The organism is Corynebacterium marinum DSM 44953 (assembly GCF_000835165.1).
Classification (GTDB): domain Bacteria; phylum Actinomycetota; class Actinomycetes; order Mycobacteriales; family Mycobacteriaceae; genus Corynebacterium; species Corynebacterium marinum.
On the sequence record NZ_CP007790.1, the window covers coordinates 1,018,346 to 1,075,666 of the forward strand.

General features: G+C 68.7%; 52 protein-coding genes and 1 pseudogene (1 of these 53 running past the window's edge). 36 read left to right on the forward strand and 17 right to left on the reverse strand.

The features are described 5' to 3' along the window. The 4 genes in view from narJ to B840_RS04920 are tightly spaced (at most 31 nt apart) and all read right to left on the reverse strand, a layout consistent with a single transcriptional unit that may run on beyond the window. A protein-coding gene (gene narJ, locus B840_RS04905) for a nitrate reductase molybdenum cofactor assembly chaperone (RefSeq protein WP_042621214.1) crosses the window boundary here: on the reverse strand, window positions 1–330 show its start. Its footprint begins 360 nt before the window's first position; only the first 330 of its 690 coding nucleotides appear in the window; the start codon lies at window positions 328–330; its stop codon lies off the left edge, out of view. 2 nt (window positions 331–332) lie between these two features. Then, complete coding sequence (gene narH / locus B840_RS04910) at window positions 333–1,934, reverse strand: nitrate reductase subunit beta (protein WP_042621215.1); 1,602 nt, start codon at window positions 1,932–1,934, stop codon at window positions 333–335. Then, the gene (locus B840_RS04915; protein ID WP_042621216.1) at window positions 1,934–5,674 is read right to left on the reverse strand and encodes a nitrate reductase subunit alpha; all 3,741 of its coding nucleotides are present in this window, start codon (window positions 5,672–5,674) and stop codon (window positions 1,934–1,936) included. Before B840_RS04915 ends, narH begins: the two co-directional genes overlap by 1 nt. Before the next feature lie 31 nt (window positions 5,675–5,705). After that, entirely contained in the window at window positions 5,706–7,043 is a 1,338-nt protein-coding gene (locus B840_RS04920; RefSeq protein WP_042621217.1) for a nitrate/nitrite transporter, read from the reverse strand. A gap of 251 nt (window positions 7,044–7,294) precedes the next feature. Here B840_RS04920 and B840_RS04925 point away from each other — a divergent pair, with 251 nt between their 5' ends. Next, on the forward strand, window positions 7,295–7,774 hold the full coding sequence (locus B840_RS04925) for a molybdopterin-binding protein (RefSeq protein ID WP_042621218.1): 480 nt from the start codon (window positions 7,295–7,297) through the stop codon (window positions 7,772–7,774). Between the two features lie 41 nt (window positions 7,775–7,815). Here B840_RS04925 and B840_RS04930 read toward each other — a convergent pair whose 3' ends face one another. Both B840_RS04930 and B840_RS04935 read right to left on the reverse strand, forming a co-directional pair. Continuing rightward, on the reverse strand, window positions 7,816–9,090 hold the full coding sequence (locus B840_RS04930) for a DNA methyltransferase (protein ID WP_042621219.1): 1,275 nt from the start codon (window positions 9,088–9,090) through the stop codon (window positions 7,816–7,818). A gap of 30 nt (window positions 9,091–9,120) precedes the next feature. Then, the gene (locus tag B840_RS04935; protein ID WP_042622531.1) at window positions 9,121–9,381 is read right to left on the reverse strand and encodes a DUF2249 domain-containing protein; all 261 of its coding nucleotides are present in this window, start codon (window positions 9,379–9,381) and stop codon (window positions 9,121–9,123) included. 79 nt (window positions 9,382–9,460) lie between these two features. On the opposite strand from B840_RS04935, the gene B840_RS04940 reads away from it, so the two are divergent. From B840_RS04940 to B840_RS04950, 3 genes are read left to right on the forward strand one after another with little or no spacing between them, the layout of a single operon-like run. Next, on the forward strand, window positions 9,461–10,579 hold the full coding sequence (locus B840_RS04940) for a hypothetical protein (protein WP_229676575.1): 1,119 nt from the start codon (window positions 9,461–9,463) through the stop codon (window positions 10,577–10,579). Continuing rightward, on the forward strand, window positions 10,572–11,795 hold the full coding sequence (locus B840_RS04945; protein WP_042621220.1) for a hypothetical protein: 1,224 nt from the start codon (window positions 10,572–10,574) through the stop codon (window positions 11,793–11,795). Before B840_RS04940 ends, B840_RS04945 begins: the two co-directional genes overlap by 8 nt. Further along, entirely contained in the window at window positions 11,792–13,225 is a 1,434-nt protein-coding gene (locus B840_RS04950; RefSeq protein ID WP_042621221.1) for a multicopper oxidase domain-containing protein, read from the forward strand. Before B840_RS04945 ends, B840_RS04950 begins: the two co-directional genes overlap by 4 nt. Window positions 13,226–13,295: 70 nt before the next feature. On the opposite strand, the gene mobA is transcribed toward B840_RS04950, so the two are convergent. From mobA to B840_RS04975, 5 genes are all read right to left on the reverse strand, one after another. Beyond that, window positions 13,296–13,856, reverse strand: a complete 561-nt coding sequence (gene mobA / locus B840_RS04955) for a molybdenum cofactor guanylyltransferase (protein WP_188656891.1) — start codon at window positions 13,854–13,856, stop codon at window positions 13,296–13,298. Further along, window positions 13,856–14,332 (reverse strand): cyclic pyranopterin monophosphate synthase MoaC, encoded by a 477-nt coding sequence (gene moaC / locus B840_RS04960; protein WP_042621222.1) that lies wholly within the window; start codon window positions 14,330–14,332, stop codon window positions 13,856–13,858. The genes mobA and moaC overlap by 1 nt, the downstream gene beginning before the upstream one ends. A gap of 28 nt (window positions 14,333–14,360) precedes the next feature. Next, window positions 14,361–15,599 (reverse strand): molybdopterin molybdotransferase MoeA, encoded by a 1,239-nt coding sequence (locus B840_RS04965; RefSeq protein ID WP_042621223.1) that lies wholly within the window; start codon window positions 15,597–15,599, stop codon window positions 14,361–14,363. Between the two features lie 10 nt (window positions 15,600–15,609). Continuing rightward, window positions 15,610–16,686, reverse strand: coding sequence for a GTP 3',8-cyclase MoaA (moaA, locus tag B840_RS04970; protein WP_042621224.1), 1,077 nt, complete (start codon window positions 16,684–16,686; stop codon window positions 15,610–15,612). 62 nt (window positions 16,687–16,748) lie between these two features. Beyond that, window positions 16,749–18,491 (reverse strand): long-chain fatty-acid--CoA ligase, encoded by a 1,743-nt coding sequence (locus tag B840_RS04975; RefSeq protein WP_042621225.1) that lies wholly within the window; start codon window positions 18,489–18,491, stop codon window positions 16,749–16,751. Window positions 18,492–18,869: 378 nt separating this feature from the next. Here B840_RS04975 and rho point away from each other — a divergent pair, with 378 nt between their 5' ends. The 19 genes from rho to B840_RS05070 all read left to right on the forward strand — a co-directional run bounded on the left by rho (window position 18,870) and on the right by B840_RS05070 (window position 35,722). Beyond that, the gene (gene rho / locus B840_RS04980; protein ID WP_042621226.1) at window positions 18,870–20,840 is read left to right on the forward strand and encodes a transcription termination factor Rho; all 1,971 of its coding nucleotides are present in this window, start codon (window positions 18,870–18,872) and stop codon (window positions 20,838–20,840) included. Continuing rightward, entirely contained in the window at window positions 20,841–21,914 is a 1,074-nt protein-coding gene (prfA, locus tag B840_RS04985) for a peptide chain release factor 1 (RefSeq protein ID WP_042621227.1), read from the forward strand. A gap of 1 nt (window position 21,915) precedes the next feature. Next, on the forward strand, window positions 21,916–22,779 hold the full coding sequence (locus tag B840_RS04990) for a N5-glutamine methyltransferase family protein (protein ID WP_042621228.1): 864 nt from the start codon (window positions 21,916–21,918) through the stop codon (window positions 22,777–22,779). 31 nt (window positions 22,780–22,810) lie between these two features. Next, window positions 22,811–23,470, forward strand: a complete 660-nt coding sequence (locus B840_RS04995) for an L-threonylcarbamoyladenylate synthase (RefSeq protein WP_042621229.1) — start codon at window positions 22,811–22,813, stop codon at window positions 23,468–23,470. A 14-nt stretch (window positions 23,471–23,484) separates the two neighbouring features. Continuing rightward, window positions 23,485–24,663, forward strand: a complete 1,179-nt coding sequence (locus B840_RS05000) for an MraY family glycosyltransferase (protein ID WP_042622534.1) — start codon at window positions 23,485–23,487, stop codon at window positions 24,661–24,663. 31 nt (window positions 24,664–24,694) lie between these two features. After that, a complete protein-coding gene (locus B840_RS05005) occupies window positions 24,695–25,138 on the forward strand; it encodes a Cg1360 family ATP-synthase-associated protein (RefSeq protein WP_042621230.1) in 444 nt (147 codons plus the stop codon). A gap of 494 nt (window positions 25,139–25,632) precedes the next feature. Then, complete coding sequence (gene atpB, locus B840_RS05010; protein ID WP_042621231.1) at window positions 25,633–26,430, forward strand: F0F1 ATP synthase subunit A; 798 nt, start codon at window positions 25,633–25,635, stop codon at window positions 26,428–26,430. Between the two features lie 101 nt (window positions 26,431–26,531). After that, complete coding sequence (locus B840_RS05015; RefSeq protein WP_042621232.1) at window positions 26,532–26,771, forward strand: ATP synthase F0 subunit C; 240 nt, start codon at window positions 26,532–26,534, stop codon at window positions 26,769–26,771. Between the two features lie 38 nt (window positions 26,772–26,809). Next, window positions 26,810–27,379 (forward strand): F0F1 ATP synthase subunit B, encoded by a 570-nt coding sequence (locus B840_RS05020; RefSeq protein WP_042621233.1) that lies wholly within the window; start codon window positions 26,810–26,812, stop codon window positions 27,377–27,379. Window positions 27,380–27,384: 5 nt separating this feature from the next. Further along, complete coding sequence (locus tag B840_RS05025; protein WP_042621234.1) at window positions 27,385–28,203, forward strand: F0F1 ATP synthase subunit delta; 819 nt, start codon at window positions 27,385–27,387, stop codon at window positions 28,201–28,203. 60 nt (window positions 28,204–28,263) lie between these two features. After that, complete coding sequence (atpA, locus tag B840_RS05030) at window positions 28,264–29,907, forward strand: F0F1 ATP synthase subunit alpha (protein ID WP_042621235.1); 1,644 nt, start codon at window positions 28,264–28,266, stop codon at window positions 29,905–29,907. A gap of 57 nt (window positions 29,908–29,964) precedes the next feature. Further along, complete coding sequence (locus B840_RS05035; RefSeq protein ID WP_042621236.1) at window positions 29,965–30,942, forward strand: F0F1 ATP synthase subunit gamma; 978 nt, start codon at window positions 29,965–29,967, stop codon at window positions 30,940–30,942. A gap of 3 nt (window positions 30,943–30,945) precedes the next feature. Continuing rightward, complete coding sequence (gene atpD, locus B840_RS05040) at window positions 30,946–32,391, forward strand: F0F1 ATP synthase subunit beta (protein ID WP_042621237.1); 1,446 nt, start codon at window positions 30,946–30,948, stop codon at window positions 32,389–32,391. Between the two features lie 12 nt (window positions 32,392–32,403). Further along, the gene (locus tag B840_RS05045; protein ID WP_042621238.1) at window positions 32,404–32,775 is read left to right on the forward strand and encodes a F0F1 ATP synthase subunit epsilon; all 372 of its coding nucleotides are present in this window, start codon (window positions 32,404–32,406) and stop codon (window positions 32,773–32,775) included. A gap of 212 nt (window positions 32,776–32,987) precedes the next feature. After that, window positions 32,988–33,452, forward strand: a complete 465-nt coding sequence (locus B840_RS05050) for a DUF2550 domain-containing protein (protein WP_042621239.1) — start codon at window positions 32,988–32,990, stop codon at window positions 33,450–33,452. Between the two features lie 21 nt (window positions 33,453–33,473). Then, window positions 33,474–34,166 (forward strand): endonuclease NucS, encoded by a 693-nt coding sequence (nucS, locus tag B840_RS05055; protein ID WP_042621240.1) that lies wholly within the window; start codon window positions 33,474–33,476, stop codon window positions 34,164–34,166. A 68-nt stretch (window positions 34,167–34,234) separates the two neighbouring features. Beyond that, window positions 34,235–34,492, forward strand: a complete 258-nt coding sequence (locus tag B840_RS05060) for a hypothetical protein (protein WP_042621241.1) — start codon at window positions 34,235–34,237, stop codon at window positions 34,490–34,492. A gap of 10 nt (window positions 34,493–34,502) precedes the next feature. Beyond that, window positions 34,503–34,802, forward strand: coding sequence for a thiamine-binding protein (locus B840_RS05065; protein WP_042621242.1), 300 nt, complete (start codon window positions 34,503–34,505; stop codon window positions 34,800–34,802). Window positions 34,803–34,816: 14 nt separating this feature from the next. Then, window positions 34,817–35,722, forward strand: a complete 906-nt coding sequence (locus B840_RS05070) for a tetratricopeptide repeat protein (RefSeq protein WP_042621243.1) — start codon at window positions 34,817–34,819, stop codon at window positions 35,720–35,722. Between the two features lie 67 nt (window positions 35,723–35,789). Here B840_RS05070 and glgB read toward each other — a convergent pair whose 3' ends face one another. Next, window positions 35,790–38,000, reverse strand: coding sequence for a 1,4-alpha-glucan branching protein GlgB (gene glgB, locus B840_RS05075; protein WP_042621244.1), 2,211 nt, complete (start codon window positions 37,998–38,000; stop codon window positions 35,790–35,792). 107 nt (window positions 38,001–38,107) lie between these two features. After that, complete coding sequence (locus B840_RS05080; protein ID WP_042621245.1) at window positions 38,108–40,126, reverse strand: maltotransferase domain-containing protein; 2,019 nt, start codon at window positions 40,124–40,126, stop codon at window positions 38,108–38,110. Between the two features lie 93 nt (window positions 40,127–40,219). Between B840_RS05080 and B840_RS05085 the strand changes: the two genes are divergently transcribed. From B840_RS05085 to B840_RS13050, 9 genes and pseudogenes are all read left to right on the forward strand, one after another. Next, window positions 40,220–41,062 carry an ABC transporter ATP-binding protein gene (locus tag B840_RS05085; RefSeq protein WP_042621246.1) on the forward strand — a complete coding sequence of 281 codons (843 nt, stop codon included), beginning with the start codon at window positions 40,220–40,222 and terminating at the stop codon, window positions 41,060–41,062. Window positions 41,063–41,123: 61 nt separating this feature from the next. Further along, window positions 41,124–41,939 (forward strand): NUDIX hydrolase, encoded by an 816-nt coding sequence (locus tag B840_RS05090; RefSeq protein ID WP_229676574.1) that lies wholly within the window; start codon window positions 41,124–41,126, stop codon window positions 41,937–41,939. After that, window positions 41,939–43,099 (forward strand): THUMP-like domain-containing protein, encoded by a 1,161-nt coding sequence (locus B840_RS05095; protein ID WP_042621248.1) that lies wholly within the window; start codon window positions 41,939–41,941, stop codon window positions 43,097–43,099. Before B840_RS05090 ends, B840_RS05095 begins: the two co-directional genes overlap by 1 nt. An 83-nt stretch (window positions 43,100–43,182) precedes the next feature. Continuing rightward, window positions 43,183–43,980 carry an electron transfer flavoprotein subunit beta/FixA family protein gene (locus B840_RS05100; RefSeq protein ID WP_042621249.1) on the forward strand — a complete coding sequence of 266 codons (798 nt, stop codon included), beginning with the start codon at window positions 43,183–43,185 and terminating at the stop codon, window positions 43,978–43,980. 32 nt (window positions 43,981–44,012) lie between these two features. Then, complete coding sequence (locus B840_RS05105) at window positions 44,013–44,969, forward strand: electron transfer flavoprotein subunit alpha/FixB family protein (protein WP_042621250.1); 957 nt, start codon at window positions 44,013–44,015, stop codon at window positions 44,967–44,969. After that, complete coding sequence (locus B840_RS05110) at window positions 44,969–46,105, forward strand: cysteine desulfurase family protein (protein WP_042621251.1); 1,137 nt, start codon at window positions 44,969–44,971, stop codon at window positions 46,103–46,105. Before B840_RS05105 ends, B840_RS05110 begins: the two co-directional genes overlap by 1 nt. Before the next feature lie 73 nt (window positions 46,106–46,178). Next, complete coding sequence (locus B840_RS05115) at window positions 46,179–47,198, forward strand: glycoside hydrolase family 25 protein (RefSeq protein ID WP_042621252.1); 1,020 nt, start codon at window positions 46,179–46,181, stop codon at window positions 47,196–47,198. Between the two features lie 373 nt (window positions 47,199–47,571). Then, window positions 47,572–47,901 carry a hypothetical protein gene (locus tag B840_RS05120; RefSeq protein WP_156971849.1) on the forward strand — a complete coding sequence of 110 codons (330 nt, stop codon included), beginning with the start codon at window positions 47,572–47,574 and terminating at the stop codon, window positions 47,899–47,901. 120 nt (window positions 47,902–48,021) lie between these two features. Continuing rightward, window positions 48,022–48,311 (forward strand): annotated as a pseudogene (locus B840_RS13050) (transposase); the annotation flags it as partial. 83 nt (window positions 48,312–48,394) lie between these two features. Here the strand turns inward: B840_RS13050 and B840_RS05125 are convergent. Beyond that, window positions 48,395–49,321 (reverse strand): spermidine synthase, encoded by a 927-nt coding sequence (locus B840_RS05125; protein ID WP_084602802.1) that lies wholly within the window; start codon window positions 49,319–49,321, stop codon window positions 48,395–48,397. Between the two features lie 6 nt (window positions 49,322–49,327). After that, window positions 49,328–50,482, reverse strand: a complete 1,155-nt coding sequence (locus B840_RS05130) for an ATP-binding protein (protein WP_042621254.1) — start codon at window positions 50,480–50,482, stop codon at window positions 49,328–49,330. 154 nt (window positions 50,483–50,636) lie between these two features. Here B840_RS05130 and mnmA point away from each other — a divergent pair, with 154 nt between their 5' ends. The 3 genes from mnmA to B840_RS05145 all read left to right on the forward strand — a co-directional run bounded on the left by mnmA (window position 50,637) and on the right by B840_RS05145 (window position 53,780). Then, window positions 50,637–51,722 (forward strand): tRNA 2-thiouridine(34) synthase MnmA, encoded by a 1,086-nt coding sequence (gene mnmA / locus B840_RS05135; RefSeq protein ID WP_042621255.1) that lies wholly within the window; start codon window positions 50,637–50,639, stop codon window positions 51,720–51,722. Continuing rightward, a complete protein-coding gene (locus tag B840_RS05140; protein ID WP_042621256.1) occupies window positions 51,719–52,711 on the forward strand; it encodes a uroporphyrinogen decarboxylase/cobalamine-independent methonine synthase family protein in 993 nt (330 codons plus the stop codon). Before mnmA ends, B840_RS05140 begins: the two co-directional genes overlap by 4 nt. A gap of 91 nt (window positions 52,712–52,802) precedes the next feature. Then, window positions 52,803–53,780 carry an SLAC1 family transporter gene (locus B840_RS05145; protein WP_052491098.1) on the forward strand — a complete coding sequence of 326 codons (978 nt, stop codon included), beginning with the start codon at window positions 52,803–52,805 and terminating at the stop codon, window positions 53,778–53,780. Window positions 53,781–53,786: 6 nt separating this feature from the next. Here the strand turns inward: B840_RS05145 and B840_RS05150 are convergent, their stop codons facing one another. Beyond that, entirely contained in the window at window positions 53,787–54,470 is a 684-nt protein-coding gene (locus B840_RS05150; protein WP_042622537.1) for a 3'-5' exonuclease, read from the reverse strand. Between the two features lie 69 nt (window positions 54,471–54,539). Between B840_RS05150 and ligA the strand changes: the two genes are divergently transcribed. Beyond that, complete coding sequence (gene ligA, locus B840_RS05155) at window positions 54,540–56,579, forward strand: NAD-dependent DNA ligase LigA (protein ID WP_042621257.1); 2,040 nt, start codon at window positions 54,540–54,542, stop codon at window positions 56,577–56,579. Between the two features lie 301 nt (window positions 56,580–56,880). On the opposite strand, the gene B840_RS05160 is transcribed toward ligA, so the two are convergent. Then, on the reverse strand, window positions 56,881–57,243 hold the full coding sequence (locus tag B840_RS05160) for a hypothetical protein (RefSeq protein ID WP_042621258.1): 363 nt from the start codon (window positions 57,241–57,243) through the stop codon (window positions 56,881–56,883). Window positions 57,244–57,321 lie beyond the last annotated feature (78 nt).

The window sequence follows — 57,321 nt, forward strand, 5'->3', positions numbered from 1 at the left end:
GGTGCCGCGTTGCCGGGTGTCGCCCACCGAGTAGTAGGAGAGGAACAAAGAGCAGCGGCGCCGCTGGTCGAAGGTGTCCACGTAGTGTTCCTCCATCCCGCGCAGGCCCAGGCCGCGGGCGGCGTCGGTGAACGCCGCGAACTCCGCCGCGATGGCCGGCGGCAGCTGATCGAGGTGCGTGTCGACGGCCGCGAGCTTCTCCGCGAGGTCCCCGCCAGGGTAGTCCAGCAGCAGGGAGGCCGCCATGGCGGTGATGCGCCGCTGGTCGTCGGTCACGGTCACCGGCCGGGTGATGTCGTCGGGGATGAGGCCGACGTGGGTGCGGGCCATGTCTACTCCTGGTCCTTGCGCGGCGGGAACATCCCGTCGGGCCGGTCGCCGTCCCAGCTGAGCAGGGAGACCTTTCCGGACGGTGCGGCGGCGTGGGTGGTGCAGGCCTCCGGGGCGCCCTCCCCGAGGTCGGGGAAGTTGAGGAGCGCGTCCGCGGGGTCGACGTCGCCGAAAGGATCGAGTGAGGTGATACCGCGCGGCGACTCGGGGGAGGCCGTCGGGATGACGTAGCGGTCGTCGTACTTGGCGATGCCGAGCAGACGGTACATCTGCTGGATCTCCTTGCCCGTCATGCCGACCGCCTCGGCGATCCGCTCCTGCGGTTCGTTGCCCAGGTTGAGGTCGCGCATGTAGGAACGCATGGCCACCAGGCGGCGCAGCGAACGCTCCACGGGGGCGGTGTCGCCGGCGGTGAACAACCCGGCGAGGTACTCCAGCGGGATGCGCATCGTCGACAGGGCGGTGAACAGGACCTTGTCGTCCTCGCCGTCGTTGCCGGAGGCGGTGACGGCGTCGACCACGGGCGAGAGCGGCGGGATGTACCAGACCATCGGCAGGGTGCGGTACTCCGGGTGCAGCGGCAGCGCCACCTCGTACTTGAAGATGAGGTCCCAGATCGGGGACTGCTGGGCCGCGTCGATCCAGGAGTGGGGGATGCCGGCCTGCTGGGCCGCATCGACGACGCGGGGGTCCCGCGGGTCGAGCAGGATCGACTTCTGCGCCTCGAAGAGGTCCTGCGGGTCTTCGGTGGCGGCGGCCTCGGCGACCCGGTCGGCGTCGTAGAGCAGGACGCCGAGATAGCGCAGGCGGCCGACGCAGGTCTCGGAGCAGACGGTCGGCTGGCCTACCTCGATGCGCGGGTAGCACAGCGTGCACTTCTCGGCCTTGCCGGACTTGTGGTTGAAGTAGACCTTCTTGTACGGGCAGCCGGAGACGCACATGCGCCAGCCGCGGCAGTGGTCCTGGTCGACCAGGACGATGCCGTCCTCCGTGCGCTTGTACATCGCGCCGGAGGGGCAGGAGGAGACGCAGGTCGGGTTGAGGCAGTGCTCGCAGATGCGGGGCAGGTAGAACATGAAGGAGTCCTCGATCTCCTTCTTCACCTCCAGGTTCATCTGGTGGAGGACCGGATCCTCGTCGAGAGTGGCGGAGGAGCCGCCGAGGTTGTCGTCCCAGTTGGAGGACCAGCTGATGGTGTCCATGGGACGTCCGTCGAGCTGGGAGACGGGCCGCGCGGTGGGCTGGGTGTTCTGGTTGCCCGGGGTGGACAGGAGCTTGTCGTACTCGTAGGTCCACGGCTCGTAGTAGTCGTGGATGGTGGGCAGCTTCGGGTTGTGGAAGATGTTGAACAGCTTGGACAGGCGGCCGCCCGAGCGGGGCTTGAGCTTGCCGGAGGAGGTGCGGGTCCAGCCGCCCTCCCACTTGTCCTGGTCCTCCCAGCCGCGGGGGTAGCCCACCCCGGGCCGGGTCTCGACGTTGTTGAACCAGATGTACTCGGTGCCTTCGCGGTTGGTCCACGCCTGCTTGCACGTGACCGAACAGGTGTGGCAGCCGATGCACTTGTCCAGGTTCATGACCATGGCGATCTGAGCCATAACCTTCATTAGAACTGCACCTCCTGGGAGCGGCGACGGATGCGGGTGACCTCGTCGCGGTTGTTGCCGGTGGGGCCGATGTAGTTGAAGCCGTAGGTCAGGTGGCCGTAGCCGCCAGCGACATGCACCGGTTTGATCATGATGCGGGTCAGCGAGTTGTGGGTGCCGCCGCGGCGGCCCGTGTTCTCGTTCAGGGGAGTGCCCACGGTGCGCTCCTGGGCGTGGTTCATGATCGCCGTGCCCTCCGGGATGCGGTGGGAGACGATCGCCCGGGCGGAGACGATGCCGTTGCGGTTGTAGAGCTCGACCCACTCGTTGTCGGCGACCCCGAGCTTGGCGGCGTCCTTGTCGGACATCCACACCACCTGGCCGCCGCGGGAGATCGACAGCAAATGCAGGTTGTCGAAGTACTGCGAGTGGATCGACCACTTGTTGTGCGGGGTGAGGTAGCGCACGGTGATCTCCGGGTTCCCGTCCTCGCCGCGCACGAGCTCACCCGGGTTGTTCTCGCCGTTGAGGTGCAGGCGGTCCAACGGCGGCCGGAACACGGGCAGAGCCTCCCCGTAGTCCAGGTACCAGTCGTGGTCGAGGTAGTAGTGCATTCGGCCCGACAGTGTGTGGAAGGGCTTGTCGTACTCGATGTTGATGGAGAAGGCGGTGTAACGGCGGCCGTTGCGCTTGTCGCCCGTCCACTCCGGCGAGGTCAGGACCTCCACGGGACGTTCCTTCACCCGGTCCCAGTCGATGCGGGTGCCCACGTTGTCCTCGATGAGGTCCGACATGTCGGTGCCCACCCGGTTGCCCTGGTTCCGGAAGCCCTCCTCGGCGACCGCGCCGTTCGACACGCCCGACAGGTGCAGGATCATCTCGATGACCTTGATGTCGGTGTCCAGGTCCGGGAGCGTGCCGGCCATGGAGGTCTCCGAGGTGCCGTTCTTCACGCCGAGCTCCTCGACCTGCCTGGCCACGTTGTACGGCGTGCCGTGCACGCCCGTGCCCTTCTCCCCGGTGAGCGGCCCGAGGTGGGTCCACTTCTCGAAGATCTTGGTGTAGTCACGCTCCACGGGGATGAGCTTGGCCATCGTCTGGCCCGGGATCAGGCCCGTCTCGGCGATATCGGGGACGACGCCGTTGGGCATGCTCAGCTCGTCCGGGGAGTCGTGTCCCAGCGGGGCGGAGATGACGTCCGTCTGGGTGCCCAACCAGCGCACCGCCTGCTGGGACACCGACTTCGTCAGGTCGCGGAAGACCTCGAAGTCGGTGCGCGCCTCCCACGGCGGGTTGATCGCGGCGTTGAAGGAGTGGATGAACGGGTGCATGTCTGTGGTGGACAGGTCGTGCTTCTCGTACCAGGTCGCGGCCGGCAGGACGATGTCCGAGACCAGGGTCGTCGACGTGTTCCGGAAGTCCGTCGTCAGCATCAGGTCGAGCTTGCCGGTGGGGGCCTCGTCGCGCCACCGGATGGACTCGGGGCGCTCGTGCGGCTCGAGCTCCTTCGCTGTGGCGTCCGAGTCCACCCCCAGCATGTGCCGCAGGAAGAACTCGGTGCCCTTGGCGGAGGAGCCCATGAGGTTGGTGCGCCAGTTGAGCAGGATGCGCGGCCAGTTCTCCGGGGCATCCGGGTCCTCCGCGGCGAACTGCATGTTCCCGCTCTCCAGCTCGGAGACGATGTAGTCCTTGACGTCCATGCCCTTGTCCCGGGCCTCGTCGGCCAGCAGCAGCGGGTTGCGGTTGAACTGCGGGTAGGCCGGCATCCAGCCGCGCTTCATCGACTCGATGAGCGTGTCGGACAGCGACTTGGTGCCCACCGCGCCGCGGTTGGCCAACGGGGAGGCCAGGCGGGCGGCCTTGGAGTTGTCGTAGCGCCACTGGTCGGTGGTCAGGTAGTAGAAGCCGGTGGTGATCATCTGGCGCGCCGGGCGCTGCCAATCCAGGGCGAAGGCGTACTGGGACCAGCCGTTCATCGGGCGCAGCTTCTCCTGGCCGACGTAGTGGGCCCAGCCGCCGCCGTTGACTCCCTGTGTGCCGCACATGGAGGTCAGGGCGAGGAAGGTGCGGTAGATGTTGTCGGCGTGGAAGTAGTGGTTGACGCCGGCGCCCATGATGATCTGGCTGCGGCCGTTCGAGTCGTCCGCGTTCTGGGCGAACTCGCGTCCGATGCGGATGGCGGCGTTGGCCGGCACGCCGGTCAGTTCCTCCTGCCAGGCGGGGGTGCCCGGCGAGGTGGCGTCGTGGAAGTCGGCCGGCCACTGGCCCGGCAGGTTCAGCTCGGGGCGGGCGACGCCGTAGTGCGCGAGCATGACGTCGAAGACCGTGGTGACCTTGTGGCCGTCAATCTCGCGGTAGGGGACGCCGCGGCGGACCACGCCCGCGCCGATCGGGCCGGTGCCGTCGATGTCCGCCGGGTCCGCGTCGAGGTCGAAGCGGGGGAAGAGCACCTCCGCGGTGCCGAACTCGCCGGTCTCGGCGACGGACATGACGGATTCGACGCCGTCCTGCCGCAGGTTCCACTTGCCCACCCCGGCGTCGCCGTAGCGGTCGGCCACGGTGCCGCCGGGGTCGGCGACGCTGCCGTCGGGTTGCATGGTCAGCAGGCGGTGGGTGGCGTTGGCGGAGTCGCGCAGTTCGGTGTGGGCCGGCGACGCGTCGTCGAGAAGCGAGGCGGTGAGGAACTTGCCCGGGGTGAGCGTGCCGTCCTCGCGCTCGTCCAGCGCGATGAGGAACGGGGCGTCGGTGTACTTGCGCATGTAGTTGATGAAGTACGGCGTCTGCCGGCCCACGTGGAATTCGGAGAGGATGACGTGGCCCATGGCGAAGGCCAGGGCGGCGTCGGTGCCCGGGTTGATGCGCAGCCACTCGTCGGCGAACTTCGTGCTGTCGGCGAAGTCCGGGGAGACGACGACGACCTTGGTGCCGTTGTAGCGGGTCTCCACCATGAAGTGGGAGTCCGGGGTACGGGTGACCGGGATGTTGGAGCCCCACATCATGAGGTAGGAGGAGTTGTACCAGTCACCGGACTCCGGTACGTCGGTCTGGTCGCCGAAGGTCTGCGGGGAAGCGGGCGGTAGGTCGGCGTACCAGTCGTAGAAGGACAGGGCGACGCCGCCGATCATCTGCAGGAAACGGGTGCCCGCGCCGTAGGAGACCTGCGACATCGCGGGGATGACCGTGAAGCCGGCGATACGGTCCGGCCCGTACTGGCGGATGGTGTAGGTGTGGGCGGCGGCCGCGATCTCGATGGCCTCCTCGTAGGTGATGCGGATGAGGCCGCCCTTGCCGCGCTGGGAGACGTAGGCGTGGCGCTTCTCCGGGGTCTCGACGATCTCGCGCCAGGCCAGGACCGGGTCGCCGAGCCGCGCCTTGGCCTCGCGGTACATGTCCACGAGAACGCCGCGGGCGTAGGGGTAGCGGACACGCGTGGGGGAGTAGGTGTACCAGGAGAACGAGGCTCCGCGGGGGCAGCCGCGCGGCTCGTAGTCGGGCATGTCCGGGCCGGTCGAGGGATAGTCCACGGCCTGGGACTCCCAGGTGATCACGCCGTCCTTGACGTAGACCTTCCAGGAGCAGGAACCCGTGCAGTTCACGCCGTGCGTGGAGCGGACCATCTTGTCGAAGGACCAGCGGTTGCGGTAGAAGATGTCCGCCTGGCGGCCGCCCTTGAGGAAGAGCTGCTGACCGCTCTCGGTCATCTCGCCCTTGCGGAGGAAGCTCCCGAACTTGAACAACGGGTTGGCTGCGGTGGTTGTCATCAAAATATCCTTTGCTCTTCGGGTCGGTGGTTCAGCCCGGGAACGGGGCGTTGGGGCGGGCGTAGTAGATCCAGACGAGGGCGGTGGCGACCGCGAAGAACACCACGCAACCCCAGAAGAAGATCACCGGGGCCATCAGCGACAGCAGGACGCCGACGATGAACGGGCCGAAGGCGCCGATCGCGCCGGTCCAGCCGATCACGCCGCCGGCCTGGCGCTTGGGCAGGATCATCGGCATCTGCTTGAAGGTGCCGGCGTTGCCCAGGCCGGTGAAGAAGAACATGATGAGCATCGACCCGAGGAACCAGATGTACTGGTCCGGGGAGTCCGGGGTGAGGAACAGCGCGGCGATCGCGGTGAACACGGTCATGCCCGCACCGCCGATGAAGGTCCAGACGGCGCCGCCGTATTTGTCGCACAGCGGGCCCCACATGGCGCGGACGAGGGCGCCGATGAACGGGCCGATGAAGGCGTAGGCGGCGCCGCGGGGCAGGTCCTCCACCGCGTAGGTGGCGGCGAACTCGGAGCCGGAGCCGAAGACGTTGTTGATGATCAGCGCCAGCTGGGCGGCGAAGCCGGAGAAGGCGCCGAAGGTCATCAGGTAGACGGCGGTGAGGATCCAGGTGTTCTTGTTGCCGAAGATGTCGATCTGCTGACGGAAGTTGGCCTTGACCGGAACGTCCTTGAGGAGAACCCAGGCGACGACCGCCATGATGATCGCCCACGGCACCATGACGATGGCGGGGTTGTGCACGAAGAGGGCTTCCCCGTCCCCGGAACGCTGCGGGGCGACGAAGCCGATGCCCAGGAGGGTGACACCCATGAGCCACGGGGCGATCAGCATGATGAAGGACATGCCGAAGTTGCCCAGGCCGGCCTGCAGGCCCAGCGCCGTGCCGGACAGCCTCTTCGGGAAGAAATAGCCGGTCGAGGGCATGAATCCGGAGAACACGCCGCCGCCGATGCCCGTGATGAACGCCAGGACGAGCAGCCACCAGTAGGGGGTGTCGGTGTTCTGGACCGCGAAGTACCAGCCGAACATCGGGATGATGAACAGCAGCGAGGACATGGAGACCAGGCGGCGGGTGCCCATCGTCGCGGGGAGGAACATGAACACCAGGCGGAAGAGGCCGCAGGCGAGGCCGGGGATGGAGGTGAGCCAGTAGAGCTGGGTGGTGCTCAGGTCGAAACCGATCGAGTTGAGGACCGGCGCGATAGCGGACACGAGGTACCAGGTGGCGAAGCCGATGAACAGGATGATCGTGGAGACCCACAGGGTCCGCCACGCGATGGAGGAGTCCCAGCTCTCCTCGTGTTCCGGGTCCCAGCCTTGCAGGACGCGGCCTTCTGTGTTGAGTGTCGTACTCATGTAGTCCTCACTAAACAGGGGCGTTCATTCGATGAGAATCGGTGGTTAAATGAAACGATATAACCAATAGGTTGCAATATCCTAAATTTAACCGAGAATTTCCGTTTAATTTGGTTTGAAGGGTGTGTCGCTGGTCCCTTATCTTCCGTCGGCACCGTCGGCGGAGAGGGTTTGCCGTGCGGGCGGCCGCCCCTCACCTGTGAATCATTATGGCCCAGATCACAACTGTCCGCCGGGAAAGGGGACTGGATATGACAAATAATCTCACTGGTGCCGTCATCGTGGTCTCCGACCGCATCGTCGACGGACTGCGGGAGGACAAGGCCGGCCCGGTCGCCCGCCGGCTGCTGGCGGACGCCGGGGTCGAGGCGGAGGTGGTCACCGTGGGGGAGGGGCTCGAGGAGGTGTCCCGCGCGCTCGCCGACGCCCGCTCCCGCGGCCGCCGCGTCATCGTCACTGTCGGCGGGACCGGGCTGGGGCCCCGGAACCAGACCCCCGAGGCCACCGCCCCCCTGCTGGAGGTCCGCCTCGACGGGCTGGTCACGCAGGTGCTGATCCAGGGGCTGGCCTCCACCGGCCAGGCGGGGCTGTCGCGGGCGCTCATCGGCCTGACGGGGCGGGGTCCGGGCGACGCGCTCATCATCAACTCCCCGGGTTCCGCCGGCGGGGTCAACGACACTCTCGGCGTGGTCTGCCCCCTGCTGCCGAACATCTTCGAGCGGATCGGGTGACCCGGACGTGGCCCAGGGACTGCCCCGGGCCACGTCCGGGGTCAGTCCGCCAGCTCGCCGTAGACCACGCTGCCGCCGCCGGCCCATCCCACGGCGTCGGAGATGCCGCTCCGCTCGCCGGCGATGACGTTCCGCAGCCTCCGGAGGGCGACCGTTTCGGCCCATTCCCGCTGCTCGATGCCGATGTGCCGGCGGCCCAGCTTGTGTGCCACAGCCGAGGTCGTGCCGGATCCCAGGTGGTAGTCGAGCACGGTGTCGCCCTCCTCGGTGAACCATTCGATGAGCAGCTGCAGGAGTGACTCCGGCTTCTTGCCGTTGCGGAAGCTCACTCCGCCTTCCGCGGCCACCCGGTTGTAGGCCGCGTGGACGTCGAGGAAATTCGGGCGGGGAAGCCTCGTGTGCGTCGAGGACTGCGGCACCCCCTGGAAGTAGGAGGCGTTCCGGTTGCCCTCCTTCGGGGTGTGGAAGTAACGGTGGCCCAGCCCGTCGTCGCCGATGCCGGGGACGGAGATGAGCGTCATCGGCGGGAGGCCGAGGGGCTCCAGGTGCGTGACCCAGAAGCGGCCCGACGAGTTCTTCTCCCGCAGCGACCCCCGGATGGAGTGGGTGCGGAAGTCCCCGTGGCCCGGCCCGGCGTCGACTTTGCGCCATTCGCCGGGGGCGTGGACGGTGCAGGCGCGCCCGCCCAGCGTGAGCGGCGTTCCCGGGCCGGTGGCCTCCACCCGCCAGCGGTAGTCGGCCGGATCCCTCTCACGCACGCGGCCCGGCATGCGGAAGCGGGGGTCCGGGGAGTAGACGAGGATCTGCTCGACCACGTCGTTGAACTGCTTATCCGCGGTCAGCGCCCGGTCCGGGTGGCGGACCAGGGCGTGGATGACCGCGACCTTGTGCAGCCCCTCGTGCTGGTCCAGCATCACCTCGAGGTAGGCGGACTGGTGAAAGCTGCACTGGATGACGAAGGCGGCGTCGCCGCGCAGGAGGGGGAGGGCGGCGTCGACACGCTCGCGCACGAAGCTGAGCCAGTCGGCCCGGCTGCGACGGTCGGGGTAGAGGTAGTCCGAGCTGCCCGTGTTGTAGGGCGGGTCGATGTAGACCAGCCGCACGCAGGCGCCGACGAGGGGGTGCAGCGCGCGCAGCGCCGGGAGGTTGTCGCCGCGCACCACCAGGTTATCCTGCTCCGTCGGGGCGTCGACCGGCTCCACGGTTGACCGGGTGTGGCGGCGCAGTCCGGTCAGCCGCCCCGGCCGGGACGGCGTGCGGGTGTCCATCCCCTGCCAGATGAGTCGGACGTCATCGCGCGGGGGAGGGCTGGGCATGGGCCGAGTCTAGCGGGCCCGCGGGATTCCTCAGGCGGTTCTGGTGAACTTCAGGCGCCAGTCGCGCGGGCCCTCCTGCAGGTAGGCCACGTCGAAAGTCTCCTCGCGGGCCCCGATCTCCTCGAGTAGGGGCAGGGGGTTGTGCGGGGCGATGAGGATGAGTGACTCGCCGACGCCCCGGGAGCCGAGCGCGCCGTGGATGGCGCCGTGGCGCACCGCGTGGGGGATGATGGCGGCGTTGAGGGTCGGAACGTCGTCGACCTCGCGGGCGTCGGTGAGGGGCAGCTGCATGATCATGTGGGGTGGCCTTTCCTGGGTCGGGGAGAATGTATCCTTTCGAGCCTGTGGGATAAATAGTACGATAAAACCCGTGACAAAACACAGGTCCCCCGTCTGGCCCCGCGGGCTGCTGCTCATGTTCGTGGGCGCCGCGCTGCTCACCGGCCTGCTCGCGGGGCTCACCCTGCTCGGCGTGTGGGCGGACACCCCCGCCGCCTCCCTGGGCGCCGACCACGGCGCCCTCATGGTGTTCGGCTTCGTCGGCGGGGCGATCGGGTTGGAGCGCACCGTCGCGGCGAAGACCCGCTGGTCCTGGGTGGGCCCGGTGGCCAGCGCCCTCGGTGTGGTCACGCTCCTGGCCGGCGCACCCCGCATCGTCCCCGCGGCGGCGTTCACCGTCGCCTTCCTGGTGCTCGGCGCCGTCTACCTGACCATCCACCGGCGCCAGGCCACCCACGCGGTCCTGGTCCAGTCGGCGGGAGTGATCGGCGCGGTCTTCGCCACCGTGTGGTGGGGCGGGGGAGCGGACTTCGCCGACATCGTCCCCGCGGCGGTCGTCTTCGCCGTGGCCACCATCATCGGCGAACGTATGGAGCTGGCCCGCGTCTCCTTCGCCGGCACCGCCGCGGAGACGACGATCACCGCCCTCATACTGGCACTGGTAGCGGCCTCCCTGCTCTTCGCCCTGCACCCGCAGATCGGCTTCGCGGCCATGGGCGTGCTCCTTCTCGCGATCGCCGTGGTTACGGTGCGTATCGACGTCGCCCGCCGCCTCGTCCACGCCGGCAAACTGCCGAAATACACCGCCGTTTGCATGCTCGCCGGCTACGGGTGGTTGGCCGTGGCGGGCCTGCTCTGGCTCGGCTTCGGGCACACCCGCGCCGGGCACCTCCACGACGCCGCCGTGCACTCCGTCTTCCTCGGCTTCGTCGTGTCCATGATCTTCGCGCACGCCCCCTTCATCCTCGGCGGCGTCATCCGGAAGACGATCCCCTACCACCCGGCGCTGTACGTCCCCGTCGTCCTGCTCCACGGCGGGCTCGCGCTGCGCGTGGTCGCCGACCTGCGGGCGGCCGGGCCCGCCTGGGTGGCGGGCGGGGTCATCAACGTCGTCGCCGTCCTGTTGTTCGCGGTGACCGGCTTTATCCTGGTGACCACCGACCGGCGGAGGCGCCGTGCCGCCCGCGAGAGGAGGTCAGCCCGTGTCTGATCTCCCGCTTTCCGACGTTTCCCTGCTCCGGCGCGGCCGCCACCACACCCTCGCGGCCGGGACTGTGGGCGTCTGGGTCCTCATCGGCGCAGGCGTTCTCGCCGCACGTGCCCTGGGTGCCCCGATCAGCTGGTGGGTCATGGTCCACTCCTTCACCCTCGGCGTGGTCACCACCGCGATCCTCATCTACTCCACGCACTTCACCGAGGCGCTGACCAGGACCGCGGGCGGCAGTTACCGGGGCGTGGTCACCCGGGTGGCACTGGTCCAGGCCGGCCTGATCCTGCTCATCGCGGGAAAGGCGGGCTACGATTGGGGAGCGCTCGCCGACTTCGCCGCCACCTTGGTGATCTGGGCGGTGCTGTGGCACATGGCCGTCATCTGGTCGCACCTGCGGCACAGCCTGGCCGGACAGTTCGCAGTCACGGTGCCCTACTATCTCGCCGCCGGAGCGTTTCTCGTCGTCGCGGGGCTCCTGGGAAACTTCGCCGGGCGCGGAGTGGGAGACTACGCGGGCATGATCGCGGCGCATTCCCGCGCCGCGATCTGGGGCTTCGCCCTCCTCACGGTCCTGGGCACCGTGATCACCCTGCTGCCGACCCTGTCCGGCACCCGCATCAGCGATCTCGCCCGCCGCCGGAGCACCCGGGCACTGCTCCTCCACAGCATCGGCCTCGGCGCGGCGGTCATGGCGCACATCCTGGGCAGCCCGGTCTGGGCGGGCAGCCTCCAGCTGCTGGTCGTGGTGGCCGCCCTGCTGGTCCTGCAGCCGGTCCTGGCGGAGGTGTTAGGCGCACAGCCCGAGTGGTCCACCTCGGCGGTCAGCGTCACCGCCGGCCTGCTCTGGCTGATCGCCGTGTGCGCCGCCGACGCCGTCAGCACCGTGGCAGGGGCCGACCCCCGCCACGTCACCGCACTGCTCATCCCCGCCTTCCTGGCCGCCGGCCTGCTGCAGCTGGTCCTCGGCGTCCTGCTGCACCTGCTGCCCACCCTCATCGGAGGCGGCCGTGACAGGGTCGTGCAGGCCCGCGCCGCGGCCGACCGGGGAGGAATGGCCCGCGTGCTGCTGATCAACCTCGGTGCGGTGTCCACCCTGCTCGCGGAAACCGGGCCGGCGCGGGCGGCCGGCCTCATCATGCTGGGAATCGGCCTGCTCGCGCATGCGGCGTTCCTCCTCCCGGCAGTCGCGCGTCAACACCGAACGGAGTCCTCATGACCATCCCCGTGGGCCCACCCACTTCCGGCGACCGGCCGGCGCCCGTCGCAGAGAAGTACACCGACCGTGTCTCCTGGCTGGTGATCGGCCTGGCGATCGCCGCAGTGGTCATCCTCGGCGTCACGTTGACCTCCAGTCCGGGCGCCGAGCGGGCGTCCTCGCCCGCCGCGGTCGCCCAATCCGGGGAGACCGTCACCGAGACCATCCGCATCGAGGGCATGTCCTACCAGCCGAACCGGGTGGAGATCCCGACCGGCAGCCGTCTCGTCCTGGAGCTGGTCAACGAAGACAACCAGCCCCACGACCTCACCCTCAACGGCTACACCACGGAACTCGTCGCCCCCGGTGAGGCCGTGACCTTCGACGCCGGTGTCTTCACCGCCGACACGGAGGGCTGGTGCACCGTCGCCGGACACCGGGCGCAGGGGATGGTCTTCGACGTAGTGGTCACCGGAGGGACGGCGGCCCCGCCTGCGGCAGCGGCCACGGGCCATGACATGCATGCCGGGACCGGTCAGGCGGACGGGGCAAACCCCTTCGCCGAGGTACCCGGCCCGGCCGCCCGACTGTCCGCGGAGCTGGACGAGCAGGCCTGGTTCGACCCCGTCCTCGAGCCGGCGCCGACCGGCACCGTGCATGAACTCGAGTTCAACGTCACCGAGGAGATCCGCGAGGTAGCCCCCGGCCACCGCCAGGCGCAGTGGCTGTTCAACGGGCAGGCGCCGGGTCCGACGCTGCGGGGCAAGGTCGGAGACACCTTCCGTATCACCCTGCGCAACGACGGCACAATGGGGCACTCCGTGGACTTCCACGTCGGCGAGGTCAGCCCCGATGCGCCGATGGCCACCATCGCCCCCGGCGAGAGTCTGGTCTACGAGTTCGTCGCGCGGCGCTGGGGAATCTGGATGTACCACTGCGCCACCGCGCCCATGAGCCTGCACATCGCCAACGGCATGGCCGGCGCCGTCATCATCGACCCGCCCGCCGGCCTCGATGCCGTCGACCATGAATACGCGCTGGTGGGACACGAGATCTTCCTCGGTCCGGAGGACACGGGTGCCGATGCCGAGCGCGTCAACGCCGGCCAGTACGACCTCACCGGCTTCAACGGCTTCCCCAACCAGTACGATCTGCGTCCCATCGAGATCGACGCAGGCCAGCGCGTCCGTATCTGGGTGCTCAACGTCGGCCCCGACAACCCGATCAGCTTCCACATCGTCGGCGCGATCTTCGACACCGTGTTCAGCGAAGGCCGGTACACGGTCCGCGACGGCCTCGACGACGCCACCGGGGCGCAGGTGCTGCCCCTGCTGCCGGCGCAGGGCGGCTTCGTCGAGGTGACCTTCGACGAACCCGGCACCTACACCTTCGTCAACCACATCATGACGGACGCGGAGAAGGGCCAGCACGGCAGCATCATCGTCCGGTAGCGCCCGCACCGCCCGGCAAAGCTGGTTGACCCCGGCGCACCTGCACCGGGGCCAACCAGCTTCGCCGGGGTCAGGGCAGCTCCGCGTGGCCCCGCCGGCTGAGTTCCGCCATCGTGTCGTAGTCGCGTTCCGCCCCATCACCGGGGACCTCGATCACCCGCTCGGCCGCGCGCAGGAGCTTCTTCGCGGACTGATCGCGCACGGTGTCCAGCCGCGCCAGGGCCTCCCGCAGCCCCCCGGCCCGCCACACCGCGCACAGCGGCTGCACCTGGCCGTCGGCCGCTCGCACGACGGCGACGTCGGCGGCCGGGTCGGCGCGCAGGGCGTCGACAAGCGACGGGAGCAGGGCGGGGGAGTCGGGCGCGTCGACGGAGAGGACACCCACCAAACCGGGGGAGTCGAGCGCCCCGAAGCCGGCGGCGATGCCCGCGACGGGGCCGCCGAAGGGCGGATCCTCGCTGACGACGGGTACGTCCAGGGCGAGCCGCGGGGAGACCACGACCAGCGGGATGCCCGCGAGCGCACCGACGAGGTGGTCGACCAGGCGGACACCGTCGAGGGTGACCTGCGCCTTGTCCACCCCGCCCATGCGCGCGCCGCGGCCGCCGGCCAGGACGATGACCTGCAGCATCAGCGGGGCAGCTCGCGCGACCAGTCGCCGGAGCGCCCGCCGGATTTCGCCGTGATACCGCAGGTGCGGATGTATGCGGAGCGGTCCACGCCCTTGACCATGTCGATGACCGCGAGCGCGGCGACGGTGACGGCCGTCAGGGCCTCCATCTCCACGCCGGTGCGGTCGGCCGTGCGGACGGTGGCCTCGATGGCGACGTGGTCGTCGAGGATCTCCAGATCCACCGCGCAGCCGTGCACCCCGATCGTGTGCGCCAGGGGCAGCAGATCCGGCACCTTCTTCGCCGCCGAGATACCGGCGATCCGGGCGACGGCGAGGACGTCGCCCTTGGGCACGGTGCCGTCGCGGAGCGCGCCGAGCACATCCGGGGAGCAGGCGACCTCGCCGCGGGCGGTGGCGGCGCGGACCGTCGGCTGCTTTTCGGTCACGTCGACCATGTAGGCGGTGCCGGCCTCATTGAGGTGGGTGAACTTCATGTCTTCCTTATCTTTAGGTGGGGGAGGGTCACGCGCGGCGCAGGAGGACCCCGACGGTGTCGCCCGGACCGGTTCGGCCGGTGCCGGGCTCAACGACGGCGATACCGTCCGTGCCCGCCAGGGAGGCGACCAGATGCGAGCCGGTGCTGCGCCGGTTGAAGGGCGCGGCCACGGGGCGTCCGCCCGACCAGTCCAGGTGGACGGGGGCGAGGAACGCCCGGTCGGGTGAGACCGGGAGGCTCGCCCCCTCCGCGAGGAGGGCGCGGACGTGCGCACGCTCCCACAACCCGCGGCCCGGCGGAGTGCCGGACAAAGCCGCCAGCAGCGGTGGCACATACAGGCACCAGGAGACGAAGGCTGCGACCGGGTTACCCGGCAGGCACATCAGCACCGCACTTCCCCGGACCCCCAACCCCTGCGGCGAGCCCGGGCGTTGGGCGACGGAACCGAACCACATGCCCTCTCCGGAAGTGGCCTCCCGCACCACGTCGAAGGCGCCCTCGGAGACCCCGCCGGTGGTGACCACCAGGTCGTGGGTGGCGCACAGCCGGTCGAGCACCGCACGGAAATCCAGCGGCCGATCCCCGGAATGGACCTCGGTGACCTCGATCCCCTGCTCGGCGAACAGGGCGGCGAGCATCGGCCGGTTCGAGTCGGGGAGCTGACCGGGTCCCGGCCGGATGCCGGGTTCCACCAGTTCACTGCCGGAGGACAGCACCGCCACCCGGGGGCGGGGGAAGGCCGTCACCCGGGCCGCCCCCGCGGAGATCAGGGCTGCCACGGCACCGGGATCGACGCGGGTTCCGGCCGGTACCACGACCTCGCCGGGGGAGATGTTCTCGCCCAGCGCACGGATATGGCGGCGTTCCGGCCGCACGGAACGCACTGTCACCGACTCCGGCAGGGGATGCGGGCCGCCGGGGACGTCGGTGTCCTCCACCGGGATCACCCGGAGGCCGTCATGGTCCTCGCCGACAGGAGCGCCCGTCATGATCCGCACAGCACCTCCGGCCGGGACCCCGGTGGCAACGCCCCCGGCCGGGACATCCGCGACCACGGGTAGCGTCCACGGGCCGGTGCCGGTGAGGTCGGCCGAGCGGACGAGGAATCCGTCCATGGCGGAGTTGGAGAAAGGCGGCACGGACAGCGTCGCGACGGCGTCGTCGGCGAGGACCAACCCCCGGGCGTTGACGGGGGAGACGGCCACGGGCTCGCCGGGGGAGGCGAGGTCGAGGACCGCCGCGAGGTGTTCGGTGATGGACCGCATGCGGTCGAGACTAGCCACCGATCGCCGACATGGGACGTTGGGGCTGGAGGAAACCGGGGTCATCGATGCCGTGACCCGGCAGTTTACCCCACATTGCCCCGGCCCAGACCGCCGCGAGTTCCCCGTCGTCCGCGCCGCTGCGGATCAGCTCGCGCAATGAGGTTTCGGAGCGGGAGAACAGGCACGTGCGGATCGCGCCGTCGGTGGTCAGACGGGTGCGGTCGCAGTCGCCGCAGAACGGGCTGCTCACCGAGGCGATCACGCCGATCCGGCCGTTCAGGCCGCGCTTATCGACGCCCCGCGCGTGCCACAGCGCCGCCGGCGCCGCGCCCCGTGGCTCCTCCGCCGGGGTGAGGTGGAATCCGGTGCGCAGGCGCGCGAGGATCTGCTCTGCCGTGACCATGTCCTCCCGCTTCCACTTCTCCCGCGGGCCCAGCGGCATCTGCTCGATGAAGCGCAGCTCGGCGCCCTTCTCCAGGCAGTACTCCGCCAGGGGGACCACATCTTCCTCGTTGACGCCCGGCATGATCACGGAATTGACCTTGACCGGGTGCATGCCGGCAGCCAGGGCGGCGTCGATCGCCTCGAGCACGTCCGGGAGCCGGTCCCGGCGGGTCAGGCGGGCGTAACGTTCCCGGTCGAGGGTGTCCAGGGAGATGTTGACCCGGTCGAGGCCGGCCCCCCTCAGTCCGGGGAGCCGTCGGGGCAGGCCCAGGCCGTTGGTGGTCAGGGCCGTGGCGACGTTGCCCCCCTCGTCGGTGCGCAGCGACGACGTGGCGGCGACGATTTTCTCCAACGACTTCCGCAGCAGAGGCTCGCCGCCGGTGAAACGGACCTGGCGGATACCCAGGCGGGTGACAGCGATGGTGATGAGCCGGATGACCTCCTCATCGCTGAGGGAGAGCTCGGTGGGCAGCCAGTCCAGCCCCTCGGCTGGCATGCAGTAGGTGCACCGGAGGTTGCAGCGGTCCGTGAGGCTGACCCGCAGATCCCTGGCCACCCGGCCGTGAGTGTCGATGAGCTGACGGGCGCCGTCGATCCGTGCCGGGGGCAGGGTGGGGGTCGGCAGAAGAAGTCGTTTCGTCATGTCTCTCCCATAGTAGGAACGGGCGGCCCGGATAACCAGTATTAAAATAAGAAAACTTTGTACTAAATCATCTGGTCCGTCCGGATCTCCTTCGGCTGGCCGGGACCCTTGAGCGCGATCACCGTGAAATCTCCGTCAGCCAGGTGCTTCCGGAGGTCCTTCTTGTCGAACTTACCCACCGATGTCTTGTCGATGTCCCGCACAAAAGTCCAGTATTCGGGAAGCATCCAACCCGGGAGGCTGGCGCGGAGTCCCTCGCGCAGCTCTTCCGCGGTCTGTGTGGTCTGGGCGATGTCCTCATGGAGCACCGTCACCGCGAGCGGGCGTTCGCCCCACTTGTCGTCCGGATAGCCGATGACGGCGCATTCCACCACCTCGGGAGCGTCCATGATGAGGTTTTCCAGCATCGCGGAGTAGATCCACTCGCCGCCCGAACGGATGACGTCGCGGGAACGGTCCGACACCGTGAGGTAACCGTCCGAGGTCACCGACCCCACGTCGCCCGTGCGCAGCCAGCCGTCGCCGGTGAACAGTTCGTCTCCCTGCCCGGCGTCGCGGCCGCGGAAGCGGCTGGTGGAGCCGTCGCCCTCCTCGGTGGGTGAGTGGTAGTAGGACCCGGTGACGATGTTGCCGCGGACCTGGATCTCGCCCTGGTTGCGGTCGGTGGAGGAGACGACCTCGCCGTCGTTGACCACGCGGTACTCCAGCAGGTTGGAGAACCTGCCCTGGCTCACGCGGTAGGCCCAGCGGGCCTCGCCGGAGGAACCCGACGGGGGCCGGGCCACCGTGCCGACGGATGAGGTTTCCGTCATCCCCCACACATGGACGATGTCCACGCCGTAGCGCTCCTCCCACAGCTTGATGAGGATCGGCGGGGCCGGCGAACCACCCACGTAGATCTCGGTGAGGGACATCCGCTCCGGCGGGTTGTGCAGGTAGTGCACCATGAGCTGGATCCACAGCGTCGGGACGCCGTGCGCCACACGGGGGTGCGTGGCGGCGATCAGCCGGGCCAGCGTCGGGGCGGAGACATCCGAATCCGGGAAGACCAGGGGAGTGCCCGACATGAATGCCGCGTAGGGCACCCCCCAGGACAGGACGTGGTAGATGGGCACGCAGCACAGGAAGGACTCGCCGTGGGAGACTGCGAGGGAATCGGTGGTGCGCAGCGACATCGCCTGAAGATAGATGGAACGGTGCGAGTAGGCCACGCCCTTCGGCGCACCCGATGTGCCGGTGGAGTAGCAGATGGCGGCGGTGGTGTTCTCGTCGAGCTCGGGCCAGGCGTAGACGGTGGAGCGGGCGTCGAGAAGCTCCTCGTAGGAATGGACGGCGACGCCCTCCGGAATCTGCTCCGCCGCCGGGCCCAGCGGCTCCAGCCCGGTGAACACCACCGCCCGGACCGTCGGGCATTCCCTCAGCGCCGTGCCCAGGGGGCCCGCCAGGTGGGGATCGGCGACGATGACCTCCACCTCGGCGTGGTTGATGATGTGCCGCACCTGGTCCGTCATCAGCTGCTTGTTGAGCGGGGTGAAGACTGCGCCCATGCTCGACACCGCGAACTGCACCTCCAGGTGCTCGGCGCAGTTGTGCATGAACGATCCCACCCGTTGGTCGCCGGTGATCCCCAGATCGTCGTGCAGCGCATGCGCGAACGCCGCCGCCCGTGCGTGGACCTCCTCGAACGTGGTCTCCTCTGCCTGGTCGGTGCGCCACGTGGTCACCTTCGTCGACGCATGCGCAGTGGAGCCGTACTCCAGGATGCGCGAGATCGACAGCGGCACATTCTGCATGGTGGAGAGCATGCCCCTCACTCTAGCCCGGAGGGGTAATGCGGATGTGTGTGCGTCATGCGCTACACTGTTCGCAGATCGACGGGGGTCCGCGGTCATCCGCACAGACCTCCGGCCCGTCCGGACCACGCGTCCACCCATCCTTCGTCGCTGAGCCGCCCATGCGGCCCCGGCCCCGCAGGTTGCGGTCCTTCAAGGCCCGGCCCGGTCTGATCTCCACTGAAGTACGGCTCCGTCCCCGTTAATCCTGCCCTAGGCAAACATGCCCAGAGGTGGTGGGGGACGTCGAGTTGCTCAACTCCACAGAAGGCTTCCAACCTGGTGCACCCCGATGCGCGACGCATCGAACCACGACGCACCAGTGGCTGGTCAAGCAACGAAAGGACATCCGTGACCGATACGGACACCGCCCCCGCTTCGGCTGACCTCGCGTCGCTGAAGCTCACCGAGCTGCGCAAGCTCGCCGCAGAAAAGGGACTCAAGGGAACCTCCGGTCTGCGGAAGGGTGATCTGATCACCGCCATCCAGACCGGTACCGTTCCGACACGTTCCCGCGCTCCTGAAGCAGCCGGGCAGGCTGCTCCGGCAGCGGTTGCTGAGGCGGCGGCTCCGGCTGAGCAGCCGTCGCAGGCGCCCACCCGGACTGAGACATCGGCGGCCTCTGCCGCCGATGCCCCGGCTCCCGCAAAGACGCAGCCGGAGGAGAACGATAAGTCCGGTACGGATTCCGCCGCCGACGATGCGCGGTACGAGTCCCGTTCCGCCGCCCGCCGTGCCCGCCGCAACCGGGCCCGCCACGGCCAGCGCGAGCAGGATTCAGGCCAGGAGCAGCCCCACCGGGAGCAGAGCTCCGGTCAGGAGCGTCAGGAGCAGGACCGCGACCAGCGCGACTCCGGCCAGGAGCGCCAGGAGCGCCAGGAGCGCCAGGAGCAGAACCGCGACCAGCGCGACTCCGGCGACGACGATCAGGGTCAGCGCGGACAGCGCGACCAGCGAGATCAGGGTCAGCGTGGCCAGCGTGGCGACCAGCGCAACCAGCGCAACCAGCGCAACGACAACGACAACGGTGAGGGCGAAGGCCGCCGGGGACGCCGCAGCCGCCGGAACCGTCGCGGCCGCGCGAACGACCAGCACGACGGCGGACAGCAGCAGAACCAGCAGCAGGAGCCGCAGCAGCAGCAGGATTCCGGTGATCTGCAGGACGTCGCGGGCATCCTCGACATCGTGGACAGCAACGTCGCGTTCGTCCGCACCACCGGCTACCATGCGTCGCCGGCCGACGTCTTCGTCCCGAACCAGCTGATCCGTCGCGCGGGTCTGCGTTCCGGTGACGCCGTGACGGGCAAGGTCCGCATGGGTGGCAGCCAGACCCACGGTCAGGGCCGCAACCGCCAGAAGTACAACCAGCTGGTCAGTGTCGACACCGCCAACGGTCTGAGCCTGGAAGACGCGCGGAAGCGTCCGGACTTCGCCAAGCTGACGCCGCTGTACCCGAACCAGCGTCTGCGCCTGGAGACCGACCCGAAGATCCTGACCACCCGGGTCATCGACCTGATCATGCCGATCGGCAAGGGGCAGCGCGCCCTGATCGTGTCCCCGCCCAAGGCGGGCAAGACGACGATCATGCAGAACATCGCCAACGCCATCGCCACGAACAACCCCGAGTGCTACCTCATGGTGGTGCTGGTGGACGAGCGTCCCGAGGAAGTCACCGACATGCAGCGTTCGGTCAAGGGTGAGGTCATCGCCTCCACCTTCGACCGTCCGCCGGGGGAGCACACCGCCGTCGCCGAACTCGCCATCGAGCGGGCGAAGCGTCTGGTGGAGCAGGGCAAGGACGTCGTCGTCCTGCTGGACTCCATCACCCGTCTGGGCCGCGCCTACAACAACTCCTCGCCGGCGTCGGGCCGCATCCTCTCGGGCGGCGTGGATTCGAATGCGCTGTACCCGCCGAAGCGTTTCCTGGGCGCCGCCCGCAACATCGAGAACGGCGGCTCGCTGACCATCATCGCCACGGCGATGGTGGAGACCGGTTCCGCCGGCGACACCGTGATCTTCGAGGAGTTCAAGGGCACCGGCAACGCGGAGCTCAAGCTGGACCGGAAGATCTCGGAGCGTCGCGTGTTCCCGGCCGTGGACGTCAACCCCTCGGGCACCCGCAAGGACGAGCTGCTGCTCGGCCCGGACGAGGCCCGCGTCATGCACAAGCTGCGCCGTATTCTGTCCGCGCTGGATCCGCAGCAGGCCATCGATCTGCTGATCAGGCAGCTGAAGAAGACCAAGTCGAACGGCGAGTTCCTCATGCAGGTCGCCTCCAGCGCTCCGATGGCCGCCGACAAGGATGAGGAGGAGTACTCCTAGATGGCAGGATATGTTTCCGCGGTAGACGACATCGTCTCCGAGTACGAGGGCATCGAGGCTCAGATGGCCGACCCGGAGACCGCCGGGGATCAGAAGCTGTTCCGCAAGCTCTCGAAGCGTTACGCGGAGCTGCAGCCGATCATCAAGATCAACCGTGAGCTGGTGAGCACCCGCGAGGATCTCGCGGATGCCCGCGAGATGGCGCACGAGGACAAGGAGTTCGCCGCCGAGGCCGAGCGCCTGTCCGCCCGCGCGGTCGAACTCGAGGAGCAGCTCGCCGATCTCCTCGCCCCGCGCGACCCGCACGACGCGGACGACATCATCATGGAGATCAAGGCCGGTGCCGGCGGCGAGGAGGCCGCGTTGTTCGCGGCCGAGCTGGCCCGCATGTACGAGCGCTACGCCGACAAGCACGGTTTCACCTGGGAGGTGCTCGGCCTCTCCGAATCCGATCTCGGCGGAGTCAAGGACATGACCTTGTCTTTCCGTGCAAAGACCCCTTCCCGGGACGGCGCGTGGAGCAAGTTCAAGTTCGAGGGCGGCGTCCACCGCGTCCAGCGCGTCCCCGTGACCGAGTCACAGGGCCGAATCCAGACCTCGGCCGCCGGCGTCATGGTCTTCCCGGAGACCGACGATCCGGGCGCGGTGGTCATCGACGACAAGGACATCCGCGTCGACGTCTACCGTTCCTCCGGCAAGGGCGGCCAGGGCGTCAACACCACCGACTCCGCCGTCCGCCTGACCCACCTGCCCACCGGCATCGTGGTCACGTGCCAGAAGGAGCGCTCGCAGATCCAGAACAAGGCGCGCGCCATGCAGGTCCTGCAGTCCCGTCTGGAGCAGATGGAGCGCGAGAAGGCTGATGCGGAGGCGGCCGAGGGCCGTGCCGCCCAGGTGCGTTCCATGGACCGCTCCGAGCGGATCCGCACCTACAACTGGCCGGAGAACCGCATCAGCGACCACCGGATCGGTTTCAAGGCGAACAACCTGGATTCCGTCCTCGACGGCAACCTCGACGACCTGTTCACCGCACTGCAGGCGGCGGAGCGGTCCGAGCGCCTCGAGGCCGAGTAGGGTGACCCCCCGCCGTACGCTCCGCGAGTCGCTTGTCGACGCCGCGGAGCGTTTCGCGTCCGCGGGTGTCCCCTCCCCGGAGGTCGACGCCCGCCTCATCGCCGCGCACTTGCTGAAGGTCGGCCCCATGGAGGTTGCCCTTCACTCCCGCGGGGAGGTTCCCGGGGGCTTCGAGGAGATGGTCGCGCGCCGCGAGCGCCGCGAGCCTCTCCAGCACATCCTGGGCGTTGCCCCTTTCGGCCCGCTCGACCTCGAGGTCGGGCCCGGTGTGTTCATCCCGCGCCCGGAGACCGAGGTCCTCGCCGACTGGGGGGTGCGGCAGCTGATGCGTGCCGGCGTCCGCCCCGGCCGCCCCGCCAGGGTCGTCGACCTGTGCACCGGCACCGGAGCCCTGGCACTCTACGTCGCCGAGGTCTTTCCCGGCGGGGTGGAGGTGATCGGCGTCGAGAAGCACGACGAGGCGCTGGCCTACGCCCGGCGCAACGCGGCGGGAACGGCGGTGACGGTCGTCCGGGGCGACGTCACGGACCCGGCGCTGCTCGCCGATTGGCACGGCACGGTCGACCTCGTCCTGTCGAACCCGCCCTACGTGCCGGAGACCCCCGACCTCGACACCGAGGTCTACGCGGATCCGCCGCAGGCCGTCTTCGCCGGCGAGAGCGGCATGGAGGTCATCCACGAGATGCTGCCGACCGTGGCCGCCCTGCTCCGGCCGGGCGGGCTGGTGGGCATCGAGCACGACGACACCACCTCGCAGGCGGTCCTGGACGCACTGACCGCCCACGGCGGTTTCGGTGGCGCCGCGGTGCTCCACGACCTGACCGGTCGGGCGCGCTTCGCCACGGCGAGTAAGCTGTCAGACTGACCTACCCGGACCCATCTACGAGGAAGGCCCCATGAGCCGCATCTACTCCTGTGCCGACGCCGCCGAACGCGCCGAAGGCATCCGCGCCGCCGTCGACGCCGCCCGCGGGGGCCGTCTGGTCGTCCTGCCCACCGACACGCTCTACGGGCTGGGTTGCGACGCCTTCGACAACCAGGCCGTGGCCACCCTCCTGGCCACCAAACGGCGCGGCCCCGACATGCCGGTCCCTGTCCTCGTCGGCTCCTGGGACACCGTGCGCGGCCTTGTCCGCGAGTTCACCCCCCAGGCGGAGGCCCTGGTGGAGGCGTTCTGGCCGGGCGGGCTCTCCCTCGTCGTGCCGCAGGCGCCCTCCCTGCCGTGGAACCTGGGCGACACCCGCGGGACTGTCATGCTGCGCATGCCGCTGCACCCGGTGGCCATCGAGCTGCTGCGCGAGGTCGGCCCCATGGCAGTGTCCAGCGCCAACATCTCCGGCCACGAGCCGCCCACCACAGCCATCGCCGCCAAACAGCAGCTGGGCACCGCCGTCGCGGTCTACCTCGACGGCGGGGAGACCCCGGTGGGCAAACCCTCCACGATCATCGATCTCTCCGGCCCTGCCCCGCGCATCCTGCGGGAGGGCGCGATCTCGGCGGAAGCCATCGGCGAGGTCCTCGGGGTCGACCCGGAGCTGCTGCGGAGCCGGACCTAGAAGGGGAGAAGGCCATCATGGGCGCCGGCGTCCCGCTGCGCGAACTCGGCCTGGTGATCCTCGTCGCGGCGACGGTCACCTACCTCGCCACGGGCATCGTGCGCTCCATGATGGTGCGGGCCGGCAAGGTCGCCGAAATCCGCCAACGCGACGTCCACACCCAGCCCACCCCGCGGCTGGGCGGCGTGGCCATGTTCTCGGGGTTCCTGGCCGCCGTCTTCCTGGCCAGTCAGCTACCCGCCCTGACCAGGGGATTCATGCCGATCACCCCGGAGATGAACGCCGTGGTGTGGGCGGCCTTCGCCATCGTGCTGGTCGGCGTGCTCGACGACCTCTATGAACTGGACGCCATCACCAAACTCATCGGGCAGATCCTCGCGTCCGTGCTGCTCGGCGTCCTCGGGTTGTCGTGGACCTTGCTCTACCTCCCCTTCGGCGACGGCACCACGGTCGTGCTGGACCAGTTGCAGGCGAGCATCGTCACCTCCCTGTTCACGGTCGCGCTGATCAACGCCATCAACTTCGTCGACGGCCTGGACGGGCTGGCCGCCGGGCTGGGCATGATCGGCGGCGGGGCGATCCTGATCTTCTCCCTGACGGTGCTCCACGACCAGGGCGGGGCGGTGTCCGCCTATCCGCCGGCCATCATCGCCGCCGGGCTGGTGGGCATCTGCCTGGGCTTCCTTCCCCACAACTTCGAGCCCTCGCGCATCTTCATGGGGGATTCCGGTTCGATGCTCATCGGGCTGCTGCTCGCCGCGGCGGCGACGTCGGCGTCGGGAAAGATCAACATGTCCCTCTACGGGACGGCGGACATGGTGGCGCTAATGAGCCCCATCCTCGTGGTGGCCGCGGCGATCTTCGTTCCAGTTCTGGACCTTGTCCTGGCGGTGGTGCGGCGTCTGTCGAAGGGCACCTCGCCGTTTGCGGCGGACAAGCTCCACCTCCACCACCGGCTGCTCTCGCTGGGCCACACCCACCGGCGTACCGTGCTCGTCCTCTATCTGTGGGTCAGCGTGGTCGCCTTCGGGGCGGTGAGCTTCTCCGTCGTCCCGGCCCGGGTGGCCCTGTCGCTGTTCCTCGTGGCGCTGGTCGTGGCGTTCCTGGTCACCCTCATTCCGCTGCGGGCGGGCAAGCTGGGACGCCGCGCCCCACGCTCCCGCGTGGTCGTCGAGACTGAGCCCACCGCCTGAGCCCCGGCCCGGGCGGGTAGGATCCGGTGGCGTGAGTACTCCTGACACTGCACCGGACAGCGCCCCGCGCTCGGAATACGACGACCCCCGCCGCCCCCTCCTGCGGGCGGTCCGCTTCGGCACCATCGCGCTCGTCGTCATCACGATCATCTCGCTGGCCGTCTGGGGCGGCATGCGGGATCTCCCCGGCATCTGGGGGGTGCTCATCGGCGCGGCGATCGGCGGCGGATTCGTCCTGCTGACCGCGGCCAGCGTGCTGTTCACCTCCTCGACCAACCCGTCCACCACCGGGGCAGTGGTCCTGGGCAGCTGGCTGCTCAAGATCGTGGTCCTGATCATCGTCCTGGCGGTCATCCGCGACCTGACCTTCTACGACCGCACGGCCCTGCTGGTCACCACCGTGCTGGCGCTCGTCGTCGTGCTGGCCACCGAGGTGTGGGGCGTCATCACCGCCCGCGTCACCTACGTGAACTAGCCGGGGCCTGCTGCAACGCCCGGGCGGCGTCGGTGAGCGGGGCTCCGCACAGGGGTGGGCGGGGGCCCGAAACGATCCTCCGGGGCAGGGAAAACGGGGGTAATCACCCCCGCCGGGGGACACCCTTGCGCACCGTGTGACCGAGCTTACAACCATGTCCAAAGCTGCCGATACAGGCCTTTTTCGGGGCATGGTGCGGGACGTATCGCGCCACGTCAGGAAACATATCCGCACCCTTCGGGAGAAAACGGAAACACCCTGATAAGCTGTCCTGCGGGTTGCCCCGGCAAGGTGAAAGCGCCATCAGTGGAGACACAGGATGGCGCCGAACAGGGCTGCGGTCCAGCCCCTGTCACCGCCTTCGCTGATGTGCGACGGAGTCCGAGGTGGTGGCGGCAACAAAGATTTTCAGACGTCCATCGCACCGTATGTGAAGTGACACTCCACCTACGGCCCGAACACGGGAGAGAACGCTGAGCGTTACAACACTGGCCATGAGGGGCGAGTTTCACGCACCCGAACTGGATCCTGAATTTTTCCCGGGGCAATACTACGGCCACATCCTGTTTGAGGATTTCGCAAACGGATGGTTCGCACTGGACCGACTGATGCTCGTCCGCATTCTCATGACGATCATCGTGGCGGTCCTTTTCCTTGTCGCCTTCCGGAGCCCCAAGCTGGTTCCGTCGGGCCTGCAGAACTTCGCAGAACTCGCACTGGATTTCGTCCGGGTCCACATCGCCGAGGACATTCTGGGCAAGAAGGAGGGGCGCCGGTTCCTGCCGGTCATCGCCACCATCTTCTTCGCCGTCCTGGCTTTCAACATCCCGACGATCATTCCTGGACTGAACATTTCGCCCAACGCACGTATCGGCATGCCGATCGTGCTGGCGCTCCTGGGCTACGTCACCATGATCTATGCCGGTGCCAAGCGTTACGGCTTCGGTAAGTTCGTCAAGTCCTCGGTGGTCATCCCGAATCTTCCCCCGGCACTGCACATCCTTGTCGTGCCGATCGAGTTCTTCTCGACGTTCATCATGCGTCCGGTCACTCTCGCACTTCGTCTTATGGCGAACTTCCTTGCGGGACACCTCATTCTGGTCCTCCTGTACTCCGCCACGAACTTCTTCTTCTGGCAGCTGAACGGCTGGACCGTGCTTTCTGGTGTGACCATTGTCGCGGCTGTCGCGTTCACGCTCTATGAGATCATCATCATCTTCCTGCAGGCGTACATCTTCGCCCTGCTGGTTGCGGTGTACATCGAGCTGTCGCTGCACGCGGACTCTCACTGACAAGTCGCGGACCTCGCGGCCAACTGAATACCCCCACTTCAATCACCACCTGAAGCCCCGGTCGAAATTCAGACCGGGCACCTAGAAAGGGAACGACTTTCATGAACGAGATCATCCTGGCTCAGGCAACCGAGACCACCGTTACCGGCCTCGGCACCATCGGCTACGGCATCGCCACCATCGGCCCGGGCCTGGGCATCGGCATCCTCGTCGGCAAGGCACTTGAGGGCATGGCCCGCCAGCCCGAGATGGCCGGTCAGCTCCGTACCACCATGTTCCTGGGTATCGCCTTCGTTGAGGCCCTCGCCCTCATCGGCCTGGTCGCCGGCTTCCTGTTCTAATTTCGAGCGGAAACACACCCCTTTAAGACTGGAGACTCATGACGAACGTCATTTACTACCTTGCGCAGGAGGCTGAGACCCTTCCCCTCGAGGGCGGCAACTCGATTCTTCTGCCCAAGGCATACGACATCGTCTGGTCCATCATTCCGCTCGTCGTTATTCTGCTGATCTTCTGGAAGTTCGTTCTTCCGAAGTTCCAGGAGGTCCTGACTGAGCGTGAGGACCGGATCAAGGGTGGCATTCAGCGCGCCGAGGCCGCACAGGCCGAGGCCAAGGCCGCTCTTGAGAAGTACAACGCGCAGCTCGCCGAGGCCCGTGCCGAGGCAGCCGAGATCCGTGAGCAGGCCCGCGAAAAGGGCAAGCTGATCGAGGCTGAGATGAAGGCACAGGCCACCGAGGAGAGCAACCGCATCGTCGCGTCCGGTGAGAAGCAGCTGTCGGCCCAGCGTGAGCAGGTCGTGGCGGAGCTTCGCCAGGAGATGGGACAGAACTCGATCAACCTGGCAGAGCGGCTGATCGGTGGCGAGCTTTCCGACGCCACCAAGCGCTCCGGCACGATTGACTCGTTCCTGTCCGAGCTCGACACCGTCGCACCGGCAGGAAAGTGAGCGCAATGCACGCAGCGAGCCGCGAAGCACTAGCAACGGTTGAGTCCCACCTGGACGGTCTCGTCCATGGTTCGGGCAACACCGTCGCCGTCGCCGCCCAGATCGGCACCGAGCTGTTCGACGTCGTCGAGGTTCTCGACGGTGACCGCGCCCTGCGTGTCGCTGTCGCTGAAGCTTCGGCTACGCCGGCGCAGCGCACGGGCCTGGTCCGGACCGTGTTCGGCGGCAAGGTCTCCGACAGCACCCTTTCGGTACTCGACGAGGCAGCCGCACGCACCTGGTCCACCCCGCGTGAATTCCGGGCCGGCCTCGTTTCCCTCGGCCGCCGCGCATTCCTGCGCGGCGCCGAGAAGCAGGGTCAGCTGGGGCAGGTCGAGGACGAACTGTTCCGACTCTCCCGCGTTCTGGACCGTGAGGGCGAGCTGACCCAGCTCCTCTCCGACAAGGCGGCGGATCCTGCGCGCAAGCGCGCCCTGCTGGCTGGAGTTCTCTACGGCAAGGTCAACATGTTCACCGAGGCGCTCGCGCTTCAGGCGATCGGCCGGCCGGAGAAGAACCCCATCGACGACATCGCGAAACTGGTCGACGCAGCTGCCAAGCTGCAGGGCCGTTCCGTGGCGCATGTCGTCACATCCGAGCAGCTGACCATGGGCCAGCAGGCGGCGCTCGCCGACAAGCTGGGACGAATTTACGGTCGTGCGATGTCCATCCACTCTGAGGTTGACCCCAGCCTCCTCGGTGGCGTGACCATCCGCGTCGACGACGAGATCATCGACGGCAGCATGGCAGGCAAGATTGCCAGGCTCCGCGCGAACCTCGCGTAAGACACGACTACACACACAATCCAAAATATGCTGGAAGATACAACTGAGAGCAGGAAGAACATGGCGGAGCTGACGATCTCCTCCGATGAGATCCGTAGCGCGATAGCGAACTACACCTCGAGCTACTCCGCGGAGGCCTCCCGTGAGGAGGTCGGCGTGGTCATTTCGGCAGCTGACGGTATTGCCCAGGTTTCGGGCCTTCCGTCGGTCATGGCGAATGAGCTGCTTGAGTTCCCCGGCGGCGTCATCGGCGTCGCACAGAACCTGGAAACTGACACCGTTGGTGTCGTCGTCCTGGGCAGCTTCGAGACCCTCAAGGAGGGCGACGAAGTGAAGCGGACCGGTGAGGTCCTCTCCATCCCGGTCGGCGAGAAGTTCCTGGGCCGAGTAATCAACCCCCTGGCGGTGCCGATCGACGGCCTGGGCGCCATCGAGGACGAAGAGTTCCGTGTCCTCGAGCTGCAGGCCCCGGGCGTGCTGGACCGTCAGCCCGTCGAGGAGCCGATGGCCACCGGCATCAAGGCCATCGACGCGATGACCCCGATCGGCCGCGGACAGCGACAGCTGATCATCGGCGACCGTAAGACCGGCAAGACCGCGGTCTGCATCGACACCATCCTCAACCAGAAGGCGAACTGGGAGACCGGCGACAAGACCAAGCAGGTCCGCTGCATCTACGTCGCCATCGGTCAGAAGGGCTCGACCATCGCGGCGGTCCGCAAGACCCTCGAAGAGCACGGCGCGCTGGACTACACCACCATCGTGGCAGCTCCGGCGTCCGACTCCGCCGGCTTCAAGTGGCTCGCCCCGTTCACCGGTGCGGCCCTGGCCCAGCACTGGATGTACCAGGGCAACCACGTCCTGGTCATCTACGATGATCTGACCAAGCAGGCCGAGGCCTACCGTGCGATCTCCCTGCTGCTGCGCCGCCCGCCGGGCCGCGAGGCATACCCGGGCGACGTGTTCTACCTGCACTCCCGTCTGCTGGAGCGCGCCGCCAAGCTGTCCGACGAGCTGGGAGCCGGTTCCATCACGGCCCTCCCGATCATCGAGACCAAGGCGAACGACGTGTCGGCCTTCATCCCGACCAACGTCATCTCCATCACCGACGGTCAGGTCTTCCTGGAGTCCGACCTGTTCAACCAGGGCGTCCGCCCCGCGATCAACGTCGGTGTCTCCGTCTCCCGTGTCGGTGGCGCCGCCCAGACCAAGGGCATGAAGAAGGTCGCAGGTTCCCTGCGTCTGGACCTCGCCGCCTACCGCGACCTCGAGGCATTCGCCACCTTCGCGTCTGACCTGGATGCCGCATCCAAGGCTCAGCTGGAGCGTGGACAGCGTCTCGTCGAGCTGCTGAAGCAGGCCGAGAACACCCCGCAGGCCGTCGAGTTCCAGATCATCTCGATCTGGGCCGCAGGCGAGGGCGTCTTCGACGTCGTTCCCGTCGAGGACGTCCGCCGCTACGAGGCTGAGCTGCACGAGTACCTCCGCGCCAACAACCCGGAGATCTACGAGCAGATCGCAGGCGGCAAGGCCCTGTCCGACGAGTCCCAGGCTGCCCTGCTGGCCGCCAACGACGAGTTCGTGAAGACCTTCCAGACCACTGACGGTCACCCGGTCATCAACGAGCCCGAGGTTGAGGCGCTGTCCAGCGACCAGCACAAGAAGACCCAGCTCACCGTCCCTCGCAAGACGGCCAAGAAGTAAGGGCCTCAATGCCCAACTTTGAATCCGTCAATAAAAACGAAGGGAGGAGAGTGAACCATGGCTAGTCTTCGCGAATTGCGCGACCGTATCCGGTCCGTCAACTCGACCAAGAAGATCACCAAGGCTCAGGAGCTGATCGCGACTTCGCGCATCACCAAGGCTCAGGCCAAGGTCGAGGCTTCCCTGCCGTACGCCCAGGAACTGTCCCACGTGATGGAGCGTCTGGCGTCGGCGAGCTCGCTCGACCACCCGATGCTGCACGAGCGTGAGGGCGGCAAGGTCGCCGCTGTTCTCGTGGTCACTTCCGACCGCGGCATGGCCGGTGGCTACAACCACAACGTCTTCAAGAAGGCTGCAGAGCTGGAGAAGATGCTGACGCAGGCCGGCTACGAGATCGTCCGTTACGTCACGGGCGGCAAGGCCGTCGGCTTCTACAAGTTCCGCGGTGAGAACATCGCGGGCCAGTGGACCGGTTTCTCCCAGGCTCCGACCTGGGAGGCCACCCACGACGTCCGCCACCACCTCATCGATGGCTTCAACGCCAGCTCCACCGGCGAGGCCAAGTACCGCAAGGGCCTCAACACCGATGGCGCCGACATCCGCGGCTTCGACCAGGTGCACGTCGTCTACACCGAGTTCGTCTCGATGCTCTCGCAGGTTCCGGTCGCACACCAGTTGCTTCCGATCGAGCCTGTCGTGCGTCTGGACGAGCTGGACACGGGGGAGTCCCTCCAGGACTCCCACGAGGACGGCATCACCCCGGACGTCGAGTTCGAGCCCGACGCCGATGCGCTCATGGATGCGTTGCTTCCGAAGTACGTGTCGCGTCGTCTGTACGCGATGTTCCTCGAGGCATCCGCAGCCGAGTCCGCATCGCGCCGTAACGCGATGAAGTCTGCGACTGACAACGCGACCGAGCTGGTCAAGGACCTCTCCCGCGTGGCCAACCAGGCCCGTCAGGCACAGATCACCCAGGAAATCACAGAGATCGTCGGTGGCGCTGGTGCGCTCGCCGAAAGCGGAGAAAGTGACTAGAAAATGACTACAGCTCTCGCAGAGCAGAACGCACAGCAGGCGTCCAGCGCCGGCCGTGTCGTGCGTGTCATTGGTCCGGTCGTCGACGTGGAATTCCCGCGCGGCGAGCTTCCGGCCCTGTACAACGCAATGACTGTCGAGGTCACCCTCGAAGCAGTCGCCAAGACCATCACCCTCGAGGCTGCACAGCACCTCGGTGACAACCTCGTCCGCACCGTCTCCATGGCGCCGACCGACGGCCTCGTGCGCGGCGCCCAGGTCGTGGACAGCGGCAAGCCGATCTCCGTTCCCGTCGGTGACGTCGTCAAGGGCCACGTGTTCAACGCCCTCGGTGACTGCCTCGACGAGCCGGGCCTCGGCCGCGACGGCGAGCAGTGGGGAATCCACCGCGACCCGCCGCCGTTCGACCAGCTCGAAGGCAAGACCGAGATCCTCGAGACCGGCATCAAGGTCATCGACCTGCTGACCCCGTACGTCAAGGGCGGCAAGATCGGTCTGTTCGGTGGCGCCGGTGTCGGCAAGACCGTCCTGATCCAGGAGATGATCACCCGTATCGCGCGTGAGTTCTCCGGCACCTCCGTGTTCGCCGGCGTCGGCGAGCGCACCCGTGAGGGCACCGACCTCTTCCTCGAGATGGAGGAGATGGGTGTTCTCCCGGATACCGCCCTCGTGTTCGGCCAGATGGATGAGCCGCCGGGAGTCCGTATGCGTGTCGCACTGTCCGGCCTGACCATGGCCGAGTACTTCCGCGACGTGCAGAACCAGGACGTTCTGCTGTTCATCGACAACATCTTCCGCTTCACCCAGGCCGGCTCCGAGGTCTCGACCCTGCTGGGTCGTATGCCCTCCGCCGTGGGCTACCAGCCCACCCTGGCTGACGAGATGGGTGTCCTCCAGGAGCGAATCACCTCCACCAAGGGCAAGTCGATCACGTCCCTGCAGGCCGTTTACGTCCCTGCCGACGACTACACCGACCCCGCCCCGGCTGCGGTCTTCGCCCACCTGGACGCGACCACCGAGCTTGACCGCTCGATCGCCTCCAAGGGTATCTACCCGGCCGTGAACCCGCTGACCTCGACTTCTCGTATCCTCGAGCCGTCGATCGTCGGCGAGCGTCACTACGCCGTCGCGCAGCGCGTGATCGGCATCCTGCAGAAGAACAAGGAACTGCAGGACATCATCGCGATCCTCGGCATGGACGAGCTCGGCGAAGAGGACAAGATCACGGTTCAGCGTGCACGTCGTCTCGAGCGCTTCCTCGGCCAGAACTTCTTCGTCGCGGAGAAGTTCACCGGTCTGCCGGGCTCCTACGTCCCGATGGAGCACACCATCGAGGCATTCGAGCGCATCTGCGACGGCGAGTTTGATCACTACCCGGAGCAGGCCTTCAACGGCCTCGGTGGCCTGGACGACGTCGAGGCCGCCTACAAGAAGCTCACCGGCAAGTAAGAGGAGACGCACATGGCTGACATCACCGTTGAACTGGTCTCCGTGGAGCGCATGCTCTGGTCGGGTTCGGCCAGCATCGTCACCGCGCAGACCACTGAGGGTGAGATCGGCGTGCTGTCCGGTCACGAGCCGATGCTCGGGCAGCTGCGCGAGAACGGCGTCGTGACCATCCGTCCGGTCGACGGCGGCAAGCTCGTCGCCGCCGTCCACGGTGGCTTCCTTTCCATCTCCCCGGAAAAGGTCACCATCCTCGCGGATTACGCGATCTGGGCCGATGAGGTCGACACTGCGCTCGCAGAGTCCCAGCTCCAGGATGCGGACGAGTTCACCCGCACCCGCGCTGAGGCCGAGATGAGCGCCGTGCGCCGTAAGGCCGAGGCCTAAACTGGCTGGGGACCTGTTCAAGGTCCCCCGAGGCACCGCCTCTTCCTCTCTCAGACCGGCACCCGCCGCCCTTAACGGCGGCGGGTGCCGGTTTTCGTCGTATCTGCCGGTGGCACCCTTCCGCACGGCTGTTCCCACCGGCGGCGGCCCGTTGGGTAATCGGCTGACAGGGGGCTACGATAAGCCGACAAGCGTCCGAAAGGGGTATCTCCGTGGAGATCGTTGCCTGGGTACTGATTGTGTTGGCCGTCCTGGCCGTGCTGCTCGCCATCTGGCGTCTCCTCACGCTGCGGTCCAGAGGTTCGACGATTCTCCTGCGCACTCTTCCGGCATCGGGCGTCCACGGTTGGCGCCACGGCATGATCCGCTACAACGGCGACGACCTGGAGTACTTCAAACTGCGCTCCATCTCTCCCATGGCGGATCAGGTGTTCACCCGCCAGCGGCTGGAGTTCCACGAGCCCCGGAAGATGACCCCGGAGGAGGAGGGCTTCATGTCGGAGGGTCTGGCCATCGCCACCCTGTGCGACGGAGGCTCCCACTACGAACTGGCACTCGACCAGCACGGACTCATGGCTTTGACCGCCTGGATCGAATCCGCCCCGCACGCGCGGCAGGAGCGCATCGACCACCACCGTCTGCGCAGCAGGATCACCCGGGGTCAGTCGGGGAAGTGACGTCGGGCTAGGCTGTAGCGCATGCGTTTAGTCATCGCCCGTTGTTCCGTGGATTATGTCGGCCGTCTGGAGGCCCATCTACCCGTGGCCGACCGCCTGCTCATGATCAAGGCGGACGGCTCAGTGTCGGTGCACGCCGACGACCGCGCCTACAAGCCGTTGAACTGGATGACGCCCCCTTGCTCGCTCACGGAGACGGCGATCACCGACATCGACGGGGGAGACACCGGCGAACTGCTGTGGATCGTGGAGAACTCGAAGGGCGAGCAGCTGCGGATCACCATCGAGAACGTCCACCACGAGACCAGCCACGATCTGGGGGTGGATCCCGGACTGGTGAAGGACGGCGTGGAGGCGCACCTCCAGGAACTGCTCGCGGAGCACATCACCACCCTCGGGGACGGCTACAGCCTCGTCCGCCGGGAGTTCCCCACGGCCATCGGCCCCGTGGACCTCCTGGCCCGGGACGGCGCCGGCGGGACCGTCGCCGTGGAGGTCAAACGTCGGGGCGGCATCGACGGGGTCGAGCAGCTCACCCGGTACTTGGAATTGCTCAACCGCGATGAACTGCTCCGCCCCGTCCGCGGAGTCTTCGCCGCCCAGGAGATCAAACCCCAGGCCCGCACCCTGGCGGAGGACCGCGGCATCCGCTGCCTGACCCTGGACTACCGGGAACTGCGCGGGATCGAGACCGACGAACTGCGGCTGTTCTAGCCGTGCCGCGCCGGAACACCCCCCGGCGGCAGACGCCGCGGCGGGGAAGCGGGGGGCGTCGGGAAGCGATGACCCCCCGGGAGCTGCCGCGCGACGGCACGGCCTTCTACGGCACCCAGGCGGTGGAGGGCCCCTCGTGGACCCAGGGGGAGATGTATCTCTTCCGGCACATGGGCTCGCACTCCGCGACGAAGTTCTACGTCTGCCCGGGCTGCAACCAGAATATCCCGCCGGGTGTGGCGCATATCGTCGCCTGGCCGCGCGACACAGGGCGCGGGGCAGAGGACCGGCGCCACTGGCACCGCCACTGCTGGGATCGCAGGTAACCTGGACGCCATGATCATCGCCTTTTCCGTGGCGCCGGCCGTCACCGCCACTCCTGACGCAGAGATGTCCGCCGCCGTCGCCGATGCCGTACGGATCGTGCGCGATTCCGGGCTGCCCAACGAGACCAACGCCATGTTCACCCTCGTCGAGGGGGAGTGGGACGAGGTCATGGACGTGGTCAAACGGGCGACGGAGGCGGTTGCCGCCGTCTCGCCGCGCGTGTCCCTGGTGCTCAAGGCGGACATCCGCGCAGGGTACGGCGACCAGCTCCACCAGAAGGTTGAATCCCTCGAGAAGCATCTGCATTAAGGAGAACACACACCTTGAACACCCCACACCGTTATGTTTCGGGAGCCATCGACCTCGGCGAGGTGAAGGCCCGCGCGGAGGCGCGGGAGCAGGCCTCCCAGCCGGCGGCGCCCGGTGACGGCCCCGCGCCCTTCTTCACTGTCACCCCGCAGAATTTCGAGAGCGACGTTGTCCACCGCTCCCTGGAGGTGCCGGTCGTGGTGCTCGTCGGCACGCCGCGCAGCCCCGAGTCGGAGCAGCTGCGGGAGGACCTGCGCCAGTTCGCGGAGGGGGCGGGCCTGAGCTACCTTGTCGGCTACGTCGACGCGGACGTCACCCCGGAGGTCGCCCAGGCCTTCGGCGTGCAGGTCCTGCCCACCGTCATCGCGCTCGGCGGAGGCCAGCCGGTCACCCAGTTCGAGGGCGGCCAGCCCGCCGAGGCGCTGCGCACCTGGCTCGACGCCCTGGTCACGCAGGTGGGTCCGCAGCTGTCGGGACTGCAGCCGGCCCCCGAGGAAGCGCCCGAGGACCCGCGACTGGAGCAGGCGCTGACCGCGCTGAACACGGGCGACTTCGCCGCCGCCATCGCCGTCTACGACGAGATTCTGGCGGGGGACCCGGGCAACCGGGAGATCAGCCAGGCGCGGGACACCGCCCGGCTGCTCCAGCGCCTCGACCCGGCCGCGCGGACCGAGGACCCCGTCGAGGCCGCCGACGCGGCCCCCGGGGACGTCGAGAAGCAGTTCACCGCCGCCGACGCGGAGGTGGTCGCCGGCGCCCCCGAACACGCCTTCGACCGCCTCATCGCCCTGATGACCACGCTCGCGGGCGACGAGAAGATGCGGGTGCGCGACCGGCTCGTCGAGCTCTTCGCGCTTTTCGACGCCGCCGACCCCCGCGTCGCCGCCGCGCGGACGAAGATGGCCTCGACGTTGTTCTGACCCCGGACGCGCGACGGCGCCCGCCTCCCCGGGAAGGGGCGGCGGGCGCCGTGGTGTTTGTCCGGTGCTAGCTGTTGCGGCGGTGGCGGTACCACTGGACGGAGTTGGCCGGCACGTGCAGGGTCAGTTTGTGCTCGAATCCGTCCCATCCGCTGGCGTCGGTGCTGACGACAGCAGGCAGGTCGTTGCCGGCGCCCTGGTACTCGGCGGCGTCGGTGTTGAGCACGAGCTCCCACTCGCCGGCGCGCGGGGTTCCCAGGGGGTAGGACTCCTGCGAGCTGCCCGACAGGTTGACCACCGCGAGGAGGGCGGAATCGTCGGCGCCCCAACGGAGGTAGGCGAGGATGTTGTTCGCCGCATCGTCGCCCTTGACCCACTGGAAGCCCTCGTAGGTGTGGTCCTGCGAGTAGAGGGCGGGGGAGGAGCGGTACACCTGGTGGATGTCGCGGACGAGCTTCTGGATGCCCTCGTGGTACTCGTGGCCCCAGCCCTCCAGGTTGGACCAGTCGACCGAGTGCGCCTCGTCCCACTCCCCGGTCTGCCCGAATTCCTGGCCCATGAACAGCAGGTTCTTGCCCGGGTGGGAGAACATGTAGCCGTAGAGGGCGCGCAGGCCAGCTGCCTTGTTCCAGTCGTCGCCCGGCATGCGGCCCCAGAGGGAGCCCTTGCCGTGGACGACCTCGTCGTGGGAGAAGGGGAGGACGTACTTCTCGGAGTAGGCGTAGATCATGGAGAAGGTGATCTCGTTGTGGTGGTGCTCGCGGTGGATCGGGTCGAGCTTGAAGTACTCGAGCGTGTCGTTCATCCAGCCCATGTTCCACTTGAGGGAGAAGCCCAGCCCGCCCTGCTCCGTGGGGGCGGTGACGCCCTGCCAGGAGGTGGATTCCTCGGCGATGGTGAGCACACCGGGGTGCGTGCGGTGGACGGTGGCGTTCATCTCCTGGAGGAACTGCACGGCGTCGAGGTTTTCGCGGCCGCCGTACTGGTTGGGCGTCCACTCGCCCTCCTCGCGGGAGTAGTCGAGGTAGAGCATCGAGGCGACGGCGTCGACCCGCAGGCCGTCGATGTGGAACTCCTCGATCCAGTAGAGGGCGTTGGCGACGAGGAAGTTGCGGACCTCGTTGCGGCCGAAGTCGAAGACGTAGGTGCCCCACTCCTTCTGCTCGCCGCGGCGCCAGTCGGCGTGCTCGTAGAGCGCGGGACCGTCGAAACGCGCCAGTGCCCAGTCGTCCTTCGGGAAGTGCGCCGGGACCCAGTCCACGATGACGCCGATGCCGCGGTTGTGGAACTCGTCGATGAGGGCGCGCAGCTCATCCGGGGAACCCCACCGGGCGGTGGGGGCGTAGTAGCCGGAGACCTGGTAGCCCCAGGAACCGCCGAAGGGGTGCTCGGAGACAGGCATGAGTTCCACGTGGGTGAATCCCTGCTCTGCCACGTAGTCGACCAGCTCGGTGGTCAGATCGCGGTAGCCCTTGCCGATCTTCCAGGAACCGAGGTGGACCTCGTAGATGGACATCGGCTCGTTGAGCAGGTCGGCGGAGGAGCGGTTGCGCAGCCACTCGCCGTCGCACCACTCGTACCGGGAGTCGACCACGACGGAGGCGGTCTCCGGGGGGCACTGCGCGGCCTTGGCCATGGGGTCGGCCTTGTCGCGGCGGTGGCCTTCCTTCGTCTGGACGGCGAACTTGTAGGCCGCGCCCGCGCCGACGTCGGGGATGAACAGTTCCCACACCCCGCTGGAGCCGAGCGAACGCATCGGGTACTGGGAGGCGTTCCAGACGCAGAACTCGCCGACGACTGCCACTCCGATGGCGTTGGGGGCCCACACCGCGAAAGCGGTGCCGGTGACGGTGCCCAGCGCCGTCTCGTAGGAGCGGACGTTGGCGCCCAGGACGTCCCAGAGACGCTCGTGGCGGCCCTCGGAGACGAGGTGGATGTCCAAATTGCCCAGGGTGGGCAGGAAAGCGTAGGGGTCGGCGCTGACGATCGTGCCCGCCTCCGGCCAGGTGATCTGCAGGCGGTAGTCCGGGGTGTAGATGTCCGGCAGGGCCAGCACCCAGACGTCGTCGCCGACGGGGGTGGCCGCGCGCAACTCGTTGTGGATGAGGATCTCCACCAGCTCGGCGCCCGGCTGGCGGGTGCGGATCACGGAACCGCCCTCCACGGCGTGCCAGCCGTAGAAGTCGTGCGGTGCGTGGTGGCTGCAGTTGTGCAGGCGCTCCATGTCCGGGGCGGGGATGAGCAGGTGCTGGTCGATACCGGAGTCGGCGTCGTGCATGGCGGGACCTCACAAGGGGGAAGGAGAATGCGGTTGTTGTCAGGGCGGGAGTGCTCCGCCCGGCTGATTCCCGACGCTACAGGAATGCGCCGGCCGGATGGGCCGGGTCAGGCCCGGTAGTCGGTGACCCGGCGCCACGCGAGCGGCTCGCGCTGATCGGCCGGGACGTTCGGGAGAATGAGGATGTGGGCCACGTCGACCTCGGGCACCAGGCGCACGTAGTTGTGCTCGCCCCAGGTCCACGTCGCGCCTGTGATGGCGTCGTGGACCGGGAAGCTGGCGCCCGGGTGCTGTCCGACGGCCTCGAGGTCGAGGGTGACCGTCGCGGACTGGGTGTTGTAGGAGTCCAGGTTGACCACCACGAGGACGGTGTTGCCGGTGACCGGGTCGACCTTGGAGTAGGCGAGGATCTGGTCGTTGTCGGCGTCGTGGAAGTGGAGGTTGCGCAGCTGCTGCAGCGCGGGGTTCTCCCGGCGGACGTGGTTGAGCAGCGCGAGGTAGGGCTCCAGGGACGTGCCGGAATCCAGCGCGGCCTCGAAGTCCCGGGGGCGCAGCTCGTACTTCTCAGAGTCGAGGTACTCCTCGGATCCGCGGGCGACGGGCTCGTGCTCGTAGAGCTCGAACCCGGAGTACACGCCCCACAGCGGGGACATGGTCGCGGCGAGGGTGGCGCGCACGGCGAACATCGCGGGGCCGCCGAGCTGCAGCGACTCGTGGAGGATGTCGGGGGTGTTGACGAAGAGGTGCGGGCGGGAGTAGTCGGCGGCGTCGCGGATCTCGGAGGCGAACTCCGTCAGCTCCTGCTTGCTGGTCTTCCAGGTGAAGTAGGTGTAGGACTGCGAGAAGCCGAGCTTCGCCAGGCCGTAGAGGCGCGGCGCGCGGGTGAATGCCTCCGCGAGGAAGACGACGTCCGGGTCGGTCTCGTGGATCCGGGCGATCAGCCACTGCCAGAAGTTCGCCGGTTTGGTGTGCGGGTTGTCCACGCGGAAGGTGCGCACGCCCAGGTCGGCCCAGTACCTGACCACGCGGAGGATCTCGTCGTAGATGGCCGGCGGGTTGTTGTCGAAGTTGAGGGGGTAGATGTCCTGGTACTTCTTCGGCGGGTTCTCGGCGTAGGCGATGGTGCCGTCGGCCAGCTCGGTGAAGAAGTCGCGGTGCTCGGTCGCCCAGGGGTGGTCGGGCGCGGCCTGCAGGGCGAGGTCGAGGGCGATCTCCAGCCCCAGCTCATCGGCTCGGGCGAGTAGCGCGCGGAAATCCTCGACGGTGCCCAGCTCGGGGTGGATGGCGTCGTGCCCGCCCGCCGCGGAACCGATCGCCCACGGGGAGCCCACGTCGTGGGACTCCGGAGTCAGGGTGTTGTTGCGGCCCTTACGGTTGATCTCGCCGATGGGGTGGATCGGGGGGAAGTAGACGGTGTCGAAGCCCATGGCGGCGACCCGCTCCAGGGCCTTCGCGGTGGTGGCGAAGGTGCCGTGCACGGGGTTGCCCGCCGCGTCCCAGCCGCCGGTGGAGCGGGGGAAGAGCTCGTACCAGGAGTTGACCAGCGCGTCGCGGCGCTCGACCTTGACCTCGCAGATGGGGCCGCGGGTGAGCATGTCGCGCAGCGGGTGGTCGTGCAGGACGGCGGTGACCACCTCGGACATGGCGATGCGGATCCGGCCCGCCAGGTCGCCGTCGGTGCGGCGCAGGGCGGAGGCGGCGTCGACGAGCACACCGGCCACCGAAGCAGGCGCTGCGGCCGCGGCCCGGTCGAACAGGTCCGCGCCGTGGGCCAGGTCGTTGGCCAACTCGGCGGCGGACTGGCCGGCGTCCATCTTCTTGGTGACGGCGTTGCGCCACGTGGCGAAGGGGTCGGACCATGCGTCGACGCGGAAAGTCCAGGTGCCGGGGGCGTCGGGGACGAAGACGCCGTGCACGCGGTCCTGGTTGCCGGGGTCGGTCGTCATGTGGATGGCGGCGGTCTCACCCGCCGGCGGGGTGACATTCAGGGTCGCGGCGATGGCGTCGTGGCCCTCCCGCCAGGCCAGTGCGGTGACGGGGACGACCTCGCCCACCACGGCCTTGGCGGGGAACAGTCGCCCGGAGATCTGGGGGCGGACGTCATCGATACCGAGTCGACCTGTCATGTATTCGACCTTCCACATAGAGGGGTTGGAATTACCCCAACGAGCCTAGTGCAGCTGTGTCAGTTCCACAGGGGACGCGGGAAATCGGCCACAATGGGGGATGTGACTGAATTCAATGACGAGACCAACGGGGACCTTCTGGTCGATTTCCGCGACGTGACCTTCAAGCGTGGGGGACGAAACCTCGTCGGCCCCGTCACCTGGCAGGTCGAACTCGATGAGCGGTGGGTGATCATCGGGCCCAACGGCGCGGGCAAGACCACGCTCATCCGGATGGCCGCCGCCGAGGAGTTCCCCAGCTCCGGCCGCGCGTTCGTGATGGGCGAGCAGCTGGGGCGTACCGACATGCGGGACCTGCGCTCCATGATCGGGGTCTCCTCCGCGGCGCTGGGCAACCGCATCCCGCTCGAAGAGAAGGTCGGCGACCTGGTCGTCTCCGCCGGCTACGCCGTGCTCGGGCGCTGGCGCGAGGAGTACGAGGAGATCGACTTCGAGCAGGCCCACGAGATCCTCGACCTGGTCGGCGCCTACCACCTCATCGACCGTTCCTGGGGCACCCTCTCGGAGGGCGAGCGCAAGCGCGTGCTCGTCGCCCGCGCCCTGATGACCAACCCGGAGCTGCTCATCCTCGACGAGCCGGGCGCCGGCATGGACCTGGGGGGCCGCGAGGATCTCGTCGGCTACCTCGGGGACCTGGCGCTGGATCCGGACGCGCCGGCCATCGTCATGATCACCCACCACGTCGAGGAGATCCCCTTCGGGTTCACCCACGCCATGCTTCTCGACGACGGCGAGGTGGTCGCCCAGGGCCTCATCGACACGGTGCTGACCAGCGAGAACCTCTCGAAGACCTTCCATCAGCCGATCGACGTCTCCCGCATCGGCGAACGCTACTTCGCCCGCCGGACCCGACGCCCGGGCACCCACCGGCGGTGAGCGGGCCTAGACTAGCGGTGACAGAAGCCCGTCCACGTTGATCTGCGGAGGTGAATCGGCCGTGCCCCATCGTCAGGCGCCCACCGGGTACGACCAGGCCCGCCTGTCCACGACGGTCATCCTGGTGCGGGATTCCGCCCAGGGTCTGCAGGTGTGGGCGCAGGAACGCGTCTCCACCATGCGCAACTACCCCGGCATGACCGTCTTCCCCGGCGGGGGAGTGGACCGCCGCGACCTGCCGTCCGGTCAGGGGGACACCGCCGCGATGTGGACGGGGCAGCCCGTCGAGGAGTTCGCCGCGCGATTGGGGCTGACATCCGAGCAGACCCATGCAGTGGTCTTCGCCGCGGTTCGGGAACTCTTCGAGGAGACCGGCACCCTGCTCGCCGTCCACGAGGACGGCAGCGAGATCGCCGACGTCACCCCGTACCACCAGGACCGGGTCGACCTCATCTCCCACCGCATCTCGCTGACGGAGATGCTCATGGAGCATGAACTGCGGGTCTGCACCGACGGCCTGCGCCCCTGGGCCCGCTGGGTCGGCGGCTGGAAGGACCTCCACTGGTTCGACACCATCTCCTTCGTCGCCGTGGCACCCGACGGGCAGTCCCCGGACGGGGACACCTCCGAGGCGGACGACGCCGGCTGGTTCTCTCCGCAGCTGCTTCTCGACGGCTGGCGGCACGGCCTCGTCCGCCTCGCCATCCCCACGTGGGCCCAGCTCTCCTTCCTCGCGCGGTTTCCCACCGCGGATGAGGCGATGGCCGCCGCCGACGCCGCCGACCTCTCCCCGGTGGTGGGTGACCCCGTCGACGATCCGCGCTACGCCGAGTACTTCACCACCTCCTGGGTGGACCGGATCCGGCCGACCCGCTGATGGCCTTCCAACTCGATGAGGTCGCCTTCCTGGCGGCCCACGCCGACGAGATCGCCGCGGCCGCCGACGGCCTCGCGCTCACCCGCGCCACCATGCTGGCCGATGCGGAGGCGCTGCGCCAACGCTTCGGGGAGCACGGCCGCGCCGTGACGGAGCTGACGCAGGCGCGCCGCTCGGCCGCGGCGGGCGGCAAGTTCCCCGCCCACTGGCTCACGGACCTCGACGCCGCCCAGCAGGCCACCCCGCAGGTTGTCGCCGCGCACCGCGCCCGGCGCCTGCGCCGGACCCTCGGCGACGGGGCGCTCGTCCACGACGTGACGTGCTCGGTGGGGACGGAGGGGGCGTCAATAAATAAGGAGGGTCTCCGGTATCTGGGCAGCGACCTCGACGCGGTCCGCCTGCGCATGGCGCGGCACAACCTCGGCGACAGCGCGTGGCTCGCGCAGGCCGACGCCACCGTGCCGGTGAGCAGGGGAGCGGACGCCATCGTCGCCGACCCCGCGCGCCGGGCGGGCGGGCGGCGTATCACCCACCCCGACCAGCTGCTCCCGCCGCTGCCGGATCTCCTGGCCGCCTGGCCGGGCCAGGAGCTGGCGGTGAAGTGCGCGCCGGGCCTGGACTTCTCCGGTTGGGACGGGCTGGTGAGCCTGGTCAGCGTCGACGGCGGCGTCAAGGAGGCGTGCCTCTACACGCCGGGGCTCGCCGAGGGGCTGCGGCGCGAGGCAGTGGTGATCACCCGCGGGGAAACCGACCGGATCACCGACGTCGAGCCGGACGGCGTCGGTGCGGGGGCGCCGGGGCGTTTCCTCGTCGACCCCGACGGGGCAATCGTGCGCGCCGGGCTGGTGCGGCACTACGCGCACCGGGAGGGGCTGTGGATGCTCGACGAACGCATCGCCTACCTCACCGGCGACAGGATCCCGGCCGGGCGCGGCGGTTTCGAGATCCTGGAGGTCGTTCCGCTGAAGAAGCTCAAGGCGGCGCTGGCGGGCCGTGACGTCGGCAGCCTGGAGATCCTCGTGCGCGGCGTGGACGTCGACCCGGACGCCCTGCGCAGGAAGCTCAAGCTGAAGGGGAAGGCGTCGCTGGCGGTGGTCTGCACGCGTATCGGCGCGCAGGGCGTGGCGCTGGTCTGCGGCCCCCGGCAACTGGGAAAATAAGGGTTGCCTGACCTGGTCGGCCCAGTCCTAGAGTAGACTCTTCGCCATCCACCCAACCCCCCCCCGTCGAAAGGTGACTGCCGATGCCCGCCATCGTGGTACTCGTCAAGCATGTTCCGGACACGTGGTCCCAGAAGGCCCTCGAGGCAGACAACACCCTGGATCGCGTCAACGTCGATTCCGTCATCGACGAGATCAACGAGTACGCCATGGAGCAGGCGCTGCAACTGCGCGACGACAACCCCGACGCCGCATACCGCGTCATCGCCCTGACCATGGGCCCCGCCGGCGCCGACGAGACGCTGCGCAAGGCCCTGGCCATGGGTGCGGACGACGCCGTCCACGTCCTCGATGAGGCTATCGCGGGCTCCGACCTCCTGGGCACCGCCTGGGTGCTCACCAACGCGATCAACACCGTCGCCGACGTGGCGCTCGTCGTGGCGGGCAACGCCTCCTCCGACGGGGCGATGGGGGCGCTGCCGGGGGTCCTCGCCGAGTACCGGCAGGTCCCGGCGCTGACCAACGTCCGCTCCGTGGCACTGGCAGGGCAGACCGTCACCGGCGTGCGGGAGACCGCTGAGGGGCGCCACGAGCTCTCCGCCCAGCTGCCGGCGATCGTGTCGGTGACCGACAAGGCCCCGAAGCCGCGCTTCCCCAACTTCAAGGGACTCATGGCGGCCAAGAAGCACTCCGTCACGGTACTCGACATCGCCGCCATCGGCGTCGTCCCCGGGCAGGTTGGGCTGGCCCACGCCGCCACCGCGGTCACCTCCGCCGGCACCCGCCCGGCACGCGAGTCCGGCGACGTCATCGGCGGCGCCGACGCCGGGGCCGCCGCCGCCCGCATCGCCGAGTTCCTCGCCGCCGAGAAGTTCCTCTGACCCGCCTCGACCCACCCCTAGGGAGCACACCCATGTCCACCGTCTATGTCCTGGTCGAGCACACCGGTTCCGGGCTCGCCGCCACCACCGCAGAACTGATCACCGCCGCCCGCCCGCTGGGCGAGGTCGCGGCCGTCGTCGTCGGGGCCCCCGGCGTCACGCAGACCCTCGCCCCGGCCTTGGCCGAGGCCGGCGCCGCCACCGTCGTCGCCGCCGAGTCCGCGGACGTCGCCGGACGCCTTATCCTGCCGCAGGTCGACGCCCTGGCGGCACTGGCCGCCGCCAACCCGGGCCCGGTCCTCATCGCCGCCGGAGCCTCCGGCAACGAGATCGCCGGCCGCCTGGCCGCCCGCCTGGCCTCCGGCGTGCTGTGCGACGTCGTCGGCATCAACGCCGACCGCACCGCCGCCCAGTCCGTCTTCGGCGACCAGGTGCAGGTCTCCGCGGCCGTCGGCGGAGCCAGCCCGATCTACACCCTGCGCCCCGGCGCGGTCGAGGCCGCCCCGGCCCCTGCGCCCGCCGCCGGCACCGTCATGGCGCTGGAACTGCCCGCCGCCACAGCCAAGGACGTCGCCGTCACCGGCTTCGCCCCGGCGGAGCGCGGTTCCCGGCCCGACCTCACCCAGGCGAAGGTGGTCGTCGCCGCCGGCCGCGGAGTGGGATCGAAGGAGGGGATGGAACTGGTGGAGCGGCTCGCAGACTCCCTCGGAGCCGCCGTCGGCGTGACCCGCGACGCCGTGGATCTCGAGTACTACGACGGCACCTACCAGATCGGACAGACCGGCGTCACCGTCTCCCCCGACCTCTACATCGGGCTGGGCATCTCCGGCGCCATCCAGCACACCTCCGGCATGCAGACCGCGAAGAAGATCGTCGTGGTCAACAACGACGAGGACGCGCCGATCTTCCAGATCGCCGACCTCGGTGTCGTCGGCGACCTCTTCGATGTCGTCCCCGCCCTGATCGACGAGATCGACCAGCGCGGCTGATGCCGGGCGCGCGCCACTACCTCGACCACGCCGCGACCACGCCCATGCGGCAGGCCGCCGTGGACGCGTGGGTCGAGCACTCCGGCGCGGGTAATCCCGGCGGGCAGTACGCCTCCGGCCGCGCCGCCCGGCGGGCGCTCGACGACGCGCGCGACCTGATCGCGGAGCTCCTCGGCGCCGACCCCGTAGAGGTCATCTTCACCGGCTCCGGCACGGAAGCCGACAATCTGGCGGTGACGGGACTTTTCGAAGCCTCCCCGTTGGAGCGGGTGGTGTCCACCCCGATCGAACACCCTGCGGTGCTCGAGCCGGTCAAGGCTCTGGGCCTGTCCGGGGCGCAGGTGGAGCTCCTGCCCGTGGGTTCCGACGGCCGCGTCTTCGACCTGCGCGCCCTCGACACCCCCGCAGCCGTGGCCTGCTGCATGTGGGCGAACAACGAAACCGGCGCCCTCCAGCCCATTTCGGAGGTCATCGCACGGTCCTCGGCCGCGGGCACCCCCGTGCACGTCGACGCCGTCCAGGTCGTGGGGCACCTGCCCGTGGACTTCCGCATGCTCGGAGCGACCACCCTGGCGGCCAGCGCGCACAAGTTCGGCGGCCCCCGCGGCGCCGGACTGCTGCTGGCGAGGCGCTCCCCGGCGCCGGCGGCGGTCCTCCACGGCGGCGGCCAGGAGCGCGGCATCCGGCCCGGCACCCCCGACGTGGCCTCTGCCGCGGCCACGGCTGCGGCGCTGCGGGAGGCCGTCGGGGAGATCTCCGCGGAGACAGCGCGTCTTTCCGCGCTGCGGGACCGGCTGCGCGGGGGCATCCTCTCCCAGGTCGATGAGGTGATGGTCCACACCGTCGAACCCGCCCTGCCCGGCCATCTGCACCTGTCCTTCCCCGGCGCGGAGGGCGACAGCCTCATCATGCTTCTCGACGCCGCCGGCGTCGAGGCCTCCACCGGTTCCGCCTGCGCCAGCGGCGTCAACCGCGCCAGCCACGTCCTGTTGGCCCAGGGCGTCAGCGAATGCGACACGCGCGGGGCGGTGCGCTTCACGCTGGGGCGTACGACGACGGAGGCGGACGTCGACAAGGTGCTGGCAGTCATCGGGGACGTGGCCGAGCGGGCCCGTACGGCGGGCATGGCGGGCTGAGGAAGACGCGGGAGCCATGTTATTCATGTGAAAGATGTGACGGGTGTGGTTTAGTGCGATAGTTTTGGAACTCATGAAGCTTCTCCGCCGCATGACCGCCGCCCTCTCCGCCGCCACTCTCGCAATGACCCTGTCAGCCGTCCCGGCCACCGCGTTCTCCTCGGTTGCGCCTTCGGGGATCGACGTCTCCGGGCACCAGCGCGGCAACGGCGCCCCCATCCAGTGGCGGGAGGTCGCGGCCGACGGGCAGCGCTTCGCCTTCGTCAAGGCGACGGAGGGGGAGGGCTGGGTCAACCCGCACTACCTCGAGGACGTGCACGCCGCCCACCAGGCCGGCCTGCTGGTGGGTACCTACCACTACGCCCGCCCCGCCGGCGACGCCCGCGCGCAGGCCGCCCACTACGCGGCCACCCTCGCGGCGGCCCCGGGCCACTCCCTGCCCCCGGTGCTGGACATCGAGGTCGACGAGGGCCTCGACCCTGTTCAGCTGCAGGGCTGGGTGGCCGACTTCCTCGCGGAGACCGAGCACCTCACCGGCCGCACGCCGATGGTCTACACCTACCGCTACTTCTGGCGCGAGCACCTGGCCGACACCGACGCGTTCACCCGCCACCCGCTGTGGCTGGCGGCCTACCAGAACGACATGCCCGAGACCGTCGGCGGCTGGGACCAGCTCACCTTCTGGCAGCGTTCCGACGCCGGCCGGGTCCCCGGCATCAACGGCCCCGTGGACCTCAACCTCTTCAACGGCACCGACGGGCAGCTCACCGACTTCGTCGCCGGCAACCACGTCGACCTGGGCGGGGTGCTGGAATCCGGCGCCGGCCCCGCCGTCCTGGACGGCCTCGGCGAGGGGAACACCGCCCTGGCGGCCCTCATCCTCGCCGTCGAGTCCGGGCTCCTGCCCGCTGACACGCTGACCGGCGCGGCCCGGCAGGCGGGCATCGACCCGGCGGTGGCCGGGGAGATCGCCGACCGTGTCCGGGGCCTCCTGGAGTCCGGGGAACTGCCCGTCGACGACCTGCTGGTCATGGCGGAGAACCCCGACTACTCCATCGGCGACCTGCTCATCCTGCTGGCCAACGCGGGCTGATCCTCCCCCTCGGCCCGGGTGCCAGGTCGCCCAGCGTCGGCGACGCTGGGCGAGGATCCGGCGGAGATCACAGCTCTGCCGGGGATCGCGGGGGCATCATGACCTGGCCGCGTTCGCCATTTCGGTGGCTCGGGCTGGTTTTCATTTCTGCGGAGAATCCCGACGTTGCCGTGGTGGACACTCTGGTTCGGCATGGAGGGGCAAGTTGGGAAGTTCGTCAACCGGATAACTGCGCCTGTTTACCGAATATGAAGAGGGTGACCATCCTCTCGCCCCCGATGGAGGGTGTGGTGGCCGTAGATTGGTGGCTTTTCGATAACAAATTATGCAATTGTCCTTATTGTTTGACGTAGCAGAGGTTATTCTTTCTTCCGTGTTTAACAATGAACAAAGCCCGCCTCCCGCAGTGCGCGACATGCAGTCGGACAGGGCTGTGTATATCGATCAGGTGGAAGATATTGCGGTGGCCCGCCAGTTGCTCGATCAGGTCCTCGCCGTGGCAGCTCTGATCGATCTGCCGGAGATTCCTGTCTGGGCCGGGGCCGATACGCTTCCCCTGCTGGCCGTCGCGGCCGCCGGAATCAGGGATCTTCCCGATGGTTTTCAGCTGCGCCAGGTTGCTGGCCGGCCAGCCGTATCCGTCGGCGGGGGCCTCACCTGGCTTTCCCGTGACCTTCTGCCACACCCTGCCCCCATTGCCTAGGACCTGTCGAGGGGGTCGCAGAAAGTTCCAGGGCGGGGCTGGCACCCCGAAAAGCTCGGGTTGGTCGTTGCGGTCATAGTGGCTCTGCCCTTGGCCGGATGCGTTCTGTTCGGTCGGGCTGCTGCGTCGGTACGGGATCAGGTCCGGGACGTGGGGGAGTTGTGGGAAAAGAGATTCCCACACGTCGCCGATTACCTGCAAGAACCCCTGGATCAGCTGCTGGCGTTCACCCATTCCCCGAAGAGCGTGGGGATCGCAAGGTGTGGTCGAACAACCCCACCGAAAGGCTGAACAGAAAGATCCGCCGGCGCCCCGCCGTCGTCGGAATCTTCCCCCATCGCGATGCCCTCGTCCGCCTGGTCGGCGCGGTCCGGGCGAAGCCATACGACGCCTGGAACGGACGAAAACAATGATGGCCCCCGCGTGGTGATCGGTGCCGACACCGCTCACCAGGAGGGCGCATGAACCAGCACCACCACCGGGCCCGTGCCGGTCATCGTGGGTCCGGACCTTCTCCGGGGGGATCGGCGGGCTGGGCGGCATCATTGCCCTGGTTCTCCTCGGTGCGCGGAGCAGTCCCGCGGAACAGGGTCCTGGTCCAGGTCTCGTCCTTGTAGTGGGCCGGCACGGCGCCGCCGAGCAGCACCCGGGCCAGGGAAGCCGCCTCCGAGGACCCTTCCGCCGGGAGCTCGCGGTCGCTGCCGATGAGGATGATGTTGCCGTAGCGGCGGCCCTTGAGCATCGGCGGGTCGGCGATCACCGCGACGTGGTCGAATACCTCCGCCATACCGGCCAGCTCCGCCCGGGTGGCGATGAGGCTGGAGTAGTCGCCGCAGTTGGCCACGTACAGACCACCCGGGACCAGGGCGTCGTGGACGGCGCGGAAGAAGGACGGTGTCGTCAAGCTGGCGGGGGTCTTCGCTCCGGCGAAGACGTCCCGGATGATGACCTCGCGGCTGGCGGGGTAGAACCCGCGGGTGACCTCGCCGGCTTCGCCGACCCGGATCTTCACCGTGGGGGCGCGGGGGATGTCGAACCATTCGCGCACGTAGGCGGCAAGTTTAGCGTCGAGTTCGACGACGGTGTGGCGGGACTTCGGCCAGCGATGGGCGAAGTAACGGGCCATGGAGCACGCCGCCCCGCCCAGGTGAGTGACCCGCAGCGACGCCGGGTCGAGGTGCGAGGCGACCTGCTGCTCCACGATCGCGGCGATCCAGCGCATGTACTCGAACTCCAGGACGTCCGGGCGGCCGATCTGCACGTGGGAGGAGGGCACGCCGTTGATCATCAGGGTCCAGGCGTCCGGGTAGAAGTCGTCGGGGAGGAGCTCGGCGGTGCCGGTGGAGATCTCGTAGGTGCCGGCGGCGGCACCTGACGGGGATGCGGCGGCGGGGGAGGTGCGTCGATTCTTGCGGCTCATTGTCTTCTAGGGTCTCAGGTGCGGGTGGGCGAGCAGGTGGTGCGCGGCGTAGGGCAGGGCGAACTGCAGGTGGCCGTAACTCGGGACGACAACCAGGGAGCGACGCAGCAGCGCCTCCCGCGCCATGGAGATCGCGTTGGGCGCCAACCCGAGGCGGGCGGCGATATCGCCGGTACGGACGGGCCCGTTGTCCGGAGACAGTTCGGCCAGGGCGTAGAGCAGGCGCATCTGCTGGCCGGTGACCCCCTGAAACGAGGGGGCGTGGATCTGGAGGCCCATGCGCTCGATGGCCGGCCCACTCACCTTACGGACGTGCCCGGCGGTGAGGGCGTCCGCACCCTGCAGATTGGCCTGCGCCCACGTCATCGAGCCCACCACCTGCATGAGGTAGGGGTAGCCGTGGCTCAACCGGACCGCCTCCGCGACGGCCTCCGCCGACATCGTCCGGCCGCCGGATTCGGCGGTGTCGGCGAACAGGCGGGAGGCCTCCGCCGGGGCGACCCCGGCCAGGTCCACCCGGTGCGCGCGGCGCAGGAACGTCGTGCCCTGCTGCTGGAGCAGGTCCGCCACGCCGGCGGGCAGACCGGCGGCCACGAACGCGATGTCGTGGTTGTCGCGCATGAGGTCCTGGACGGCGGTGGCGAGGTCGTGCAGGTGGCCGGGGTCGGCGCTCTGGAGCTCGTCGAGGGTGATGAGCACGCCAGCGCCCCGCGGCGCGAGGATGCGAGCCACCTCCCGCAACCGGGTGATCAACGTCGGCTCCGGCGCGCGGTGGGCCGGGTCGGCGGCCGCGGTCACGGAACCCACCCCGGCGATCGAGCCGCCGGTGAGCATGCGCCGGGAGGTGGGGGAACCGAGGGTGTCGAGAAGCTCGGGGATCGAGGTGCGCACGAGGGTGGCGGTCATCTCGGGCCCGGGGTAGGCGCGCAGGTGCACCCAACCCTGCCGCAGCGCCGTGTCCTCGAGCTCGTTGAGCACGACGGTTTTGCCCACGCCGCGGGCGCCGGAGATGATGAGCGCCCGGTAGGGGCTGCCCGGCCCCTCCGCGAGGCCGAGCTCGAAGGCCGTGAGCAGGCTGGAGCGCCCGGCCAGGACCGTCGGGGATACGCCGAAGGTGGGGCGGAAGGGGTTGCGCGGGGGAGGTCCGGGAGCCGGGGCCATCTTTAGATCCTTTAGAACATCGGGGACGCTTTAGAAGTTTTAGAAGTTCTCCTGGAGTATAGAACCTGTAGATCCGCGCGGAGTTTCGGATCGACGGCCGGGGGGATTACTCTGCAGGGTTGACTGTTGGAAGAAGAGAAGAAGGAGGAGGCACATGCGCGTACTGGCGGCAATGAGCGGCGGCGTCGACTCGGCGGTGGCTGCGGCACGGATGGTGGAGGCGGGCCACGACGTTGTCGGCGTCCACCTGGCGCTCTCGCGCGACCCGCAGGCCGTACGGGAATCCTCCCGCGGCTGCTGCTCCCTGGAGGACTCCGCCGACGCGCGCCGGGTCTGCGACAAGCTGGGCATCCCGTTCTACGTGTGGGACTTCTCCGACCGCTTCCAGGCCGATGTCATCGACGACTTCGTCGACTCCTACGCCCGGGGCGAAACCCCTAACCCCTGCCTGCGCTGCAACGAGAAGATCAAGTTCGCCGCGCTCCTCGACCGCGCCGTCGCCCTCGGTTTCGACGCCGTGGCCACCGGGCACTACGCCGTCATCGACGCCGCCGGCAACCTCCGGCGTTCCTCCGACGCGGACAAGGACCAGTCCTACGTACTCGGCGTGCTCACCCGCGACGAGCTCGACCGCTGCCTCTTCCCCGTCGGCGACACCGAGAAACCGCAGATCCGCGAGGAGGCCGCCGCCCACGGCTTCTCCGTCGCACGCAAGCCGGACTCCTACGACATCTGCTTCATCCCCGACGGCAACACCCAGGCCTTCCTCGGCGCACGCATCGGCCTGCGCCCCGGCATGGTCGTGGACCGCGAGGGCCACGAGCTCCGCGAGCACGACGGCGCCTGGAACTTCACCATCGGCCAGCGCAAGGGCCTGGACCTGCGCGACCCCGCCGCCGACGGCCGCCCGCGCTACGTCACCGACATCGACGCCGCCACCGGCACCGTCACCGTCGGCCCGCGCTCCGCGCTCTCGGTGGGGGTCATCCACGCCGACCGGCTCAAGGTGCTCCACCCGGCGATGGCCGGCGACTTCGACGCCCTGGTGCAGGTCCGCGCCCACGGCGGAGTGGTTGCCTGCCGGGCGTCCGTGGGGGAGGACACCATGACGCTGGAGCTGGCCGAGCCGCTGCAGGGCGTGGCCCGCGGCCAGGCCGCCGTCCTCTACCTCCCGGACCCGGACGGTGAGGGGGACGTGGTCCTCGGCTCCGGCACCATCCACGGGACGGAGTCGCTGTGACCGCCTACGGGCTCGGCCCGCTGCCTGGCACCTCGATCCCGGAGGCCGCGGACGTCATCCTCTCCGAAACCGGCGACCTGCCGCACCTGCCCGAGCTGCCCGCCCGGGGCCTGGGCTCCGACCCCGTGGGCCGCACCGCCGGCCTGCTCGAGGCCGTCGCCGTCGACCGCGGACCCCGCTCCTGGATCATGACCGACCGCCCCCAGCTGCTCACCCGCCGCACCTGGGATCTTCTCGACCGGGACCTCGACGAGCTCGAGGAGGCCTGGGGCACCAGCCTCCCGAACCTCAAGGTCCAGATCACCGGCCCCTGGACGCTCGCCGCCGGAATCGAGATGGGCAACGGCCACCGGGTGCTCACCGACCGCGGCGCACTGCGCGACCTCACCGACGCCCTCATCGAGGGCGTCAACCAGCATGTCCGCAACGTCGCCGCACGGTTCCACGCGGACGTCACCGTGCAGATCGACGAACCCGACCTGCCCGCCATCGCCGCCGGTCTGCAGGGCGCCACGCACTTCAACCCTGTCCGCCCCGTCAACCCGAAGGACCTGTCCGAACGCCTGGCGCACGTCGTCGAAGGGCTCGACGCCGGACACGTCATGCTCAACCAGACCGGCTACCCGCCCCTCTGGGACGTGGCGCGGGACTGCGGAGCCGGTACCGTCCTGATCACCCTCGACCAGGTGGCCGGCACAGAGCAGCTCGACGGCCTCGGCCACGTGGTGAGTTCCGGCACCCGCCTCGGACTGGGTGTCACCGGCCCGGAGGACCACGTGGACGAACTCCTGGCGAAGCCCCGCGAGCGGGCGGTGGCAGTCGCCCGCTTCTGGGAGCAGCTGGGCCTGGATCCCCAGTGGCTCGGCGAACGGGTCGACGTCCACCCCCGCGCCGGGATCACCGACGGCACCGTCGCGCAGGCGGCGGGTGCCTACCGGATGGCCGTGGCGGTGGAGCAGATGCTGCGCAAGGACGCCGGGGACCTCTGATCCGGCAGAGGGCTCCGCTGCCCCCGGCCCGGTGCAACTAAATGGGCGTCCGATTGATCGGTCCGGGAAAAAACCCTTAAGGTCGGAAACTATGCCCAGACACCCGCTCCCGCCCCTCGGCCCCGCCTGGGCGGGCAGCGTCATGGGCACCTCTCTGGCGGCCACCATGACGGACATCCACGGGGCCACCCTGCTCAGCCCCGTGTTCCTCGGCATCGCCACCCTCATCTTCCTGTCCGTGACCGTCGGCTGGCTGCGGCACACCAACCCCAGTTTCACCCAGCCCTACATGGGCCCCTGGGGCATGTATTTCATGGGGATCCTGGCGTTGGGCGGCGCCTGGACCAGGATCACCGGCAACTGGGACTGGCAGATGGGCACGTGGCTCGTGGCCACCCCGCTCGCGCTGTTCGTCTGCCTCTGGCAGCTGAAGAAGTTCCATGGCGCCCCGACCTTCTTCTGGGGCCTGTCGCTGGTTCCGCCGATGGTCTCCGCCAATTCGGGCGCGCAGCTGGTCGCGTCCGGCGTGCTCGACGGCCGGTGGGCCGCCGCCGTCTGGGTGGTGGCCGTCGCGGGTTTCCTGCTCAGTATGGTCACCGCCCTGCCGGTCTTCGCGCGCGTGTACCTGGAGCTCATCCGCGGCAGGCTGTACCTCCCGCCGGGGTTGACCGGCACGGCGTGGATCCCGCTGGGTATCGTCGGACAGTCGACGGCCGTGGCAATCCTGCTCAGCCACCACCCCCTGGGCGCCGGCGTGAGCACCGCCTGGGGGGCCGGCGGCATTGCGGTGGGCTATCTCATGTTCGCTCTCGGGGTGCCCGCGGCGTTGTACGCCGCCTGGCGGTTCTGGCGGGACATCCTCGCCTGGCCCGGCTACTACCCGGGCTGGTGGGGGTCAGTGTTCCCCGCGGGCACCTGCACGCTCGGCAGTTACCAGCTGGCGCAGTTCACCGGGCACGGGTGGTGGAACTGGGTGAGCCTGGTGTGGCTGACCATCCTGCTCTTCCACTGGTCGGTCTGCGCGCTGCGGGCCCTGGCCCACGTCTGGGAGGTCAACCGGGCCGGTTAGTCGACGTCAGCCCTGCATCGGCCAGCTGGTGTTCACGGTCGACGCGTCTTTGCCCCGCCCCGCGAGGTAGCGGGCGAAGTCGCTCTGCCGGTCGTGGTAGCCAACGGCCTGGAACTCCATGAGCTCCCCCGTGCTCATGCGCTTGAGCTCCGGCCACTGGCGCACCTGCTTCCAGGCGAGGCGGGCGGCCGCGAGGGCATCGGCGGTCGCCTCATGCGCGTTGCCCAGCTCCACGCCGTAGTGCTCGCACATCGACGTCAACGTGCGGCTGCCTTTGCGGTACGGGTCTTTGATCCGGTCCACCGCGTAGGGGTCGAACACCGGACCGGTGACGGTGAAGTCCCCGGTGAGCTGGCGCAGCACCGTCAGGTCGTAGCTGGCGTTGTAGACGATGAGGGTCAGACCGTCCTCCCACGCCCGTTTGATCCGCTGCACGGTCTCCGCGAGCACCTCATCGTGCGGGCGCCCCTCCGCGCGGGCCTTCTCCGTGCTGATGCCGTGGATTTTCGTGGCCCCCTCCGGGATCTCCACCCCGGGGTCGGCGAGGTGCTCGACGGCGTCGACCGAGCGGCCGTCGATACGCACCAGCGCCGAGGTGACGATCCGGGCCTCCAGGGGGTTGGCGGAGGTGGTCTCAAGGTCGAAGGAGAGCATGCGGGTCGCGTCGAAGCCGGTCGGAGATTTCGTCATGGACACAACCCTAGACCCTGACCCCGACACAACTCCCCGGCACTAGACTCAGGTCCTGTGACTGAGTCTGTGAGCAACCTCGACCCCGAGCTGCGCCGCCAGTGGGATGAGCTGGCCGCGGAGGTCCGCCGCCACCGGGACCTGTACTACAACGCGAAGCCGGAGATCCCGGACGCCGACTTCGACGAGATCTTCCGGCGGCTGCAGCGGCTGGAGGAGGAGCACCCCGAGCTGGCCGTCCCCGAGAGCCCGACGATGGAGGTCGGTGCGCCGGCGGCCGTGAGCTCCACCTTCGACAACGTCGAGCATCTCGAGCGGATGATGAGCCTGGACAACGTCTTCGACGAGGACGAGTTGACCGAATGGCTCGCGCGCACCCCGAGCGGGACGTACCTCACCGAGCTGAAGATCGACGGGCTGTCCCTTTCGCTGGTCTACCGGGACGGCGTGCTGGAGCGTGCGGCCACCCGCGGCGACGGGCGCGTGGGCGAAGACGTCACCGCCAATGCCCGCGTCATCGACGACATCCCGCACGAGCTCACCGGCACGGAGGATTACCCGGTACCGGCGCTGCTGGAGGTCCGCGGCGAGGTGTTCATCGCACTCGAAGACTTCGGCGAGGTCAACGAGCTGCGCCAGGCCGAGGGCGGCAAGCCCTTCGCCAACCCCCGCAACGCGGCCGCCGGTTCCCTGCGGCAGAAGAACCCGGAGGACGTGCGCAAGCGCCGCCTGCGGATGATCTCCCACGGGATCGGCGCCCGCGAAGGGTTCAGCCCCGCATCCCAGCACGACGCCTACACCGCCCTCGCCGCCTGGGGCCTGCCCGTCAGCCCCTACACGGAGCAGGTCCACTCCGTGGAGGAGGTCGTGGCGAAGGTCCGCTACTGGGCCGAGCACCGCCACGACGCCGACCACGAGATGGACGGCCTGGTGGTCAAAGTCGACTCCTATTCCGAACAGCGGGCCCTCGGCGCAACCTCGCGCGCGCCCCGATGGGCCATCGCCTACAAGTACCCGCCGGAGGAGGTGACCACGAAGCTGGTCGACATCCAGGTCGGCGTCGGCCGGACCGGACGCGTCACCCCCTTCGCGGTGATGACCCCCGTGTTCGTCGCCGGTTCCACCGTCTCGATGGCCACGCTGCACAACCAGACAGAAGTGCAGCGCAAAGGCGTGCTCATCGGCGACACTGTGGTCGTCCGCAAAGCGGGCGAGATCATCCCCGAGGTCCTCGGCCCCGTGGCGGAGAAGCGCGACGGCTCCGAACGGGCCTTCATCTTCCCTACGCTGTGCCCGGCCTGCGGCACCCGACTGGCCCCGCAGAAGGAGGGCGACGCCGACTGGCGCTGCCCCAACACCCGTTCCTGCCCGGCCCAGCTCTCTTCTCGCCTGACCTACCTCGCCGGACGCGGCGGCTTCGACATCGAGGCGCTGGGGGAGAAGGGGGCCCAGGACCTCATCCGCACGGGAATCCTCGGCGACGAGTCCGAGCTCTTCGATCTCACCGCCGAGAAGCTGCTGGCCTCGAAGGTGTACACCACCAAGGCGGGGAAGGTGAACGCCTCCGGCGAGAAGCTGCTGGCCAACCTCGCCGAAGCCCGGAACACGGAGCTGTGGCGGGTGCTCGTGTCGCTGTCGATCCGCCACGTCGGCCCCACCGCGGCCCGGGCGCTGGCCGCCCGCTACCGTTCCCTGCCCGCGCTTGTCGACGCCCCCGCCGAAGACATCGCCGACACCGACGGCGTCGGCATGATCATCGCCGAGTCCTTCAAATCCTGGTTCGAGGTGGACTGGCACCGCCAGATCGTCGACCGCTGGGCGGCGGCGGGCGTGACCATGGAGGAGGCCGGCGGCGATGTCGCGGCCCAGACGCTGGAGGGATTGACCATCGTGGTCACCGGCTCGCTGGAGGGCTTCACCCGCGACGGGGCCAAGGAGGCCATCCTCTCCCGGGGCGGCAGGGCCTCGGGGTCGGTGTCGAAGAAGACCGACTATGTCGTCGTGGGCGAGAGCGCCGGCTCCAAGGAGACGAAGGCCCGCGACCTCGGCCTGGCCATCCTCGACGAGGAGGGCTTCGTCAGGCTTCTGGAGACCGGTTCGGCGGATTGATCCGCCGGGGAGGCATAAGTCGGAAGTGATAAGGTGACGGGTGTCACAATTTGTCATCCTGGCCCCGAAAATGCAGGAGCGTCACCACATGGTCAATCTTGACTCCGCCGACATGCCGCCACGTGGCTGATCACCGTGTGGGGCCTGTTCATGCTCGCGGACGTCCGCCGGCACATCTGCGTGCAGTGGGGGAGGTGGGCGGCGGCGTCCGGACGGCGCTCCTGCGGCCCAACGCCGCTCCAGCGACGGCCCGGGCCTGACTGCTGATCCCCGGGAAGGCTGAATCGCGAAACCGGGGGCATCAGGTCGCCTGGGATACTGTGGCGCGCCGCGTCTGCGGCAGAAGTGCCGCCACGAGGTAGACGATGACGGCGACCGGCGGCAGCAGCACGCCTATGACGTTGATGGAACCGTCCGTGCGGCTCGGGTCCAGAGCCCACAGGACGAGCCATGAGCCCCAGCCACTGAGCGCAGTCAGCCCGGCGGCGGTGGCCACCCACACAGTGCCGACGGGACCGTTGCGGACCAGCACGAACACACCGGTGGCGAGGGTGAGCACCATGGCGACGCCCGCCGCGAGCATGATGTCGAGCGTCGAGGTGAGGAAGGGGACGGCGAACAGTGCGGCGTGGAGGGCCGCGGTGGCGAGCAGCAGTGTGCGCACGGTGCACCTCCGGTGGTCACAGCGCGTTAGGAGGAAATAGCCGGGTGCCTATGAGGCTACCCGGCTGGTGCGGAAGGG

Excerpts from the sequence above, each read along its gene's own strand:
- B840_RS05080 (WP_042621245.1), bottom strand. The coding sequence starts at position 40,126 with ATGACAGGTCGACTCGGTATCGATGACGTCCGCCCCCAGATCTCCGGG.
- glgB (WP_042621244.1), bottom strand. The coding sequence starts at position 38,000 with ATGCACGACGCCGACTCCGGTATCGACCAGCACCTGCTCATCCCCGCC.
- B840_RS05025 (WP_042621234.1), top strand. The coding sequence starts at position 27,385 with ATGCACGCAGCGAGCCGCGAAGCACTAGCAACGGTTGAGTCCCACCTG.
- B840_RS05065 (WP_042621242.1), top strand. The coding sequence starts at position 34,503 with ATGATCATCGCCTTTTCCGTGGCGCCGGCCGTCACCGCCACTCCTGAC.
- B840_RS05130 (WP_042621254.1), bottom strand. The coding sequence starts at position 50,482 with ATGGCCCCGGCTCCCGGACCTCCCCCGCGCAACCCCTTCCGCCCCACC.
- B840_RS04965 (WP_042621223.1), bottom strand. The coding sequence starts at position 15,599 with ATGCGGTCCATCACCGAACACCTCGCGGCGGTCCTCGACCTCGCCTCC.
- moaC (WP_042621222.1), bottom strand. The coding sequence starts at position 14,332 with ATGAAGTTCACCCACCTCAATGAGGCCGGCACCGCCTACATGGTCGAC.
- narH (WP_042621215.1), bottom strand. The coding sequence starts at position 1,934 with ATGAAGGTTATGGCTCAGATCGCCATGGTCATGAACCTGGACAAGTGC.
- B840_RS04995 (WP_042621229.1), top strand. The coding sequence starts at position 22,811 with ATGAGCCGCATCTACTCCTGTGCCGACGCCGCCGAACGCGCCGAAGGC.
- B840_RS05045 (WP_042621238.1), top strand. The coding sequence starts at position 32,404 with ATGGCTGACATCACCGTTGAACTGGTCTCCGTGGAGCGCATGCTCTGG.
- B840_RS05110 (WP_042621251.1), top strand. The coding sequence starts at position 44,969 with ATGCCGGGCGCGCGCCACTACCTCGACCACGCCGCGACCACGCCCATG.
- B840_RS04935 (WP_042622531.1), bottom strand. The coding sequence starts at position 9,381 with ATGCAGCTGCCCCTCACCGACGCCCGCGAGGTCGACGACGTTCCGACC.
- B840_RS05035 (WP_042621236.1), top strand. The coding sequence starts at position 29,965 with ATGGCTAGTCTTCGCGAATTGCGCGACCGTATCCGGTCCGTCAACTCG.
- atpD (WP_042621237.1), top strand. The coding sequence starts at position 30,946 with ATGACTACAGCTCTCGCAGAGCAGAACGCACAGCAGGCGTCCAGCGCC.
- mobA (WP_188656891.1), bottom strand. The coding sequence starts at position 13,856 with ATGCTGCAGGTCATCGTCCTGGCCGGCGGCCGCGGCGCGCGCATGGGC.
- B840_RS04925 (WP_042621218.1), top strand. The coding sequence starts at position 7,295 with ATGACAAATAATCTCACTGGTGCCGTCATCGTGGTCTCCGACCGCATC.
- B840_RS05145 (WP_052491098.1), top strand. The coding sequence starts at position 52,803 with ATGCCCAGACACCCGCTCCCGCCCCTCGGCCCCGCCTGGGCGGGCAGC.
- B840_RS04930 (WP_042621219.1), bottom strand. The coding sequence starts at position 9,090 with ATGCCCAGCCCTCCCCCGCGCGATGACGTCCGACTCATCTGGCAGGGG.
- B840_RS05115 (WP_042621252.1), top strand. The coding sequence starts at position 46,179 with ATGAAGCTTCTCCGCCGCATGACCGCCGCCCTCTCCGCCGCCACTCTC.
- prfA (WP_042621227.1), top strand. The coding sequence starts at position 20,841 with ATGGCAGGATATGTTTCCGCGGTAGACGACATCGTCTCCGAGTACGAG.
- mnmA (WP_042621255.1), top strand. The coding sequence starts at position 50,637 with ATGCGCGTACTGGCGGCAATGAGCGGCGGCGTCGACTCGGCGGTGGCT.
- B840_RS05105 (WP_042621250.1), top strand. The coding sequence starts at position 44,013 with ATGTCCACCGTCTATGTCCTGGTCGAGCACACCGGTTCCGGGCTCGCC.
- B840_RS04920 (WP_042621217.1), bottom strand. The coding sequence starts at position 7,043 with ATGAGTACGACACTCAACACAGAAGGCCGCGTCCTGCAAGGCTGGGAC.
- B840_RS05020 (WP_042621233.1), top strand. The coding sequence starts at position 26,810 with ATGACGAACGTCATTTACTACCTTGCGCAGGAGGCTGAGACCCTTCCC.
- B840_RS05150 (WP_042622537.1), bottom strand. The coding sequence starts at position 54,470 with ATGACGAAATCTCCGACCGGCTTCGACGCGACCCGCATGCTCTCCTTC.
- B840_RS04975 (WP_042621225.1), bottom strand. The coding sequence starts at position 18,491 with ATGCTCTCCACCATGCAGAATGTGCCGCTGTCGATCTCGCGCATCCTG.
- B840_RS05125 (WP_084602802.1), bottom strand. The coding sequence starts at position 49,321 with ATGAGCCGCAAGAATCGACGCACCTCCCCCGCCGCCGCATCCCCGTCA.
- B840_RS05100 (WP_042621249.1), top strand. The coding sequence starts at position 43,183 with ATGCCCGCCATCGTGGTACTCGTCAAGCATGTTCCGGACACGTGGTCC.
- B840_RS05095 (WP_042621248.1), top strand. The coding sequence starts at position 41,939 with ATGGCCTTCCAACTCGATGAGGTCGCCTTCCTGGCGGCCCACGCCGAC.
- nucS (WP_042621240.1), top strand. The coding sequence starts at position 33,474 with ATGCGTTTAGTCATCGCCCGTTGTTCCGTGGATTATGTCGGCCGTCTG.
- moaA (WP_042621224.1), bottom strand. The coding sequence starts at position 16,686 with ATGACGAAACGACTTCTTCTGCCGACCCCCACCCTGCCCCCGGCACGG.
- atpA (WP_042621235.1), top strand. The coding sequence starts at position 28,264 with ATGGCGGAGCTGACGATCTCCTCCGATGAGATCCGTAGCGCGATAGCG.
- B840_RS05060 (WP_042621241.1), top strand. The coding sequence starts at position 34,235 with ATGACCCCCCGGGAGCTGCCGCGCGACGGCACGGCCTTCTACGGCACC.
- B840_RS05085 (WP_042621246.1), top strand. The coding sequence starts at position 40,220 with ATGGGGGATGTGACTGAATTCAATGACGAGACCAACGGGGACCTTCTG.
- atpB (WP_042621231.1), top strand. The coding sequence starts at position 25,633 with ATGAGGGGCGAGTTTCACGCACCCGAACTGGATCCTGAATTTTTCCCG.
- B840_RS05015 (WP_042621232.1), top strand. The coding sequence starts at position 26,532 with ATGAACGAGATCATCCTGGCTCAGGCAACCGAGACCACCGTTACCGGC.
- B840_RS04950 (WP_042621221.1), top strand. The coding sequence starts at position 11,792 with ATGACCATCCCCGTGGGCCCACCCACTTCCGGCGACCGGCCGGCGCCC.
- B840_RS04915 (WP_042621216.1), bottom strand. The coding sequence starts at position 5,674 with ATGACAACCACCGCAGCCAACCCGTTGTTCAAGTTCGGGAGCTTCCTC.